Annotated in this window: 69 protein-coding genes and 1 riboswitch (1 of these 70 running past the window's edge); of the genes, 12 read left to right on the forward strand and 57 right to left on the reverse strand. The window is 38.2% G+C overall.

The genetic code is table 11. The annotated features are described in order from the left end of the window. The 4 genes from JZO69_RS13305 to JZO69_RS13320 form a co-directional block, all read left to right on the forward strand. The coding region (locus JZO69_RS13305) for an Ig-like domain-containing protein (protein ID WP_207113357.1) at positions 1–1624 on the forward strand (1624 nt) is incomplete at its 5' end. Positions 1625–1820: 196 nt separating this feature from the next. Beyond that, a riboswitch (Lysine riboswitch) is annotated at positions 1821–1992 on the forward strand. A gap of 147 nt (positions 1993–2139) precedes the next feature. Beyond that, entirely contained in the window at positions 2140–3729 is a 1590-nt protein-coding gene (locus JZO69_RS13310) for an ABC transporter permease subunit (RefSeq protein WP_207113358.1), read from the forward strand. A gap of 24 nt (positions 3730–3753) precedes the next feature. After that, positions 3754–4494, forward strand: coding sequence for an amino acid ABC transporter ATP-binding protein (locus tag JZO69_RS13315; protein WP_375270045.1), 741 nt, complete (start codon positions 3754–3756; stop codon positions 4492–4494). A gap of 219 nt (positions 4495–4713) precedes the next feature. After that, positions 4714–5250: a GNAT family N-acetyltransferase gene (locus JZO69_RS13320; protein WP_207113359.1), complete on the forward strand. Its 537-nt coding sequence runs from the start codon at positions 4714–4716 to the stop codon at positions 5248–5250. Positions 5251–5337: 87 nt separating this feature from the next. On the opposite strand, the gene JZO69_RS13325 is transcribed toward JZO69_RS13320, so the two are convergent. Beyond that, positions 5338–5904, reverse strand: coding sequence for an LOG family protein (locus JZO69_RS13325; protein WP_207113360.1), 567 nt, complete (start codon positions 5902–5904; stop codon positions 5338–5340). A 25-nt stretch (positions 5905–5929) separates the two neighbouring features. Continuing rightward, positions 5930–6568, reverse strand: a complete 639-nt coding sequence (locus JZO69_RS13330; protein WP_207113361.1) for a histidine phosphatase family protein — start codon at positions 6566–6568, stop codon at positions 5930–5932. 171 nt (positions 6569–6739) lie between these two features. Here JZO69_RS13330 and JZO69_RS13335 point away from each other — a divergent pair, with 171 nt between their 5' ends. The 4 genes from JZO69_RS13335 (at position 6740) to JZO69_RS13350 (ending at position 10705) form a co-directional block, all read left to right on the forward strand. Next, positions 6740–7066: a MazG nucleotide pyrophosphohydrolase domain-containing protein gene (locus tag JZO69_RS13335; protein WP_207113362.1), complete on the forward strand. Its 327-nt coding sequence runs from the start codon at positions 6740–6742 to the stop codon at positions 7064–7066. A 13-nt stretch (positions 7067–7079) separates the two neighbouring features. After that, the gene (locus tag JZO69_RS13340) at positions 7080–7568 is read left to right on the forward strand and encodes a GNAT family N-acetyltransferase (RefSeq protein ID WP_207113363.1); all 489 of its coding nucleotides are present in this window, start codon (positions 7080–7082) and stop codon (positions 7566–7568) included. A 115-nt stretch (positions 7569–7683) separates the two neighbouring features. Beyond that, a complete protein-coding gene (gene brnQ, locus JZO69_RS13345; RefSeq protein ID WP_207113364.1) occupies positions 7684–9036 on the forward strand; it encodes a branched-chain amino acid transport system II carrier protein in 1353 nt (450 codons plus the stop codon). Positions 9037–9196: 160 nt separating this feature from the next. Next, on the forward strand, positions 9197–10705 hold the full coding sequence (locus JZO69_RS13350; protein ID WP_207113449.1) for a helix-turn-helix domain-containing protein: 1509 nt from the start codon (positions 9197–9199) through the stop codon (positions 10703–10705). A 169-nt stretch (positions 10706–10874) separates the two neighbouring features. Here the strand turns inward: JZO69_RS13350 and truA are convergent, their stop codons facing one another. From truA to rpsL, 39 genes are all read right to left on the reverse strand, one after another. Further along, positions 10875–11621, reverse strand: coding sequence for a tRNA pseudouridine(38-40) synthase TruA (gene truA, locus JZO69_RS13355; RefSeq protein ID WP_207113365.1), 747 nt, complete (start codon positions 11619–11621; stop codon positions 10875–10877). 17 nt (positions 11622–11638) lie between these two features. After that, entirely contained in the window at positions 11639–12436 is a 798-nt protein-coding gene (locus tag JZO69_RS13360; RefSeq protein ID WP_207113366.1) for an energy-coupling factor transporter transmembrane component T family protein, read from the reverse strand. Beyond that, entirely contained in the window at positions 12433–13302 is an 870-nt protein-coding gene (locus JZO69_RS13365) for an energy-coupling factor ABC transporter ATP-binding protein (RefSeq protein ID WP_207113367.1), read from the reverse strand. The genes JZO69_RS13360 and JZO69_RS13365 overlap by 4 nt, the downstream gene beginning before the upstream one ends. Then, positions 13278–14117 (reverse strand): energy-coupling factor ABC transporter ATP-binding protein, encoded by an 840-nt coding sequence (locus JZO69_RS13370; protein ID WP_207113368.1) that lies wholly within the window; start codon positions 14115–14117, stop codon positions 13278–13280. The genes JZO69_RS13365 and JZO69_RS13370 overlap by 25 nt, the downstream gene beginning before the upstream one ends. A 244-nt stretch (positions 14118–14361) precedes the next feature. Beyond that, positions 14362–15531, reverse strand: coding sequence for a M20 family metallopeptidase (locus JZO69_RS13375; protein ID WP_207113369.1), 1170 nt, complete (start codon positions 15529–15531; stop codon positions 14362–14364). Between the two features lie 15 nt (positions 15532–15546). Further along, on the reverse strand, positions 15547–16749 hold the full coding sequence (locus tag JZO69_RS13380) for a hypothetical protein (protein ID WP_207113370.1): 1203 nt from the start codon (positions 16747–16749) through the stop codon (positions 15547–15549). 287 nt (positions 16750–17036) lie between these two features. Further along, the gene (gene rplQ, locus JZO69_RS13385; RefSeq protein ID WP_207113371.1) at positions 17037–17420 is read right to left on the reverse strand and encodes a 50S ribosomal protein L17; all 384 of its coding nucleotides are present in this window, start codon (positions 17418–17420) and stop codon (positions 17037–17039) included. A 27-nt stretch (positions 17421–17447) separates the two neighbouring features. Next, positions 17448–18386, reverse strand: coding sequence for a DNA-directed RNA polymerase subunit alpha (locus JZO69_RS13390; RefSeq protein WP_010761667.1), 939 nt, complete (start codon positions 18384–18386; stop codon positions 17448–17450). Positions 18387–18466: 80 nt separating this feature from the next. Then, positions 18467–18856, reverse strand: a complete 390-nt coding sequence (gene rpsK / locus JZO69_RS13395; RefSeq protein ID WP_010761668.1) for a 30S ribosomal protein S11 — start codon at positions 18854–18856, stop codon at positions 18467–18469. A gap of 27 nt (positions 18857–18883) precedes the next feature. Continuing rightward, on the reverse strand, positions 18884–19249 hold the full coding sequence (gene rpsM / locus JZO69_RS13400) for a 30S ribosomal protein S13 (RefSeq protein ID WP_010761669.1): 366 nt from the start codon (positions 19247–19249) through the stop codon (positions 18884–18886). An 18-nt stretch (positions 19250–19267) separates the two neighbouring features. After that, positions 19268–19384: a 50S ribosomal protein L36 gene (gene rpmJ / locus JZO69_RS13405; RefSeq protein ID WP_002288710.1), complete on the reverse strand. Its 117-nt coding sequence runs from the start codon at positions 19382–19384 to the stop codon at positions 19268–19270. Positions 19385–19416: 32 nt separating this feature from the next. Continuing rightward, positions 19417–19635: a translation initiation factor IF-1 gene (infA, locus tag JZO69_RS13410; protein ID WP_002356224.1), complete on the reverse strand. Its 219-nt coding sequence runs from the start codon at positions 19633–19635 to the stop codon at positions 19417–19419. Between the two features lie 194 nt (positions 19636–19829). Next, positions 19830–20480 (reverse strand): adenylate kinase, encoded by a 651-nt coding sequence (locus JZO69_RS13415; protein WP_207113372.1) that lies wholly within the window; start codon positions 20478–20480, stop codon positions 19830–19832. An 87-nt stretch (positions 20481–20567) separates the two neighbouring features. After that, a complete protein-coding gene (gene secY, locus JZO69_RS13420) occupies positions 20568–21866 on the reverse strand; it encodes a preprotein translocase subunit SecY (protein WP_207113373.1) in 1299 nt (432 codons plus the stop codon). Beyond that, a complete protein-coding gene (rplO, locus tag JZO69_RS13425) occupies positions 21866–22309 on the reverse strand; it encodes a 50S ribosomal protein L15 (protein ID WP_206846230.1) in 444 nt (147 codons plus the stop codon). The genes secY and rplO overlap by 1 nt, the downstream gene beginning before the upstream one ends. A gap of 36 nt (positions 22310–22345) precedes the next feature. Further along, on the reverse strand, positions 22346–22525 hold the full coding sequence (gene rpmD / locus JZO69_RS13430; RefSeq protein WP_010761673.1) for a 50S ribosomal protein L30: 180 nt from the start codon (positions 22523–22525) through the stop codon (positions 22346–22348). A 13-nt stretch (positions 22526–22538) separates the two neighbouring features. Beyond that, positions 22539–23039: a 30S ribosomal protein S5 gene (rpsE, locus tag JZO69_RS13435; protein ID WP_010770628.1), complete on the reverse strand. Its 501-nt coding sequence runs from the start codon at positions 23037–23039 to the stop codon at positions 22539–22541. Positions 23040–23059: 20 nt separating this feature from the next. Next, positions 23060–23416, reverse strand: coding sequence for a 50S ribosomal protein L18 (gene rplR / locus JZO69_RS13440; RefSeq protein ID WP_010761675.1), 357 nt, complete (start codon positions 23414–23416; stop codon positions 23060–23062). A 96-nt stretch (positions 23417–23512) separates the two neighbouring features. Beyond that, entirely contained in the window at positions 23513–24049 is a 537-nt protein-coding gene (gene rplF / locus JZO69_RS13445; RefSeq protein WP_086315348.1) for a 50S ribosomal protein L6, read from the reverse strand. 31 nt (positions 24050–24080) lie between these two features. After that, positions 24081–24479 (reverse strand): 30S ribosomal protein S8, encoded by a 399-nt coding sequence (gene rpsH / locus JZO69_RS13450; RefSeq protein WP_010761677.1) that lies wholly within the window; start codon positions 24477–24479, stop codon positions 24081–24083. Positions 24480–24514: 35 nt separating this feature from the next. Beyond that, positions 24515–24700, reverse strand: coding sequence for a type Z 30S ribosomal protein S14 (locus JZO69_RS13455; protein ID WP_002356214.1), 186 nt, complete (start codon positions 24698–24700; stop codon positions 24515–24517). A gap of 18 nt (positions 24701–24718) precedes the next feature. Then, positions 24719–25258: a 50S ribosomal protein L5 gene (gene rplE, locus JZO69_RS13460; RefSeq protein WP_010761678.1), complete on the reverse strand. Its 540-nt coding sequence runs from the start codon at positions 25256–25258 to the stop codon at positions 24719–24721. A 26-nt stretch (positions 25259–25284) separates the two neighbouring features. After that, positions 25285–25593: a 50S ribosomal protein L24 gene (gene rplX / locus JZO69_RS13465; RefSeq protein ID WP_010761679.1), complete on the reverse strand. Its 309-nt coding sequence runs from the start codon at positions 25591–25593 to the stop codon at positions 25285–25287. 34 nt (positions 25594–25627) lie between these two features. Further along, positions 25628–25996, reverse strand: coding sequence for a 50S ribosomal protein L14 (gene rplN / locus JZO69_RS13470; protein WP_010761680.1), 369 nt, complete (start codon positions 25994–25996; stop codon positions 25628–25630). A gap of 59 nt (positions 25997–26055) precedes the next feature. Then, a complete protein-coding gene (gene rpsQ, locus JZO69_RS13475; RefSeq protein WP_010761681.1) occupies positions 26056–26322 on the reverse strand; it encodes a 30S ribosomal protein S17 in 267 nt (88 codons plus the stop codon). A gap of 23 nt (positions 26323–26345) precedes the next feature. Next, positions 26346–26534 (reverse strand): 50S ribosomal protein L29, encoded by a 189-nt coding sequence (rpmC, locus tag JZO69_RS13480; RefSeq protein ID WP_010761682.1) that lies wholly within the window; start codon positions 26532–26534, stop codon positions 26346–26348. After that, positions 26524–26958 (reverse strand): 50S ribosomal protein L16, encoded by a 435-nt coding sequence (gene rplP / locus JZO69_RS13485; RefSeq protein ID WP_002356208.1) that lies wholly within the window; start codon positions 26956–26958, stop codon positions 26524–26526. Before rplP ends, rpmC begins: the two co-directional genes overlap by 11 nt. 2 nt (positions 26959–26960) lie before the next feature. Then, the gene (rpsC, locus tag JZO69_RS13490; protein WP_010761684.1) at positions 26961–27617 is read right to left on the reverse strand and encodes a 30S ribosomal protein S3; all 657 of its coding nucleotides are present in this window, start codon (positions 27615–27617) and stop codon (positions 26961–26963) included. A 209-nt stretch (positions 27618–27826) separates the two neighbouring features. After that, positions 27827–28174 (reverse strand): 50S ribosomal protein L22, encoded by a 348-nt coding sequence (rplV, locus tag JZO69_RS13495; protein WP_069635459.1) that lies wholly within the window; start codon positions 28172–28174, stop codon positions 27827–27829. 21 nt (positions 28175–28195) lie between these two features. Next, positions 28196–28474, reverse strand: a complete 279-nt coding sequence (gene rpsS, locus JZO69_RS13500) for a 30S ribosomal protein S19 (RefSeq protein ID WP_010761686.1) — start codon at positions 28472–28474, stop codon at positions 28196–28198. 42 nt (positions 28475–28516) lie between these two features. Beyond that, a complete protein-coding gene (gene rplB, locus JZO69_RS13505) occupies positions 28517–29347 on the reverse strand; it encodes a 50S ribosomal protein L2 (RefSeq protein ID WP_207113374.1) in 831 nt (276 codons plus the stop codon). A 38-nt stretch (positions 29348–29385) separates the two neighbouring features. Beyond that, positions 29386–29676, reverse strand: coding sequence for a 50S ribosomal protein L23 (rplW, locus tag JZO69_RS13510; protein ID WP_207113375.1), 291 nt, complete (start codon positions 29674–29676; stop codon positions 29386–29388). Then, positions 29676–30299, reverse strand: a complete 624-nt coding sequence (rplD, locus tag JZO69_RS13515; protein WP_010761689.1) for a 50S ribosomal protein L4 — start codon at positions 30297–30299, stop codon at positions 29676–29678. The genes rplW and rplD overlap by 1 nt, the downstream gene beginning before the upstream one ends. Before the next feature lie 25 nt (positions 30300–30324). Then, a complete protein-coding gene (rplC, locus tag JZO69_RS13520) occupies positions 30325–30954 on the reverse strand; it encodes a 50S ribosomal protein L3 (RefSeq protein ID WP_207113376.1) in 630 nt (209 codons plus the stop codon). A 24-nt stretch (positions 30955–30978) separates the two neighbouring features. Beyond that, a complete protein-coding gene (rpsJ, locus tag JZO69_RS13525) occupies positions 30979–31287 on the reverse strand; it encodes a 30S ribosomal protein S10 (protein WP_002389727.1) in 309 nt (102 codons plus the stop codon). Positions 31288–31810: 523 nt separating this feature from the next. Continuing rightward, the gene (gene tuf / locus JZO69_RS13530) at positions 31811–32998 is read right to left on the reverse strand and encodes an elongation factor Tu (RefSeq protein WP_010761693.1); all 1188 of its coding nucleotides are present in this window, start codon (positions 32996–32998) and stop codon (positions 31811–31813) included. Between the two features lie 138 nt (positions 32999–33136). Beyond that, on the reverse strand, positions 33137–35224 hold the full coding sequence (fusA, locus tag JZO69_RS13535) for an elongation factor G (protein WP_207113377.1): 2088 nt from the start codon (positions 35222–35224) through the stop codon (positions 33137–33139). Between the two features lie 82 nt (positions 35225–35306). Continuing rightward, a complete protein-coding gene (rpsG, locus tag JZO69_RS13540) occupies positions 35307–35777 on the reverse strand; it encodes a 30S ribosomal protein S7 (RefSeq protein WP_010761695.1) in 471 nt (156 codons plus the stop codon). Positions 35778–35833: 56 nt separating this feature from the next. Beyond that, a complete protein-coding gene (gene rpsL / locus JZO69_RS13545) occupies positions 35834–36253 on the reverse strand; it encodes a 30S ribosomal protein S12 (protein ID WP_010761696.1) in 420 nt (139 codons plus the stop codon). A gap of 353 nt (positions 36254–36606) precedes the next feature. On the opposite strand from rpsL, the gene rpiA reads away from it, so the two are divergent. The 3 genes from rpiA (at position 36607) to gpmA (ending at position 38906) form a co-directional block, all read left to right on the forward strand. Beyond that, positions 36607–37284 carry a ribose-5-phosphate isomerase RpiA gene (gene rpiA / locus JZO69_RS13550; RefSeq protein WP_207113378.1) on the forward strand — a complete coding sequence of 226 codons (678 nt, stop codon included), beginning with the start codon at positions 36607–36609 and terminating at the stop codon, positions 37282–37284. A gap of 131 nt (positions 37285–37415) precedes the next feature. After that, on the forward strand, positions 37416–38003 hold the full coding sequence (locus tag JZO69_RS13555; protein ID WP_207113379.1) for a recombinase family protein: 588 nt from the start codon (positions 37416–37418) through the stop codon (positions 38001–38003). Positions 38004–38219: 216 nt separating this feature from the next. After that, a complete protein-coding gene (gene gpmA, locus JZO69_RS13560) occupies positions 38220–38906 on the forward strand; it encodes a 2,3-diphosphoglycerate-dependent phosphoglycerate mutase (RefSeq protein WP_025869861.1) in 687 nt (228 codons plus the stop codon). A gap of 46 nt (positions 38907–38952) precedes the next feature. Here gpmA and JZO69_RS13565 read toward each other — a convergent pair whose 3' ends face one another. The 14 genes from JZO69_RS13565 to JZO69_RS13630 all read right to left on the reverse strand — a co-directional run bounded on the left by JZO69_RS13565 (position 38953) and on the right by JZO69_RS13630 (position 52887). Next, on the reverse strand, positions 38953–39288 hold the full coding sequence (locus tag JZO69_RS13565; protein WP_207113380.1) for a hypothetical protein: 336 nt from the start codon (positions 39286–39288) through the stop codon (positions 38953–38955). A gap of 33 nt (positions 39289–39321) precedes the next feature. After that, entirely contained in the window at positions 39322–40527 is a 1206-nt protein-coding gene (locus JZO69_RS13570; protein ID WP_207113381.1) for an iron-containing alcohol dehydrogenase, read from the reverse strand. Between the two features lie 138 nt (positions 40528–40665). Further along, positions 40666–41373 (reverse strand): purine-nucleoside phosphorylase, encoded by a 708-nt coding sequence (gene deoD, locus JZO69_RS13575; protein ID WP_207113382.1) that lies wholly within the window; start codon positions 41371–41373, stop codon positions 40666–40668. A gap of 26 nt (positions 41374–41399) precedes the next feature. Next, positions 41400–42218, reverse strand: coding sequence for a purine-nucleoside phosphorylase (locus JZO69_RS13580; RefSeq protein ID WP_207113383.1), 819 nt, complete (start codon positions 42216–42218; stop codon positions 41400–41402). 10 nt (positions 42219–42228) lie between these two features. Beyond that, positions 42229–43395 (reverse strand): phosphopentomutase, encoded by a 1167-nt coding sequence (gene deoB, locus JZO69_RS13585; protein WP_207113384.1) that lies wholly within the window; start codon positions 43393–43395, stop codon positions 42229–42231. A gap of 94 nt (positions 43396–43489) precedes the next feature. Next, positions 43490–44452, reverse strand: coding sequence for an ABC transporter permease (locus JZO69_RS13590; protein WP_207113385.1), 963 nt, complete (start codon positions 44450–44452; stop codon positions 43490–43492). Further along, entirely contained in the window at positions 44452–45588 is a 1137-nt protein-coding gene (locus JZO69_RS13595) for an ABC transporter permease (protein ID WP_207113386.1), read from the reverse strand. The genes JZO69_RS13590 and JZO69_RS13595 overlap by 1 nt, the downstream gene beginning before the upstream one ends. Then, entirely contained in the window at positions 45581–47146 is a 1566-nt protein-coding gene (locus JZO69_RS13600; RefSeq protein WP_207113387.1) for an ATP-binding cassette domain-containing protein, read from the reverse strand. Before JZO69_RS13600 ends, JZO69_RS13595 begins: the two co-directional genes overlap by 8 nt. A gap of 173 nt (positions 47147–47319) precedes the next feature. Next, the gene (locus tag JZO69_RS13605; RefSeq protein WP_207113388.1) at positions 47320–48417 is read right to left on the reverse strand and encodes a BMP family lipoprotein; all 1098 of its coding nucleotides are present in this window, start codon (positions 48415–48417) and stop codon (positions 47320–47322) included. A gap of 150 nt (positions 48418–48567) precedes the next feature. Continuing rightward, positions 48568–48963 carry a cytidine deaminase gene (locus tag JZO69_RS13610; protein WP_207113389.1) on the reverse strand — a complete coding sequence of 132 codons (396 nt, stop codon included), beginning with the start codon at positions 48961–48963 and terminating at the stop codon, positions 48568–48570. Positions 48964–48987: 24 nt separating this feature from the next. Continuing rightward, positions 48988–49650, reverse strand: coding sequence for a deoxyribose-phosphate aldolase (gene deoC / locus JZO69_RS13615; RefSeq protein WP_207113390.1), 663 nt, complete (start codon positions 49648–49650; stop codon positions 48988–48990). A 17-nt stretch (positions 49651–49667) separates the two neighbouring features. Further along, positions 49668–50969 (reverse strand): pyrimidine-nucleoside phosphorylase, encoded by a 1302-nt coding sequence (locus JZO69_RS13620; RefSeq protein ID WP_207113391.1) that lies wholly within the window; start codon positions 50967–50969, stop codon positions 49668–49670. 122 nt (positions 50970–51091) lie between these two features. Next, a complete protein-coding gene (locus JZO69_RS13625; protein WP_207113392.1) occupies positions 51092–52120 on the reverse strand; it encodes a LacI family DNA-binding transcriptional regulator in 1029 nt (342 codons plus the stop codon). A gap of 281 nt (positions 52121–52401) precedes the next feature. Further along, positions 52402–52887, reverse strand: a complete 486-nt coding sequence (locus JZO69_RS13630) for an AmiS/UreI family transporter (protein WP_207113393.1) — start codon at positions 52885–52887, stop codon at positions 52402–52404. A gap of 194 nt (positions 52888–53081) precedes the next feature. On the opposite strand from JZO69_RS13630, the gene add reads away from it, so the two are divergent. Beyond that, entirely contained in the window at positions 53082–54089 is a 1008-nt protein-coding gene (gene add / locus JZO69_RS13635; RefSeq protein ID WP_207113394.1) for an adenosine deaminase, read from the forward strand. A 79-nt stretch (positions 54090–54168) separates the two neighbouring features. On the opposite strand, the gene JZO69_RS13640 is transcribed toward add, so the two are convergent. Next, positions 54169–56844, reverse strand: a complete 2676-nt coding sequence (locus JZO69_RS13640) for an endo-beta-N-acetylglucosaminidase (RefSeq protein ID WP_242586836.1) — start codon at positions 56842–56844, stop codon at positions 54169–54171. A 268-nt stretch (positions 56845–57112) separates the two neighbouring features. Continuing rightward, a protein-coding gene (locus JZO69_RS13645) for a beta-N-acetylhexosaminidase (protein ID WP_347401597.1) crosses the window boundary here: on the reverse strand, positions 57113–57671 show its 3' portion. It continues 500 nt past the right edge of the window; the window shows 559 of its 1059 coding nt (coding positions 501–1059); its start codon lies off the right edge, out of view; the stop codon is at positions 57113–57115.

Below are 57671 nucleotides of genomic sequence, written 5' to 3' on the forward strand. Positions count from 1 at the left end.
ATTATTTATTTTGAAAAAAATTATATTAGGTTTAATTGGTATTTTTTTCCTGGGAACATCTCTTGTTAGTTTAACTCCTGCAACACAAGCATGGGGAATCGAACCTCGTTCCATTATTGGTATAGACGATCGTATTCCGGTTACAGATACCACCATCGCTCCCTATCAAAGTACTGTATTCATCGCAGCTGATGGCTCACACGGATCAGGTTCTGTTATAGGAAAGAACACTGTTTTAACAGCCGCACATGTTGTAAAACGAATTAAAGATAATCCAAACAAAGACTCTATCTTTGTCTCTCCTGGAAGAGACGGTGCAACTCTACCTTACGGAAAATTCAAAATAAAAGAGGTTCATATTCCTCAAAAATATTTGACTGAACCAAATGTTGATAGTGATATCGCTGTTGTTACTCTTGAACAAAACAATGGGCAAAGTATTGGTGATGTGGTCAAACAAAATCCGATTGCTTTAACTGATTCCGTAACAATCGGAAGTTCGCTCTCAAGTACGGGGTATCCAGGAGACAAACCTTGGGCTACCTTGTGGGAAACAAAAGGAAAGGTTATCGGACAAACTGCTACTCGACTCTACTATAATTTCGATACTAGTGGTGGACAATCTGGCTCCTCTGTTTTTAATGAAAATCATGAAATCATCGCTGTTCATTCATCTGGTGCGACAACTAGGAATATCGGTTTAAAATTAACTTCAGATTATTATGATTTTATTTTAGAACATATCGGTGAAACATCTACCCCGCTTGAAATTTCTCCTAAAGAAATTGTCGTTGAAAAAGAAGAAGTGGAATTAAATGCTGGAGAATCTATAGAGCTTAAAGCCTCTGTTTTACCTGAAAATACAACGAATAAGCAATTACAATGGGATACAACAGACGAAGAGATCGTTACAGTTGATGCCAATGGGCGTATCACAGGAGTAACCCCTGGTTCTACTATTATTGATGTATCAACCGCTGATGGAAAAATCACAAAGTATATTGACGTTACTGTAAATCAAGTTGCACCCAAAGAAATTGTCGTTGAAAAAGAATATCTTGAATTAACGACTGGAGAATCAACAACACTCCAAGCATCTGTCTTACCTGAAAACACAACTTATAAACAATTGTTCTGGCTTTCAAGTGACGATGCTATTGCCACGGTTGATGACAATGGTAAAATTACAGGTGTAGCAGCTGGCTCAGCAGAAATTTTAATCCTATCTAGTGATGGAAACATAGAGAAATATATTACAGTTGCAATCAATGAAACCTTGCAACCTGTCAGTATGACTTTTCCTTCAAAAACTGGATTATATTTTTCTAAACAAGATATAAAGGAGTCTGTTGAAGTACAATCAACCGCTGATAAAAAAGCAGTTACCTTTTTCCACCTAAACAAACTAAATCCATTATATGAGCTGAAAATCGGTGAAATGAATGTTGCTAGCGGCAGTGGTGTCTATAATGTTCAACCATTGACACTTGGTCAGCCCATGATTCCTTCTTTATACGATATCAGTATGGATAGAAAATTGACTGATAGCGACATTGTTATTATGTATGTCGATAAGAAAAATCCTAATCTTGTAAAAGATTATTTCTTTGTTAGAAAAATGTAAATTTAATCCTTGTACTTTAGAGGAGAGATTCGGAACTATCTTTTAGTTTTGTATCTCTCCTTTTTTGATTTAAAAATACTCCGTTTAAATAATTTAGGAAAAATTGAATGAGAAATCATGCTTAAGTAAAACATTGACTTTTTCCGTCAAATAACTTACAATTTACACTTGAATCTGATAATTAAATAGTACCTCAAATTGAGGTAGAGGTTGCGTTTTTTATTAAGCTTGCGGAGTGAGAGGTCACATTGAAACAAGTCTAGGAAAAAGCGCCGAAATGCATAACAGCCTCTCTGTTATGTGTTGGGACGTAAGCGAATAGGTTACGGACTGTCTTAGTAGTGATGCTAAGTTGCGCTATGTTTTTGTTGAGAGTACCTGACGATAGTAGGCAACCATGCATTTGTATGGTTGTTTTTTTGCGTAAAGAAGGATATGTTAGACACATTCTTCAAAACTCTTTAAACTAAATTATAGTAGAAAAAATTCAAGAGTTAAAAGAAAGGAAGAAAAACATGAACAAGAAATCATTTTCACTTGGCTTATTATTCGCAATCATTTTAAGCGTGTTCTGCGCTCCACTATTCAGCCAAGCAGAAGGAAATACAAACGGTGAATTCCGTGTTGGAATGGAGGCAGGCTATGCACCATTTAACTGGTCACAAAAAACAGATGCAAACGGTGCTGTTCCTATCCAAGGAAATTCTTCCTTTGCAGGAGGCTACGATGTCCAAATCGCGAAAAAAATTGCAGATGGACTGGATAAAAAACTAGTGATCGTTCAAACAAAATGGGACGGTCTAGCACCTGCCCTACAATCTGGAAAAATCGATGCGATTATTGCTGGGATGAGTCCAACAGCTGAACGTCGCAAAGAGATCGATTTTACTGATCCTTATTATGAATCACAATTAGTAGTCGTTGTTCAGAAAAAAGGAAAATTTGCTGAGGCGAAAAATTTAAAAGATTTATCTGGTGCTAAAATTACAGCACAGTTAAACACCTTCCATTATAGTGTGATCGATCAAATTCCTGGTGTGAATCAACAACAAGCAATGGATAATTTCTCCGCAATGAGAACGGCCCTTGCTTCTGGCATGATCGATGGGTATGTCAGCGAACGACCAGAAGGCGTAACTGCTACAAGTGTTAATAAAGACTTAGAAATGCTGGAATTCGCTAAAGAAAATGGTTTCCAAACAAATGCCGAAGATGTTCAAATCGCAGTCGGTATGCGTAAAGCAGATCCAGAAATCAGTAATGTTAATCAAATTTTATCTGGTATTTCTTCAGAAGAACGTACAAAAATCATGGATCAAGCAGTCAAAGACCAACCAGCTGCCGAAACAAGTGATAGTAAAAAAACAGGCGTTTTAGCTGATTTTAAAAATATTTGGGATCAATACGGCGGGATGTTCTTGCGTGGTGCAGGTTTAACTTTATTTATCGCTTTGATCGGAACAGTTGTGGGAACGACTTTAGGTTTATTAATCGGTGTCGTTCGTACAATTCCTGAATCTGAAAATAAAGTGAAACGTTTCTTCCAAAAATTAGGTAACGCCTTGCTTTCTATCTATATTGAAGTGTTCCGTGGTACGCCTATGATGGTACAAGCAATGGTCATCTTCTATGGTTTGGCCTTGGCCTTTGGGATTTCTTTAGACCGAACAGTTGCAGCCTTGTTTATTGTTTCTATTAATACGGGCGCTTATATGTCTGAAATTGTCCGTGGCGGGATCTTCGCTGTTGATCAAGGACAATTTGAAGCAGCTCAAGCAATCGGAATGACTCATGGTCAAACAATGCGTAAAGTCGTTGTTCCTCAAGTATTGCGTAATATTTTACCAGCAACCGGAAATGAATTTGTTATCAATATTAAAGATACTGCCGTGTTAAGCGTTATCGGTGTAGCAGACTTATTCTTCCAAGGAAATTCAGCATCTGGCGCGAACTTCCAATTCTTCCAAACCTTTACGATTGTAGGAATCATGTACTTGATCATGACATATGCAATCACACGTATCTTACGTGTCGTTGAAAAGAAAATGGATGGCCCTTCTGCTTATGTAAAATTAGAGGAAGCAGAAAATCTAAAAGAAAGCTAATTTTTAAAACAGGAGGATATAATGATGAACCAAATGATTGAAGTCGAACATTTAAGAAAAAGCTTCGGTGAAAATGAAGTTTTAAAAGATATCAATGTAACAGTAAATAAAGGAGAAGTTGTAACCATCATCGGTTCTTCTGGTTCTGGTAAATCCACTCTTTTACGTTGCATCAATTTATTAGAAAAACCAACTGGCGGCAAAATCATCTATAATGGTGAGAATGTGCTGGAACGTGGCTATAACTTACCAAAATATCGTACACATTTGGGCATGGTTTTCCAGTCCTTTAACTTATTTAATAATATGAATGTGTTAGAAAATTGCACATCAGGACAAATTACTGTCTTAAAACGAGGCAAAGAGGAAGCACGTAAAATTGCTTTGGAAAACTTAGATAAAGTTGGTATGGAACGCTTTATTGATGCAAAACCATCACAGCTTTCTGGAGGACAAAAACAGCGTGTCGCAATCGCTCGTGCCTTATCTATGAACCCTGATGTAATGCTTTTTGATGAACCAACTTCAGCACTTGATCCTGAAATGGTTGGTGAGGTGCTGAAAACAATGAAAGATTTAGCTCATACAGGCTTAACGATGATTATCGTAACGCATGAAATGGAATTTGCCAAAGAGGTTTCAGATCGTGTGATCTTTATGGATAAAGGTGTGATTGCTGAAGAAGGCACATCTGATGATATCTTTGTTCATCCAAAAGAAGAACGGACGAAAGAATTTTTACATCGAATTTTATCTAAATCATAAATCAAGTTATTTATCACAGGATATCATTTTTATAATGGTCTCCTGTGATTTTTTTGTTCAGTTTAATCCGACCATACTATTTCGAAATTCACTAAAAACCGATTGACATTAAAGTAACTTGAACCTATATAATTAATAAATAAAGTTTCTCTCAAGTTTTGAGAAATTTATTTTAAGGAAAATAAATAAACTAACATAACAGTTTTATAGGAGGTCATCATGTTAAAAGCCAAACCAGTATCAAGAAGTTTACCCGAATATTCTACTATTATTGATCTTTTTAAAATGTCTTTCCCAACAAATGAACAATTTCCAATCTGGTTATTGCGTTTATTGTCTTGTAGAAAGGGGATAGAATTTTTAGCTTTCTATGATAAAAATAAATTATGTGGCTTCACTTACTTAGTCAAAAAAGAAAACACGCTTTTTATTCTTTATTTAGCAACGAACAACAAGATACGATCCCAAGGTTATGGATCGAAGATATTAAATTGGATCAATGTTCAGTACAAAAATCATGAAATAGCGTTAAATATCGAAACTGTAGAAAAGACATTTAACAATTATGAACAACGTGTAAAAAGAAAAGAATTCTATTTAAAAAATGATTATCATGATACCAATCTTCGTGTAAAAGAACACGGCGTAGTATTCGATGTCTTATCTAATTCCCAAGATTTTACGTTTGAAAAATATAAGAAATTAATTCAACACTTCACACTCAATTTCTATTCACCAACTAAGTATCGCCCATAAAATATGGCTGAAGGAGACAACCTTCTAAAATTATCCTCAAGCTAATTTCTATCAATGATTAGGCCTAAAAATTGTCAAAAATACTGTTTATTTATATTGTCTGATTGTTGGCGGCGTAAACAAATCGATGAATGTTTTGATTTCTTCCAACGAATCAGAAAAGAAAATCTTTTCCCGATCTTCTTTTGTTAAAAAGCCATCTGAAACCATTTTATCAAAGAATTCTGCCAGCAGATCATAATACCCATCCACATTAAAAAAGACACAAGGATTTTGATGTTCCCCCACTCTTCCCCAAGAAACGACCTCTGAAATTTCTTCTAAGGTTCCTGGACCTCCTGGTAATGCCAAATAGCAATCTGCCAAGTCGATCATTTTTCTTTTACGTTCGTGCATATCATTTACGATATGCATTTCGGTAATATTTTGATGAGCTAATTCCCGATCTAGCAGAAATGTCGGCATAACACCAATTGCTTTACCGCCATTTTCAATAACCGTATCTGCCAAAACTCCCATTAAACCGACATTGCCTCCGCCATAAACAAGGTCATATTGATTGTTGCTCATCCATTGTCCTAATTCTTTTGTTCGCTCCTGATAAATTGCCTTATTCCCTACACTAGCACCACAGTAAACTGCCATTTTTTCCATAAAATTTCCACCTAATCTACCTAATTTATGCTTCTTCATTTTGTGATTGATATGAACTATCATTAAACGATTTGATTGTATAGATTTTATTATTCTGGTCGTTCTCTAAAATTGAGATACTGGTATTCGCCAGTGGACCACCTTCACGCCATTTAGATTTTTCTTTTCCTACTAAAGCGTTGATCAGAGTAATCAGTAACACTCCGTGAGCTACGATCAATACTTTTCCATCTGGATAGGCTTCACTAAGTTTTTCGATTGTTTTAGTCGAACGTGCAACTAAAGAATCTATCGTTTCCCCTTCAAAAGCTGTAGGATCATATAAATCTGGGCGATTGCGTAAATGGTCAGTTTGTTCATCTGTGTGATCAATTTCAACGCCTTCACGTTTACCGAATTTAATTTCTCTTAATGAATCATGATATTGCACAGTCAACCCATCTAAAAAATTATTTTCTTTAAGAAGATAGTTAGCTGTGTCCATCGCACGCTTTTGAGTACTGACAGAAACTACATCAAAACGTACATCAGAAAGATAACGACCAGCTTGGATTGCTTGTTCAACTCCTACAGGCAACAACGGAGAATCAATCTCTCCTCCCTGAAATCGCAAGCTCAAGTTCAATTCAGTCTTTCCATGTCTAACAAAATAAAATGTGGTCATATGTTCCATTCCCTTCATTTTTTTGAAATGTTCCTTCACTTGATTATGATACTACAAATAGAAAATCTTTGCTTTGACTCTAAAAATAATTGTATGTTTCACTGCAATAAAACACTTTTTTTCATTTTGAGTCTGATATGCTACCATAGTAAAATAGACAGGAGGGATTGTGTGGAACTTAAACATTATCAAAAATGGATTAGTGATTTTTATAAAAAAAGGAATTGGTATGCTCTTAATCCGTTCATTCGAGTAGGATTTTTAGCTGAAGAAACGGGGGAAGTCGCACGAGCTGTGCGTGCTTTAGAAATCGGTCGGGATCGTCCGGATGAACAAAATCAAGAAAAAGAAGCTTTGATTCAGGATTTAACTGAAGAACTTGGAGATGTGTTAGATAATATCTTTATTCTTGCAGATAAATACGATATCCGTTTTGAAGATATTTTAACTTCACATAAAACTAAATTAGAAGAAAGATTTAAAGAAATAGATAGATGAAAGAAGGATAATAATGGAAAAGAAGATAATGATCAGAGCCGTTGAGGAAAATGATTTTCCTGGGTTACTTGAGATAGAAAATACAATTTGGAACAATCACAATTCTCCTGTACTTCATTATTATGAATCGGTTGATGAATACAAAGAAAAGATCGAAGGACGACTTATTTTTGTTGCTGTAGATGAAAACAAGGTTCATGGTTTTATCGATGTGCATCACCCTACACCGTTACTATCTCATAAAAAGCAATGGATGTTCGGCATCGGGGTCCATCCTGAAAGCCAATCTTTGGGTATTGGACGTCAATTAGTGGATTATTTAAAAGAAGCTGCTACTAATGAGGGCATTCATAAAATTTCTTTACGAGTCATGGGCGCTAATACGAAAGCAATCCAGTTTTATCGTAAAAATGGATTTATCCAAGAAGCTTTACTCAAAGATGAATTTTTTATCAATGGACGGTTCTGTGATGACTATCAATTTGCTTATTTTATAGATTAATCTCAGTTAGTTTTAATGTTTTCAGAAAACATCTAGCCCTTTCTGAAAATTCGCTTGCTGTCGACTACTTATTCTGTTATTTTAGTTAAGAATAACGTTTAAGGAGTGTTGAATTTTGACAAAAAAATTAACCTGGCGTGATTACCTTTATGTAGGTTCCATGCTATTTGGCTTGTTTTTCGGAGCTGGAAATTTGATTTTTCCGGTTCATATGGGACAAGAAGCTGGAGCAAATATCTTTTTAGCAAATCTTGGGTTCTTGATTACAGGGATTGGTTTGCCCTTTTTAGGTGTAATTGCCATTGGTATTTCAAAAAGTAATGGTGTCTTTGATTTGGCAACTCGAGTAAATCGACGCTACGCTGTTGGTTTTACTGTGTTGTTATATCTGACGATCGGGCCATTTTTTGCCTTGCCTCGTCTTGCAACAACGTCGTTTGAAATTGGTTTAGCACCATTTATTTCAGGCGACCAGCACAAGTTATTTTTAGCTATTTTTTCAGCACTATTTTTCTTGGTTGCTTGGGCATTCTCACGTAAACCATCTAAATTGTTGGACTATGTCGGAAAGTTTTTAAATCCGTTATTTTTATTCTTATTGGCTATTTTGATTTTGTTTGCATTTATTACTCCATTAGGATCTGTAGCTTCTGCACCCGTTGGCACTACATACGCTGAAAATCCCTTTTTCAAAGGCTTTACTGAAGGGTATAACACCTTGGATGCATTGGCATCATTAGCTTTTGGAATCATTATTGTTTCAACCATTCGAGGAATGGGTGTGGAAAAACCAAATGATATTGCTAAAGATACTATAAAATCTGGCGCAATCAGTGTTGTCTTGATGGGAATCATTTATACGTTATTATCTTATATGGGTACAATGAGTTTAGGTGGATTCCCAATCAGTGACAATGGCGGCATTGCTTTAGCGCAAATCGCGAATCATTATTTAGGTAACTTAGGCAGTATTTTACTCGCCTTTATCGTGATTTTAGCTTGTCTAAAAACAGCAATTGGGCTGATTACAGCTTGTTCTGAAACGTTCAGCGAACTGTTCCCCAAAGGCTCTTATGCATTTTACATTGCGATAGCTAGTATTTTACCTTGTTTGTTTGCAAATGTTGGGTTAACGAATATCATTCAATTTTCGATTCCTGTTTTGATGTTTCTTTATCCTTTGGCTATGACTTTAATGATTTTAGTAATCATCAGTCCCTTGTTCAAACATCGTAAAGAAGTTTATCGTATGACCACTTATGTAACATTATTTGCTGCCTTACTTGACGCGTTGAATAGCTCACCAGATTTCATCAAAACTAATACATTTATTGCAACTATTTTAAAAACAGCTGAAACCTATCTACCTTTGTTTACTATCGGTATGGGCTGGGTTGTTCCGGCTGTAATTGGCTTTTTCATTGGTTTGATTTGGGTCATGTTAAAAAAAGAAGCTATTTCTGAATAGGAAAAAAGATAAGGTGCGACTCTGAGAGTTCTTACCTTATCTTTTTCTTTCGTTAAAAAACCTTTATGTAAAATATTGATTACTAAATATACTCAAATTATCGTCTTAGCTGACAAGTGCTTACAAAGTACAGTAGAATAGGAGCAAGGAAGTGATTAGCATGTTATATGAAGAATTGATGATGGATTCGGGAATGTTGGCAAAGTTTAGCCTTTTTAAGCGAATCACACAAATCAATCAGACGGATATCTCAATTACCCAATTATCTGAAGAACTATTTTTAAATTACCAACAAACATCTATTATCGTTACTGAAATCAATAATGACTTAGTTAAAATAATCAGCACGCATCCATCGATCCTAAAAAAAGCTGGGAAAATCGACAGTACAAAATTACTGGTAACAATTGATGAGTATCGTTACTTTCTATTGAAAAAATCGGTGCCGTTTCAATATATCTTTTATTTTTTAAATCATGATTCTCCCAATATTGATGATTTTTGTGAACGCTACTATGTTAGCCGTTCCACTGTCTCTAGAAAAATGCTTCCTTTAAAGAATCATGTAAAGCAATTCAATCTACGATTTACATATACTGAAGCAAACTTAACTGGTGATGAACGCTCTGTGAGAGTAGCCCTTTTTGATGCGCTTTGGTTAGGAACCAGAGGAACCACTTGGCCATTTAAAAGTGTAGCTATTGAAGATGCTCAAAAACTTGCTGAAGCTTTTGCTGAGTACTTTCCTTTATCAAGAACTTATTTGGGGAGCCGAGAGCTAACCTATTTTGCAGCAATCTTTCTTTGTCGCACGCGAAAAAAATATTTTGTTAGCTACGATGAACGTTATGATTTTTTATTAATGGACAACCCTTATTATGATTTTGATCGCTTAAATAAAGAGCTTGGTCCAATCCAGACATTATCACCTGAACATAATAAAGCTGAAAGTAGTTTTATCTTTTTCTTATCACATTATGCACCATTTTATACATTGGATGACGACCCTTCATTGTTTCAAACGTTACATGATTTTTCAACTCGTCCAAATCCAGTCTATGAGTTAGTTCAAGAGTTTATCGCTTATGCTAAAATCAATATCTTCAAAAAGGAACCAGAAATTCTTGATAAGCCAATCATTATTGGTAATCTTTTAAATATTACCTTTACGTTTTTTGTCTTACGCCAACCTTTTCCGAACCTGCAAAAATTAGTTGAGATTCCCCAGCAAAAGAAAAAAGCCGATGAATCCCTTGAAAGAAAACTTCAACAATTTTTCGATGAAAAGGCTCAGGAGAAGGAATACAAATTTGTTTACACGATCAAAAAACCTTTGATTGCAGCATTTAAAAGTGTTCTACTTCCTTCTTATGACAAACCACAACACTCTGAACATCTAAAAGTCGGTGTTGCCTTTGAACATAATTTTACGTTAGTTAGAATGATTTATCAGTTTTTAAATGATTTAGGTTTTGTGGACTCTGCGCCTTATCAGGAAGAACAAAATGACAGTTATGATTTAGTTATCAGTTCATCCTTGCTTCCTAGAAAAAAATATCCAGATATCCCTTTGTATTTTTGGGATTTATCTTACAGTAACAAAGATTTAGCTGATCTGTATAAAATTCTGCAGCAGCTATTTGAAAAGAAGAATATTATTCAAGAATAAAGATAAATTTATCAGAGACATAAACTAGCCTTTGATCGCATTTTAAATTATTTCAAAAAAAGAAACAGGTAGACACGGATGCCACCCACAAAATTAGACCATAAAATCTAACGTTTAGGGTGGCTGCACGTATCATGCCTGTTTTTCTTTTAAATAAGGAATTATTATTTTATTCGTATTTTACTTCAACTAAATATAATCCTTCTGGATGTGCTGTTGGTCCAGCTAAATTTCGATCTTTCGCTTGGATAATTTCTGGAATCAATGTTTCATCCATCCGGCCATTGCCCATCTTGAGCAAGGTCCCTACTAAGATCCGAATCATTTTATACAAAAAGCCATCACCGCGAAATGTAAAAATCAACTCATCGCCTGCTTCATTGACCGTTAAACTAGCTTCATGAATCGTGCGGACTTTATCTTCTATTTCCGTACCAGAAGCACAAAATGAGGTAAAATCATGAGTACCTATTAAATCAGTCAACGCTCGCTGGATTTTTTCCACATCAACTGGATAAGGAAAATAACTCGCATAAAAGCGTTTGAACGGACTTCTTGGTTTACCAATATCTACTCGAAATTGATACGTCTTTTCAACTACATGATACCGTGCATGAAAATCATCTGGAACAATCTCCACACTTTTTACTGCGATATCTTCAGGCGTTTGTGTATCCAACGCATAACGCATTCTTTCTAACTCTCTTGCTTGCGGATAATCAAAGTGAATGACCTGTCCTTCAGCATGAACACCAGCATCTGTCCGACCAGAACCAAAAATCGTGATCGTTTTGCCATTGTTCATTTTTCTTAATGTTTTTTCAAATTCCTCTTGAACCGTCCGTCCATTCGGCTGAGCTTGAAATCCATTAAAATTCGTTCCATCATAAGCAATTATCGCTTTATAGCGTGGCATTTCTTTTCCCCTTTACTCTAACTTCTTAATAAAATCAAGACCACAGTCAAAGCTGCAAACGCCAGCATCACTGCCGTATCTTTTACATGCCAATGAAGAATTCGATATTTCGTCCGACCATCTCCACCTTGATACCCACGAGCTTCCATCGCAGTCGCTAAATCTTCTGCTCGATTAAAACTGCTAACGAATAACGGAATCAATAACGGTACCACAGCCTTCATCTTTTGAATTAAATTTCCTTCACCAAAATCTACACCGCGAGCACGTTGCGCATTCATGATTTTCTCTGTTTCGTCCATTAAAGTTGGAACAAAACGTAAAGCAATCGACAACATCAATGACACTTCATGAACAGGAAAACGAAGGACTTTCAGTGGTCGCAGCAAATACTCAATCGCATCTGACAAATCCAACGGTGGAGTTGTCAATGTCAATAACGTAGACATAAAAATAATCAATACAAAACGGCAAAAGATCATCAAACCGTTCATTATACCAAATTCTGTAAGTGTAAAAATCCCCCATTTAAAGTAGACCTCTCCACCTTGCGTAAACAACATCTGTAAAGCAACAGTGAATAAAATCAACCAAATCAATGGTTTGATCCCTCGAATAAAAAATCGAATATTGATCTTCGATAAAAAAATTGCAAATAATGTAAAAATAGTTAACATAGCATACGTTTGCCAATTATTCGCTAAAAAAATAATCCCAATAAAATAAAAACTAGCAACCAGCTTAGCTCTTGGATCCATTGTATGAATAAACGAATTTCCAGGAATATACCGACCAAAAATCAACTTGTTCATCATTGGCCTTCACCTGCTTTCTTGAAGCCTTTTAACAATTCATCTGCTAAGGCATCGGCTGTTAATGGTAAATGATCAAAGTTCATTCCTTTATTCACCAATTTTTCTGCAAAAGAAGCCGCAGTCGGAACACCTAATTGTTTTTCTTTTAACCAATCGATATTTTGAAAAACTTCTTGTGGTATTCCTGATTTTACTATTTTTCCTTTTTCTAATACGATCACATGATCTGCATAATTAGCAACATCATCCATTAAATGAGTCACTAAAACAATAGTCATCCCACGTTCTTCATGTAGTCGTTGGAACATTTCCATCATTTCTTTACGTCCCTGAGGATCTAAGCCTGCTGTAGGTTCATCCAATACCAAAACTTCTGGTTCCATTGCTAAAACGCCCGCAATTGCAACTCGACGCATTTGCCCACCTGACAATTCAAAAGGAGAACGTTCCAAATAACTCGCATCTAGCCCGACCAAACCTAACATTTCGGCAGCCAAACTTGCAGCATCTTCTTCTGAGACTCCAAAGTTTTTAGGTCCAAATGCAATATCCTTAGCAACTGTTTCTTCAAATAATTGCGCTTCTGGAAATTGAAATACGATTCCGACTTTTTTACGAATTGGTTTTAAGTTTTTATTATTTGTTTCAGGCACAATTGTTCTATCACCGATCGTTACTGTTCCTTTTGTCGGTTTAACCAAAGCATTCAAATGCTGTAATAGCGTAGATTTGCCACTGCCTGTATGACCAACGATTGCCGTATAAGAGCCATCTTCGATTGTTAGATTCAAATCAAATAATGCTCGTTGTTCAAATGGTGTATTGGGCTGGTAGGTAAAATCTACTTGTTCAAAACGGATGTCCATAACCAGTCCACCATCCTTTCTTCGGTCAAGTACTCTTTCGGAACATCAATTCCGCGTTTTTTTAGTGCTATTTTTAATTTTTCTGGAAAAGGCAAATCTAAGCCCATTTGGATCAAGTCAGTTCCGGCAGAGAAAATTTCTGCTGGCGTGCCTTCACCAACTAATTCCCCTTGTTTCATTACTAGAATTCGATTCGCATTGGCAGCTTCATCAATATCATGGGTAATTGAAATGACCGTCAAATTGCTTTCTTCTTTGATTTTTTTGATTGTTGAGATAACTTCTTCGCGTCCTTCTGGATCAAGCATACTTGTCGCTTCATCCAAAATAATGATATCTGGGCGCAAAGCTACCACACCAGCAATAGCTACACGCTGTTTTTGACCACCTGATAAGCGGGCAGGTTCCCGTGTAGCAAATGAATCCATTCGAACTTTCTCTAAAGCATCTTTGACTCTAACAAGCATTTCCTCGCGAGGTATGCCTTGATTCTCTAAGCCGAATGCCACATCATCTTCTACAGTTGAACCAACAAACTGATTGTCAGGATTTTGAAACACCATCCCCACCATACGGCGGATATCCCAAACGTTGGTTTCGTTCAATTCTTTGCCTTCAACTGCAATACTGCCAGAAGCTGGCAGCAATAAACCATTGATCGTTTTTGCCAACGTTGATTTTCCTGAGCCATTATGCCCAATTATAGCAATCCACTCGCCTTGTTGGATGGAAAAAGATACATCTTTCAACGCGGGAGAAGCATCTTCAGGTTGATAGTTAAAATCGATATTTTTTAATTCAATTATCGGTTGCATCGCGTACTCCCTCAATTATTTAGTCTTCCTAACACTAACAAAAAATCAGTGTTTTTTCAATCATCTATTCTTTTCTTTGCACTATTGTCTATTATAACAAAATAAGTCAATTTATGTGTATTCTTATCTGTCATGACAGAATTTTTTTAGCAATTAATTGATGATCTCTCATTACTAACTAAAATAAGGATAGAACAAAACTAAAACATTAGTTTCATTCTATCCTTTAAACTCGAATAATCCGTTATTTATTTAAATACTCAAAAGCATATTGCGCATACAACTCTGCTCCTATTTCCATCGCATCTTCATCCACATTAAATCGCCCATGATGATGTGCCCATTCTGTATCTTTCTCTGGATTTCCACAACCAACTAAAGCAAAACATCCTGGTGTATTCTCAGTAAAGTAACTAAAATCTTCTCCCCCAGTGGTTGGTGGTTCTTGAATTAACGCTGATTCACCAAAGCTCTCTTTGATGATTGCTTGAGCAAATAATGCATCTTCTTCGTCATTGATTACAGGAACTGTTCCATAATTATAGTCTACCGTAGCTGTACCGCCATACATCACCGCAGTTTGCTCAGCATAGCGTTTTAAAGCTTTTTCCACACGATCACGCGTCTCAATACTAAAACAACGTACAGTGCCTTCTAATCGAGCATTTTCAGCGATCACATTAAATCGTGTACCAACATCCATTTTACCCACGGTCACTACAACAGGATCTAACGGATTGGTTTCTCTAGAAACGACAGTTTGCACATTCATAACAAATGAAGAAGCTATCACTGCTGCATCTACACAGGCATCCGGCATTGCACCATGTCCACCACGTCCTTTGAAGTCGATGGAAAAAATATCCGCTGAAGCAAATGATGAGCCTACTACACAAGAAGCTGTTCCAGAGGGCATTTGTGACCAGATATGAATCCCAAAAACATCGTCTACTCCTTCTACCGCACCTTGTGCGACCATCGCTTTTGCTCCCTGAGCGTTTTCTTCTGATGGCTGAAAAATAAAACGTACAGATCCTTTAATTTCTGACTGCACCTCTTTTAATGCTTTTGCAGCAGTTAAAAGCATCGCTGTATGAGCATCATGCCCACAAGCATGCATTTTCCCATCTTCTAATGACTTATAAGAGATGCCATCATTTAGCTCTTGAACAGGTAATGCATCCATATCAGCTCTCAAAGCTACTGTTTTTCCTGGTTGATCGCCAACTAATTCTGCAATGATTCCTGTAGGTTCGGTCTTACGATAAGGAATACCGATTTTATCTAACGTTTCAGCAACCTTTTCTGTCGTTCTAAATTCCTCAAATTGCAATTCTGGGTGTTGATGTAGATCTCTTCTGAAATCGATCATTTCTTGTTTATACTTTTGTACCAAAGTTTTTAATTCGTTCATTTCATTCCCTCACTTCTATAGACTTAATAAAATACTCGAAAAAATTCCTGCTAAGACAACTGACACAATTGTCACTGTTATAAATCCTGCTACTAACATCGGCGGCATCATATGACTTGTTAGAGCTTCTATCTCTTTTTCATCTTCGGTCAAAGACTGAATGACTTCATTGGTAATTATATAATCTGCTGGAAATCCATACAAGGCAGTCAGTGACACCGCAAAGGCCATTTCTTTACTAACACCTAACAACTTTCCTACAATAGCTGAAAACAAATACATCCCAATCACACCAATAATAATAATACCCACCATTGGTAGAAATAATTCTTCTAACATTTCTGGTGTTGCTTTTTTCAACCCATCAAAGATAAATAACATTAATCCTAAAATAGCAAAACCAAAACTATTCGCTTTTTTCAATGGTTGTTTTTCTAGAAAACCTACAGAAGAAGCAATAACTCCAAAAAATAAACATAAAACAAATGGACTAATCGCTACAAATGGCGCACTCCATACTGAAACATAATAGGCTAATAAAGCCACAATCGCTAAACGAAAAATTCGAGAAAAATCAGTATGATACTTTTTAGGTACACTGCTAAACAATCTTGGAATATCTTCATCAACTGTCTCTTCTTGCCCAGCTTCCTGTTCATGAACAGGTGTCCATTCTCCATTACGATATTTTTCAAGCATTCGTTTTCCTTCTTTTTTCAACATAATCGAAGTTAAAGGATAGCCGGCAAACCCTTGCATCACATAAATCAAAATGGCCAATACTGATAATGATGTCAATCCAGCTGTTTGAGCGGCTTCTGACATAATCAAAGAAGAAACAACCCCTCCAACTAAAGGTGGTACTGCAACCAATACGGTCTTAAAATCGAAAATCAATGATCCAACTGTTAATAATAAAACAACAATACCTAAAATGCCTGAAAGTGTGATCACAATCGTTTTCCATTGATTTCCCAATTCTTTGATTGATAACAGTGTCCCCATATTAGTAATCAGCAAATACATTAATAATGTAGCAACAACTGGCGGAATCCCAGCAATTTCAACAATGTTTTCTGGAAAAAAAGTCCAATAACCAATAACAAATAGTACTGCACAGACAAAAACCGATGAAATCCATGCTTTTGTTTTGCTTGATACAACGTCTCCAATGTATAAAATTCCCATTAGTAACGTAAAAGCTGTCATTTGTGCCATGTTACTCCCCCTTAAAACCCCTTTATTTTGTCAGAAAATTCCGACTAATAAAAGTATACTAAAATTTACACCCGGATGCAATAACATAACAAAAATAATCAGGTTTACTCCAATAAAACAAAAAAGCCCTAAGAATAAATTCTTAGGACAAAAAAATACACCTTATCTATGATGAGTGCTTCCCTACCAGACAAGTCCGGCAGGGAAAGCGTTGAGCTAGACTAGGAGTCGCCTCCAACATCATAACACTCTAAAAGAATCATCTATAAAGTGACGGTATAGTTTGATTATTTAACAAATTCGATAATTACCATTGGTGCTGCATCTCCGCGTCTTGGTTCTGTCTTCAAGATACGAGTGTAACCACCTTGGCGTTCAGCGTAACGAGGTGCAAGGTCATTGAATAACTTTTGTAAAGCTGATTCAACAACGATTTTTTTGTCTTCTTCACGAACGCTAGCAACTTCATTACGTACAAAAGTAGCTGCTTGACGACGAGCATGAAGATCTCCACGTTTGCCTAAAGTAATCATTTTTTCTGTAGTCGAACGAATTTCTTTCGCACGAGCTTCAGTCGTAACGATACGTTCATTGATAATTAAATCAGTAGTTAAGTCACGCAACATTGCCTTACGTTGGCTTGATGTGCGTCCTAATTTACGATAACCCACGTTGGTTTTCCTCCTTCGTAAAAAGTATTAATCGTCTTTACGTAAGCCTAAACCTAAATCATGTAGTTTTAGTTTAACCTCTTCAAGAGATTTACGACCTAAATTACGTACTTTGATCATTTCTGGTTCAGATTTATTTGTAAGTTCTTGTACAGTGTTAATACCTGCACGTTTTAAACAGTTGTATGAACGAACAGACAAGTCTAGTTCTTCGATGGTCATTTCTAGCATTTTTTCTTTTTGTGTTTCTTCTTTTTCAACCATGATTTCAGCGTTTTTCGCTTCGTCAGTAAGGTTAACAAAGATGTCTAAATGCTCCGTCATAATCTTAGCAGCTAAGCTAAGGGCTTCTTGAGGAATGATTGAACCATCAGTCCATATTTCCATTGTTAATTTGTCGAAGTCATCACGACGACCAACACGAGTGTTTTCTACTTGGTAGTTCACACGGCGAACTGGTGTATAGATGGAATCAACAGGGAGAACACCAATTGGCATATCTTCCTTTTTGTTTTCGTCTGCTTGAACATAGCCACGACCAGGTTTCACAGTTAAGCGAGCATGGAAAGTAGCTCCTTCAGAGACACTACAGATAATTAAATCTTTATTTAGGATCTCAACATCACTGTCGACAATAATATCGCCAGCAGTTACTGTAGCAGGTCCTGTAATATCGATCTCAAGGGTTTTTTCTTCTTCCGCATAAAGCTTAAGAGCTAAACCTTTAATATTCAAAATAATTTGAGTTACGTCTTCTCTCACACCTTTAATGGTAGAGAATTCATGCAACACACCATCGATCTGAATATTTGTAATAGCCGCTCCCGGCAGAGAAGATAATAAAATACGACGTAGAGAATTACCTAAAGTAGTCCCGTAACCTCTTTCCAGTGGTTCAACGACGAACTTGCCATAATCTCTATTCTCATCAATTTTTTCGATTCTTGGTTTTTCAAATTCAATCATTCTTATCTATACCCCTTTCAAAACGAAAAGTGTCTTGTTCAATGACGTTCTTAATTCAAACTCAGAATGAGTGGCACTCATTAAACACGACGGCGTTTTGGAGGGCGGCATCCATTATGAGGAACTGGAGTCACGTCACGAATTGCAGTCACTTCTAAACCTGTTGCTTGCAATGAACGAATCGCTGCTTCACGTCCAGAACCTGGTCCTTTAACTGTTACATCAACAGTTTTAAGTCCGTGTTCTTGTGCTGCTTTAGTTGCAGCTTCTGCGGCCATTTGAGCTGCAAACGGTGTTGATTTTTTACTTCCTTTAAAGCCTAATGATCCTGCTGATGACCAAGCCAATGCATTACCATGACTATCAGTGATCATTACAATTGTATTGTTGAATGTAGAATGGATATGTGCAATCCCAGTTTCTATATTCTTTTTCACACGGCGTTTACGACTAACTTTTTTTGCTGCCATGAAGATCTAACCTCCTTCACTTAGGAATTATTTTTTCTTGCCTGCTACAGTACGAGCTGGGCCTTTACGAGTACGTGCATTATTTTTCGTGTTTTGTCCACGAGTTGGTAATCCACGACGGTGACGGATTCCACGATATGAACCGATTTCCATCAAACGTTTGATGTTCAAGTTCACTTCACGACGAAGATCACCTTCAACTTTTAACTTATCAATTTCCGCACGGATGGCATCTGTTTGATCGTTCGTTAAGTCACGAACACGAATATCTTCAGATACGCCAACGTTTGCTAAAACTTTTTTAGCAGTAGTGTTACCAATACCAAAAATATAAGTAAGGGAAATTACTACACGTTTATCACGAGGGATGTCTACTCCTGCAATACGAGCCATTATTCGTTACACCTCCTATTATCCTTGACGTTGTTTATGTTTTGGATTTGCTGGGCAAATGACCATAACACGTCCTTTACGGCGAATTACTTTACAATGTTCACACATTGGTTTTACTGATGGTCTTACTTTCATGATAATACCTCCCTGAATTTTACGGAGTACAATTATTTAAAGCGATAAGTGATTCGACCACGAGTTAAATCATATGGAGATAACTCTACAGTCACTTTATCCCCAGGTAAAATTCGAATATAGTGCATACGGATCTTACCGGAAACAGTAGCAAGAACTTGGTGTCCATTTTCTAGTTCAACTTTAAACATTGCATTCGGCAAAGTTTCGACGACTGTACCTTCGACTTCAATCATATCTTCTTTAGCCACGCACAGTACCTCCTTGTACTTGTTTCGCATTTTCACACGATAAAATGGCGGAAACTTCAGCCCCCACCTAGAATTTTCAATTAAACCTCTACAAAAAGGTAGAAGTCGGACTGATATATTCTATCATAAACTATTCTATTTGGCAAGAGAATCTGAATCAAACACAAATGGTAAACTGCGGGCCATTCAAACAACTATCTTTTTTCAATGATTTGTTTCACTTCAGAAAAAACAGTATCGATCTCGCGATTCCCATCTATTGTGTGCAGTACGTTTTTAGCCTTGTAAAAGTCTAAAATCGGTGCACTACTTTTGATGTTGACAGCCAGACGGTTTTTGACCGTTTCAGGCTTATCATCTTCTCTTTGATAAAATTCATGTCCGCCGCAACGATCGCATGTTCCTTCTACAGTCGGAGGATTGAAGATTTTATGATAAGTTGCTCCACAAGAGCGGCAGATAAAACGGCCAGCTAAGCGTTCAACTAAAATTTCTTCTTCAACATGGATGTCGATGACAGCATCAATTTTTTTATTTAACTCTTGTAACATTTTATCTAATGCTTCTGCTTGATCCAAAGTACGTGGAAAACCATCTAATAAAAAGCCTTTATCAGTATCAGGTTCTGCCAAACGTTCTTTGACAATTCCATTTGTTACATCATCAGGAACCAAAGCACCTTTATCGATATAAGATTTCGCTTCTAAGCCAAGAGCAGTTTCGTTTTTCATAGCAGCACGGAACATATCTCCTGTAGAAATATGAGGAATACCATAAGTATCCACGATCTGTTCTGCTTGAGTTCCTTTGCCTGCTCCAGGCAATCCCATTAAAATGAGGTTCATTTCATTTCCTCCTAATTTTAAAGGCTGGCTTTTGAAGCTAGCCTAGCGAGAGAATGGGTGCTGAGGATGATCCTCAACACACGACTCCTACTTATTGATAAAGCCAACATATTGACGTTTCAACATTAAACCTTCTAATTGTTTTGCTGTTTCTAAAGCAACACCAATTACAATCAGTAAGCTCGTTCCTCCTAGACCGATAGATTGCGGTAACTTCCAGATCATTTGTGCAATGATTGGTAGTAAGGCAACTAAACCTAGGAATATAGAACCGACAACACTTAGTCTCATTAACATTCCAGAAATATATTCTTCTGTCCCTTTACCTGGTCGTACACTTGGAATATAGCTTCCTTGTTTTTGTAAGTTTTCCGCTAATTTCTCAGGGTTAACTTGAACAAAAGCATAGAAGAATGTGAAAGCGACGATCAGTACAGTATAAATAATCGCACCTGGAACGGTATTGTAACTAAAAATTTGCGTCATTACATCATACCAACCTTCACCAGAATAACTCTTAGAGAAGGCTTGTAAAACAGCATTTGGCGTTGCAATCAACGAACTAGCAAAGATAACCGGGATAACACCGGCAGCATTTACTTTTAACGGTAAATAACTACTAGTTGGTGCACCAGAAACTCGTTTTGTATATTGGATCGGAATTTTTCGTTCTGCTTGCTGGAAAAAGGTTACTAATGTAACGACAGCTAAAATTGCAATAATCAAAATTACAATGAAAATAGCAGATTGCCAAATTCTAGAAGATTCAATATTGATAAAGTAATCCTCAACGATCTCTTTGATTCCTTCTGGTAAGCGAGAAATAATCCCCGCGAAGATAATCATCGAAACACCATTTCCGATTCCTTTTTCAGTAATTTGTTCTCCTAACCAAGTAACAAACATTGTTCCACCAGTTAAAATCACAGCGATCATCACAAAAGTGTTGATGTTAGGATTTTTTACGATCCCAACTGAACTTAAACTTTGAAATCCAGCAGTAATCCCAATAGATTGAGCTATACCCAAGACAATCGTTAGATATCTTGTTGCTTGATTCAATTTCTTACGTCCAACTTCACCTTGCTTCGACCATTCTACAAATTTTGGAACGATGTCCATTTGTAATAGTTGGATAATGATCGATGCTGTAATGTAAGGCGAAACCCCCATCGAAAAGATAGAGAAGTTTTGCATAGCACTACCACTGACCATATTCAACATATTTAAAAATGGTAAATTGCTTAAGTCTTGCAGACCTTTTGCATTTACGCCAGGTACAGTTATATGCGCACCTAAACGAAATACAAAAAGAATGAATACAGTAAACAAAATTTTTGATCTAATGTCTTTGACTTTAAAAGCGTCTTTTAATAGTTTAAACATTAGATCACCTCGATTGATCCACCAGCTGCAACAATTGCTTCTTCTGCTGCTTTAGAGAATTTAGCTGCTTTCACAGTTAATTTTTTAGTTGTTAATTCACCATTGGCAAGAACTTTGATTCCAGCTTTTTCGTTTTTCACGATTCCAGCTTCAATCAAGCCTGCAGGTGTTACTTCAGTTCCATCTTCGAAACGATTTAAGACATCTAAGTTGATGACTGCATAATCTTTACGGTTGATGTTTGTGAAGCCGCGTTTTGGTAAACGACGGAATAATGGAGTTTGACCCCCTTCAAATCCTAGTCTTACACCACCGCCTGAACGAGCTTTTTGCCCTTTTTGTCCACGGCCGGATGTTTTACCATTACCAGATGAAGTACCACGTCCAACACGGTTACGTACTTGGCGTGAACCTTCAGCAGGTTTCAATTCATGAAGTTTCATTGGTTTGGCACCTCCTTAACAATGTACTATTGTAAATTAAACTTCTTCAACGTCCACTAAATGTGACACAGTGTTGATCATACCTTTGATTGCTTCGTTCGCAGGTTTAACAACAGAGCTGTTTAGTTTACCTAAACCTAGTGCTTTAACTGTATCTTTTTGGTTTTGAGGACGTCCGATAACGCTGCGTTTTAATGTAACTTTTAATTCAGCCATTATTTTGTCCTCCTTATCCTAAGATTTCTTCTACAGATTTACCGCGAAGTGCTGCCACTTCTTCGGCACGTTTTAATTGTTTTAACCCTTCAACTGTTGCGCGAACAACGTTGATTGGTGTATTTGAACCTAATGATTTTGATGTAATATCTGCTACACCAGCTAATTCCAATACGGCACGAACTGGTCCACCAGCGGCTACCCCAGAACCTTCTACTGCAGGTTTCATAAGGATACGGCCACCACCGAATACCCCGATCACTTCGTGAGGGATACTAGAACCAACCATAGGCACTTCAACTAAGTTTTTCTTCGCGTCTTCGATAGCTTTGCGGATTGCTTCTGGCACTTCTTGTGCTTTACCAGTCCCAAAGCCAACGTGACCGTTTTTATCTCCCACAACAACTAATGCTGCAAAGCGTAGACGACGTCCACCTTTAACAACTTTCGTTACGCGGTTGATAGCAACTACGCGGTCTTCTAATTCCAAGTGTTTTGGATCAATATAAACCATGAATGGTGTTCCTCCTTCTCCTAAAATTCTAGTCCATTTTCACGCGCTGCTTCAGCTAAAGCTTGCACGCGGCCATGGTAAAGGTATCCACCACGGTCAAAGACTACTACTTTAACGCCTTTTTCAGCGGCACGTTCAGCGATTAGTTTACCAACAGCTGCGGCTGTTTCTGTTTTGTTTCCACCTGAAATTTCTTTATCTAAGGCAGAGGCACTTGCTAGCGTTACACCCGCTACGTCATCAATGATTTGCGCGTAGATGTTTTTGTTAGAACGGAATACGTTCAAGCGTGGGCACTCAGCAGTACCAGAGATTTTGTTACGTACACGACGGTGTCTCTTTTGACGTGTTTTGTTTTTATCTGGTTTTGTAATCACAATTGTCACCTCTTTATATTTGCTAGCTATTAAGCTGCGATAGACAACGGATCGTTATTTTTCAAACAGAGTTGAAAAATAACTCTCAAGCTGCTATTATTTACCAGTTTTACCTTCTTTACGACGTACGAATTCGCCAACATAACGGATTCCTTTGCCTTTATAAGGTTCTGGAGGACGAGTACCACGAATGTTTGCTGCTAATTCACCAACGTGTTCTTTGTTAGCTCCTTTTACAACTACTTGTGTATTCGAAGGTACTTCTACAGTTACACCAGCTGGTGGTGTAATTTCGATTGGATGAGAATACCCAACGTTAAGAACTAATGTAGTTCCTTGCATTTGAGCACGGTACCCAACCCCGATAAGTTCAAGACCTTTTTCAAAGCCTGTGCTTACACCAACAACCATGTTGTTGAAGTTCGCACGAGTTGTTCCGTGGATTGTTTTCATGTCTTTGCTATCATTTGGACGAGTGAATGTTACTTCATTTCCTTCGATATTCATTGTGATATCAGCAGAAAATTCACGTGTTAATTCACCTTTAGGTCCTTTTACAGTAATGTTGTTTCCTTCTTGTTTGACTTCAACGCCAGCAGGAAGTACAACGATTTTATTACCAATACGGCTCACTTAGAGACACCTCCTTGTGTGTTTTTTTAAATTACCATACGTAGGCGATTACTTCGCCGCCGATGTTTTTAGCTCTTGCTTCTTTATCAGTTACAACACCTTCAGAAGTAGAGATAATCGCGATTCCTAGACCATTCAATACTTTAGGTACTTCGTCAGATTTGACATAAGCACGTAAACCTGGTTTAGAGATACGTTTTAAGTTTGTGATAACACGCTCTTCGTTTTTACCATATTTAAGGAAAACACGAATCACGCCTTGTTTGTCATCTTCGATATATTCTACATCGCGTACAAAACCTTCACGTTTCAAGATTTCAGCGATATCACGTTTGATTTTTGACGCAGGCACTTCTAAGCTTTCATGTTTAACCATGTTTGCATTACGAATGCGCGTTAGAAAATCTGCAATTGGATCTGTCATGACCATTGAACTATTTACCTCCTTTATGCGAGTTTACTTGTTTACCAGCTAGCTTTCTTCACGCCGGGAATTTGACCTTTATAGGCAAGTTCGCGGAAGCAAATACGGCAAAGATGAAATTTACGATAAACTGAATGTGGACGTCCGCAACGTTCACAACGAGTATACGCTTGTGTTGAATGTTTTGCAGGGCGTTTGTTTTTAGCAATCATTGATTTTTTAGCCACGTAGTTCGCCTCCTTTTATTATTTTTGGAATGGCATACCTAATTGTGCCAACAATTCACGAGATTCTTCATCTGTGTTTGCTGTTGTTACAATAACGATGTCCATACCGCGTACTTTATCTACTAAATCATAATCAACTTCTGGGAAGATTAATTGTTCTTTAATACCTAAAGTGTAGTTACCACGTCCATCAAAGGCTTTTTTGCTTACTCCGTGGAAGTCACGTACACGAGGTAGAGAAACAGATACTAATTTATCTAAAAATTCGTACATTCTTTCTCCGCGTAAAGTAACTTTCGCACCGATTGGCATGCCTTCACGTAAACGGAAACCAGCGATTGATTTCTTAGCTTTAGTGATTAAAGGTTTTTGACCTGTGATCAATGCTAATTCTTCAACTGCTTTATCTAAGTTTTTTGCGTTTGAAACAGCGTCACCCACACCCATGTTAATAACGATTTTATCAACTTTTGGTGTTTGCATAACTGAACTATAATTAAATTTTTCCACTAATGATGGAGTAATTTCTTTAATATATTTTTCTTTCAGGCGGTTCATTTAGTAAGCCCCTCCTTCCTTTTAATCTATTTATCTAAGACTTCACCGGTTTTTTTAGAAACACGGACTTTTTTACCATCGACTTCTTTGTAACCTACACGACCAGCTACACCTGTTCCGTCAATCACCATTACATTAGAAACATGAATCGGCGCTTCGACTTCTAGGATTCCGCCTTGCGGCGCTGCTTGGTTAGGTTTTTGGTGTTTTTTCATGATGTTAACACCTTCAACGATGACTTTGTCTTTTTTAGGAAACGCTGCTAATACAACGCCTTCTTTATTTTTGTCTTTACCAGTGATAATTTTCACTTTATCGCCTTTTTTAACAAACATTACTGTTTCGCACCTCCTTTGATACGTGTCCTGATTATAATACTTCTGGTGCTAGAGAAACGATCTTCATGAAGTTGTTTTCACGTAATTCACGTGCAACAGGACCGAAGATACGAGTTCCACGCGGGCTCTTATCATCACGAATAATTACAGCAGCATTTTCATCAAATTTGATGTATGAACCGTCAGTACGACGAGCTCCTGATTTAGTACGAACGATAACGGCTTTTACGACTTCACCTTTTTTGACAACCCCACCTGGCGTTGCATGTTTAACCGTAGCAACAATCACGTCACCAATATTAGCAGTTTTACGTCCAGAACCACCTAGTACTTTAATCGTTAAGATTTCACGAGCACCTGAGTTATCTGCGACTTTTAATCGGCTTTCTTGTTGGATCACGATGTGTATCCCCCTTTCAGATTTTATGTTTCAATCTATATAGGAAAATCTCGTTTTTATTAGATAATAACTGCTTCTTCGACTACCTCTAGTAAACGGAAACGTTTTGTAGCTGATAATGGACGAGTTTCCATGATTCTTACGATGTCTCCAACTTTTGCAGTGTTGTTTTCATCATGAGCTTTGTATTTCTTAGAATATTTCATACGTTTACCATAAATAGGATGGTTTTTCTTTGTTTCTACGACAACAGTGATAGTTTTATCCATTTTGTCTGAAACAACACGACCTTGGTAAACTTTGCGTTGATTTCTTTCTTCAGTCATACGCGTTTGGCCTCCTTCCACTATTAGTTAGCTTGTTCACGCAATACTGTTTTGATGCGTGCAATCGATTGACGTACTTCTTGAATACGTGCAGTGTTTTCTAATTGACCTGTTGCTAGTTGGAATCTAAGATTAAATAATTCTTCTTTGAATTGCTTTTCTTTTTCAAGCATTTCGGCAGTGGTTAATTCTCTGATTTCTTTAACCTTCATTCGATTCACCACCCATTTCCTCACGTTTTACAATTTTGGTTTTCACCGGTAATTTGTGGGATGCAAGGCGAAGTGCTTCACGAGCTACTTCTTCTGGTACGCCTGCGATTTCAAACATGATCTTGCCACGTTTAACTGGTGAAACCCAGCCTTCAGGTGCCCCTTTACCTTTACCCATACGAACACCGATAGCTTTACTTGTATATGATTTGTGAGGGAAAATTTTAATCCATACTTTCCCGCCACGTTTCATATAACGAGTCATTGCAATACGGGCAGCTTCGATTTGACGGTTAGTAATCCAGTGAGATTCAGTTGCTTGTAAACCCCATTCACCAAATGCTACTTCTTTTCCGCCTTTGGCTTCACCACGCATTTTACCTCTAAATTCACGACGGTGTTTTACACGTTTAGGTACTAACATGATTATTTCCCTCCTTTCTCAGCGTTTTTTTTCGTTGGAAGAATTTCTCCACGGTAAATCCACACTTTAACTCCTAATTTTCCGTAAGTTGTGTCTGCTTCTTCCCATGCGTAATCAATATCAGCACGCAAAGTGTGAAGTGGAACTGTACCTTCAGAGTAACCTTCTGAACGAGCGATATCAGCACCGTTTAAACGACCTGATACTTGTGTTTTGATACCTTTAGCGCCTGAACGCATAGTGCGTTGGATCGCTTGTTTTTGAGCACGACGGAAAGCAACACGGTTTTCTAATTGACGTGCAATTCCTTCGCCTACTAATTTTGCATCTAAATCTGGTTTTTTGATTTCAATGATGTTGATATGAACTCTTTTACCAGTTAATGAATTCAATGATTTTCTTAGGTTTTCGACTTCAGATCCGCCTTTACCGATAACCATACCTGGTTTAGCTGTGTGGATTGAAATATTCACACGATTTGCAGCGCGCTCGATCTCAATTGTAGACACAGCGGCATCAGCAAGTTTTGTCGCGATAAATTTACGGATTCTTAAATCTTCGTGTAAGAACTCAGCATACTCTTTTTCAGCATACCATTTTGCATCCCAGTCGCGGATGATGCCTACACGCATTCCTATTGGATGTACTTTTTGACCCACTGATTGTCCCTCCTCTTATCTTTTGACACCTATTTATTAATAAATAGATTTCATCTTGAGGTCCGGTATCCATTAACTCTAAGTGCTAAAGCACTAAAAATAATGGTCCTCCTCTTAATCTTTTAAGGTTCGGCAGCCACTATTTCAAAATGCAAAAGCATTAAGAATAATGGTCCTCCTCTTATCAAGTGACATCTGTTTAAAACAGATTATTTTTCTGATACGACTACTGTAAGATGACTTGTACGTTTGTTGATTGGTGATGCTGAACCTTTGGCACGAGGACGGAAGCGTTTCATTGTTGGTCCTTCGTTGACAAATGCTTCAGATACTACTAAATTTTCAACGTCTAAGTCAAAGTTGTTTTCTGCGTTAGCAACTGCTGACATTAAAACTTTTTCAATAATTCCAGCAGATTTGTTTGGAGTGAATTTCAAGATTGAAATTGCATCCGCAACGCTTTTACCTCTGATAAGATCGATTACTAAACGGGCTTTACGAGGTGAAGTGCGAACTGTTTTTGCAGTTGCCTTAGCTGATGTAATTTGTTCTGACATTTGCATTTCCTCCCCTCAAAATTAACGTCTAGTTTTCTTATCGTCGGCTCCGTGGCCACGATAAGTTCTAGTTGGTGCAAATTCACCTAATTTATGTCCTACCATGTCTTCTTGGATGTATACTGGAACGTGTTTACGTCCATCATATACGGCAATTGTAAATCCAACAAAAGTTGGAAAAATTGTAGAACGGCGAGACCAAGTTTTAATTACTTTTTTCTTTTCGGCACCTTGTTGAGCTTCTACTTTTTTCATTAGATGCTCATCAGCGAAAGGCCCTTTCTTTAAACTACGACCCATGGTGAACCTCCTCTCAAAATGTACGACACATGGTCAAAAAAATTATTTAGTACGACGACGAACGATAAATTTGTCGGATTTAGCTCTTTTATTACGAGTTTTCAAGCCGATAGCTGGTTGTCCCCAAGGTGATACTGGAGCTTTACGTCCAATCGGTTGTTTACCTTCACCACCACCGTGTGGGTGATCGTTCGGGTTCATTACGCTACCACGAACTGTTGGGCGTTTACGCATCCAACGAGAGCGGCCTGCTTTACCAATGTTGATTAATTCGTGTTGTTCGTTACCAACAGCACCGACAGTTGCACGGCAAGTTGCTAAGATCATACGAACTTCACCAGAGTTCAAACGGATTAATACGTATTTGCCTTCTTTACCAAGTACTTGAGCACTTGTTCCAGCTGAACGAATCAATTGACCGCCTTTACCAGGTTTCATTTCAATGTTGTGGACAACAGTACCTACTGGAATGTTTTCCAATGGTAATGCGTTCCCTACTTTAATATCTGCATCAGTACCGGAAACAAGGCGCATGCCTACTTCCAATCCTTTTGGTGCTAGAATGTATGCTTTAATTCCATCTTCGTAATGTACTAACGCAATGTTAGCAGAACGGTTTGGATCATACTCGATAGTTTTGACAACCGCTACAACGTTATCTTTATTACGTTTGAAGTCGATCATACGGTATTGACGTTTGTGACCGCCACCTTGATGACGAACTGTAATACGACCATTGTTGTTACGACCGGCATGGTTTTTTAATGGCGCCAACAACGTTTTTTCAGGTGTTGATGTCGTAATTTCAGCGAAATCAGATGCTGTCATATTACGACGGCCATTTGTGGTAGGTTTATACTTTTTAATCGCCACGTCTTTTTCCCTCCCATTTAATAGTTAACATGGACTGCTTATTCAGCAGCATCGAAAATTTGGATTTCTTTTGAATCAGTTGTTAATGTCACAATTGCTTTGCGACGTTTTTTAGTGTATCCAGCATGTTTACCCATACGTTTAAATTTAGGACGTACGTTCATGATGTTTACGTTTTTTACTTTAACATCAAAAGCTGCTTCAACAGCTTGTTTTACTAAAGTTTTATTTGCGCGAGTGTCTACTTCGAAAGTGTATTTCTTTTCGTCCATAGCAAGCATGGATTTTTCAGTGATCACTGGGCGTTTGATTTGATCTAGTAAGTTCATTATGCAAGCACCTCCTCAATTTGAGTAAGAGCAGTTTGTGTTGCCAATACTTTAGTATTAGAAACGATATCTAAAACACTTACGTTATCAGAAGTTACTACAGAAACGTTTGGTAGATTACGTGCAGACAATGCTGCAAAATCATTTCCTGTTTCTAAAACAACTAATACTTTCGCATCGATAGATAAGTTTGTAAGAACTTGTTTGAATTCTTTTGTTTTTGGTGCATCAAAGCCTAAAGCTTCAACAGCAACCAAGTTGTTTTCAGCAACTTTATCTGACAATACAGATTTCATTGCTAAACGACGAACTTTTTTAGGAAGTTTGTAGCTGTAAGAACGTGGTGTTGGTCCGAAGACTACGCCACCTCCACGCCATTGTGGTGAACGAATTGAACCTTGACGAGCACGACCAGTTCCTTTTTGACGCCATGGTTTACGGCCGCCGCCACGAACTTCTCCGCGGTGTTTTACTGAGTGTGTACCTTGTCTTAATGAAGCACGTTGCATGATGATTGCATCGTAGACAACTGTTTCATTAGGTTCGATTCCGAAAATCTCTTCGTTTAAAGTGATTTCACCATTTTGAGTTCCATCTTGTTTAAATAATGCTACATTCGGCATTCCTTAGTTCCTCCTTTCTCTACGCTTATTTAGCTTTCACAGCTGATTTGATTGTGATTAATGATTTTTTTGCTCCAGGAATGTTACCTTTGATCAAGATTACATTTCTTTCAGCGTCCACTTTAACAATTTCAAGGTTTTGAATTGTTACGCGGTTGCCACCCATACGGCCAGCAAGTTTTTTATTTTTAAATACACGGTTAGGTGCAACTGGACCCATTGACCCAGGACGACGGTGGTAACGTGAACCGTGACTCATTGGTCCGCGGCTTTGTCCGTGACGTTTGATAACGCCTTGGAATCCTTTACCTTTCGAAGTTCCTGTAACATCAATAATGTCTCCTGCTTGGAAAACATCTACCTTAATTTCTTTACCTACTTCATATTCTCCTAGCTCAACATTTTTGAATTCCTTAATGAAGCGCTTAGGAGCCGTGTTTGCTTTTGCAACATGACCTTTCGCAGGTTTGTTCGCTAATACTTCACGTTTGTCTTGGTAACCAATTTGGATAGCTTCGTATCCATCAGTTTCAACAGTTTTTACTTGTAAAACTACGTTTGGCGTAGCTTCAACTACTGTTACTGGAATTAATTCGCCAGACTCAGTAAAGATTTGTGTCATTCCCACTTTTTTTCCTAAGATTCCTTTGGTCATGAGTACACCTCCATCATCTTGATTTTATAGTTTGATTTCAATATTCACACCAGACGGTAAGTCAAGCTTCATTAAAGCATCAACTGTCTTTGGTGTTGGGTTCACAATGTCGATTAGACGTTTGTGCGTACGCATTTCGAATTGTTCGCGTGAATCTTTGTATTTATGAGTCGCACGAATAACTGTGTAAAGCGAGCGTTCTGTTGGTAATGGAATTGGTCCTGACACGTCAGCTCCAGTTCTTTTTGCTGTTTCCACAATTTTATCCGCTGATTGATCTAAAATACGATGTTCATACGCTTTTAAACGGATACGAATTTTTTGTTTTGCCATCTTGTTCCCTCCTTCGCCTATTTTGAAAGTAGACATAGCTCCACGAAAATTTTTCCGTCACGCTCGTTCGTGGCAAAGCGCCCGGGCGTGTCGCAACCTCTCGTTTCTTAGCCGGTAGATCAAAAGCTTGATTTACCAATGCTTTTTATACTTCTATAAACAGCACCTTTGTAATTATATTATAGAAATACAGTAATAGCAAGGTTTTTTTATAGAAAAATCGACTTTTTTTCTGCAAGCATTTTCTTAAATTTATTTCCTCTCACGTGTAACTAATTTAACAATGACGTTCCAGCTATTATAATTGGAGAAAAATAAGTTTCAAACATTTTTTATTGATGTAAATTATAGAAGCGTTGTTTAAAGCTTCTATTATATAAGTATAAATGCAAACTTATTGAGATCATCCTCTTACTCATATTTGAAACAAAAAAAGCCGAAGGGAAATCCCTTCGACTTACGTCCGAGTACGCCGATGTTTTAGGTCGGTTTTGTTGCTTTATATTAAATCGTTAAATTTAAATTATTTAGTGATTTCAGAAACAACGCCTGAACCAACAGTACGTCCGCCTTCACGAATAGAGAAACGAGTTCCGTCTTCGATAGCGATTGGGTGGATTAATTCAACGTCCATTGCAACGTTATCACCAGGCATTACCATTTCAACGCCTTCTGGTAATTCAACTACACCAGTTACGTCAGTTGTACGGAAGTAGAACTGAGGACGGTAGTTTGTGAAGAATGGAGTGTGACGTCCGCCTTCTTCTTTTGATAAAACATAAACTTCAGCTTTAAATTTTGTGTGTGGAGTGATTGAAGCAGGTTTTGCCAATACTTGTCCACGTTCGATATCTTCACGTGCAACACCACGTAATAAAGCACCGATGTTATCGCCAGCTTCAGCGTAGTCTAACAATTTACGGAACATTTCAACACCAGTAACTGTTGTTTTAGCAGTATCTTCTTTGATACCAACGATTTCGATTTCGTCACCAACGCGAACTTCTCCACGTTCAACACGGCCAGTAGCAACTGTACCACGTCCAGTGATTGAGAATACGTCTTCGACTGGCATCATGAATGGTTTGTCAGTATCACGAGTTGGAGTTGGGATGTACTCATCAACTGCAGCCATTAATTCCATGATTTTTTCTTCGTATGAAGCGTCGCCTTCTAATGCTTTCAAAGCAGAACCAGCGATAACAGGAGTGTCGTCACCTGGGAAGTCATATTCAGATAATAAATCACGAACTTCCATTTCTACTAATTCTAATAATTCTTCGTCATCTACCATATCCATTTTGTTTAAGAAAACAACGATGTATGGTACACCAACGTTACGTGATAACAAGATGTGCTCACGAGTTTGAGGCATAGGACCATCAGCAGCAGATACTACTAAGATAGCTCCATCCATTTGTGCAGCACCAGTGATCATGTTTTTAACGTAATCCGCGTGTCCTGGGCAATCCACGTGGGCATAGTGACGAGCATCAGTTTCATACTCGATGTGAGAAGTGTTGATTGTGATACCACGTTCTTTTTCTTCTGGAGCGTTATCGATATCAGCATAGTTTTGAGCTTCACCGCCACCGTGTTTAGCTAACACAGTTGCGATTGCAGCAGTTAATGTAGTTTTACCATGGTCAACGTGTCCAATAGTACCAATGTTTACATGGGGTTTAGAACGGTCAAATTTTTCTTTAGCCATTTTAAATGTTCCTCCTAAAATATATGAATTTTATTTTATTTGATAGATAGTGACAACTACCTGATCATCTTTAATTAGTTTAACCGAAATCGTCAGAAAATCCTAGCCATAAATAAGCAAGAGCTTATTTCTTAACTATTATGCGTTGTTTCCGCCATTTTTCTTGATAATTTCTTCTTGTACAGATTTTGGTACGTCTTCATAGTGGTCAAATACCATCATAAATGTACCGCGACCTTGTGTTGCTGAACGTAATGTTGTAGCATAACCAAACATTTCAGCTAAAGGAATCATTGCATTAACAATTTGTGAATTGCCGTGTGCTTCCATTCCTTCAACACGTCCACGACGACTTGTAACGTGTCCCATGATATCACCTAAGTAATCTTCTGGTACAGTGATCGTTACTTTCATCATTGGTTCTAAGATAACCGGATTAGCTTTCTTAGCAGCCGCACGTAGAGCCATAGAAGCCGCTACACGGAAGGCTGTTTCATTTGAATCGACATCATGGTATGAACCATCGTAAAGTTTTGCTTTAATATCAACTAATGGATATCCAGCAAGAACACCGTTGTTCATAGATTCTGCCAAGCCTTTTTCAACCGCTGGGATGTATTCACGAGGAACCACACCACCGACGATAGCATTTTCAAATTCAAAACCTTTTCCTTCTTCGTTTGGTGTAAATTCAACCCAGACATGTCCGTATTGACCTTTACCACCAGACTGACGTACAAACTTACCTTCGGCCTGAGTCAGAGGCGCACGGAAAGTTTCACGATATGATACTTGAGGAGCACCAACGTTTGCTTCAACCTTGAACTCACGTCTCATACGGTCTACTAATACGTCCAAGTGCAATTCGCCCATACCAGAGATAACTGTTTCACCAGTTTCAACGTTTGTTTCAACGCGGAATGATGGATCTTCTTCTGCAAGTTTTTGCAGAGCGATACCCATTTTATCTTGGTCAGCTTTTGATTTAGGTTCAACAGCTACTTGGATAACCGGTTCTGGGAACTCGATTGATTCAAGAATAACTGGTGCGTCCATCGCACATAAAGTATCACCAGTTGTTGTATCTTTCAATCCAACAGCGGCAGCGATATCTCCTGAATACACTTTATCGATTTCTTTACGTGTATTCGCGTGCATTTGAAGAATACGACCGATACGTTCTTTTTTGTCTTTAGAAGCGTTCAATACATATGAACCACTTTCAAGGACACCAGAATATACACGGAAGAATGTTAGACGACCAACGAATGGGTCAGTCATAACTTTAAATGCTAATGAAGCAAAAGGTGCTTCGTCATCAGCAGGACGAGTTGTTTCTTCGTCTGTTTTTGTGTCGATCCCTTTGATTGCTTCGATATCTAATGGTGATGGCAAGTAGTCAAGAACTGCATCAAGCATTAATTGAACACCTTTGTTTTTAAAGGCAGAACCAGCCATTACTGGGAAGAATTCAACGTTAATCGTTGCTTGGCGGATACCCGCTTTTAGTTCTTCGATAGTAATTTCTTCACCGTCAAGATATTTCATCATTAGGTCTTCATCAGTTTCAGCAACAGCTTCAACTAATTTTTCACGCCATTCAACTGCTTGATCCATATATTCTTCTGGAATTTCAGTTTCTTGGATGTCTGTACCTAAGTCATTTGTATAGATTTCAGCTTTCATCGTAATTAAATCGATGATCCCTGTGAAGTTATCTTCTGCACCAATTGGTAATTGGATTGGATGAGCATTTGCTTGTAAACGATCATGTAATGAGTTTACAGAGTATAAGAAATCCGCACCGATTTTATCCATTTTATTACAGAAAACAACACGTGGAACTTTATATTCAGTTGCTTGACGCCAAACTGTTTCAGTTTGCGGTTCTACACCTGATTGTGAGTCAAGAACGGTTACAGCACCATCCAATACACGTAGTGAACGTTGAACTTCAATAGTGAAATCCACGTGTCCTGGTGTATCGATAATGTTTACTCGGTAACCTTTCCACTCTGCAGTTGTTGCAGCAGATGTGATGGTAATACCACGTTCTTGTTCTTGTTCCATCCAGTCCATTTGTGAAGCACCTTCGTGCGTTTCACCAATTTTATGGATTTTACCAGTATAGTATAAAATACGCTCTGTTGTTGTTGTTTTACCCGCATCAACGTGAGCCATAATACCGATATTACGAGTGTTTTCTAACGAAAATTCTCTTGCCATTCTAGGGTGTTCTCCTCTCTTTATTTAAATCGATTGTAAAGTGACTGTCTGTTGTAAAGTTAAATTACGTACAGAGAGGATCTTACCAACGATAATGTGCAAACGCACGGTTAGCGTCCGCCATTTTGTGTGTGTCTTCACGTTTTTTAACAGAAGCACCAGTGTTATTGGCAGCATCCATGATTTCTTTTGCTAGACGTTGTTCCATTGTATGTTCACCGCGTAGGCGAGCATAGTTAACAACCCAACGTAAACCTAAAGTTGTACGACGTTCTGGACGAACTTCAACTGGTACTTGATAGTTAGAACCCCCAACACGGCGAGCTTTTACTTCCAGGACAGGCATAACGTTTTTCATTGCTTGTTCGAAAACTTCCAATGGATCGTTACCTGTAGATTCTTTGATGATATCAAATGAATTATAGATAATATTAGCAGCAATCCCGCGTTTTCCATCAACCATTACACGGTTGATCAAGCGAGTTACTAATTTTGAGTTATAAATTGGATCTGGTAAAACATCGCGTTTTGTAACAGGACCTTTACGTGGCATCCGTAACTCCTCCTTCCGAAAATTCTTTTTTATATAATACCTTTGTGATTGTCAAATTATTTAGCTGCTTTAGGCATTTTAGTACCATATTTAGAGCGGCTTTGTTTACGATCTGTAACACCGGCTGTATCAAGCGCACCACGTACGATATGATAACGTACCCCTGGTAAATCCTTTACACGTCCACCGCGTAATAATACCACGCTATGTTCTTGTAAGTTGTGACCAATACCTGGGATATAAGCTGTTACTTCGATTAAGTTAGACAAACGAACACGGGCATATTTACGTAAAGCTGAGTTCGGTTTTTTAGGTGTCATTGTTCCCACACGAGTACAAACCCCACGCTTTTGTGGTGAGTTTACGTTCGTTTGAGATTTCTTAAAACTATTATATCCTTTGTTCAACGCTGGTGAATTAGATTTCTCCACCTTTGATTTACGAGGTTTACGTACTAATTGATTAATTGTAGGCATTCCTTGTTTCCTCCTTCCTCATTTCGCATCTAGTCCCACACATCCAGGTGGTTCTTTTTTAGCGATAAAAAATAATGCAATCTCTGCACTCATTATCAAATATGCTTCGATAGACAGTCAGCACGTCTCCAACGAGAGACCTGTAGATAAAGCACCTTCGCTAGGATATCATGGTATTTACGGTCTGTCAACCGTTTATCGTCTTTTTTTCAGTAAAACAACTGTTTTTTTCGCCTCATTTACTAACTGAACACTTGTATAGTAGAAAATCGTCATTTTACCAAATCATTCTATCTTTTTTTTTCGTTTAAAGGTACAATATCTTTGATTATTCGAAAGGGGCGAACAAGCTGATGAATCTTAAACAAATGGCAGGAATCGAAGCGGCAAAATATGTAAAAGATGGTATGATCGTAGGTCTAGGAACTGGATCTACTGCAAAATTTATGGTTGATGAAATTGGTCGACGTGTGAAAGAAGAAGGTTTATCGATCGTCGGTGTTACAACGTCAAAAGAAACCGAGCGTCAAGCGCAAGAATTAGGTATTCCTTTAAAAGGGATCGATGAAGTTCCGTATGTCGACTTGACGATCGACGGCGCAGATGAGATCAGTGAGGATTTCCAAGGAATCAAAGGCGGAGGGGCTGCTTTATTATTTGAAAAAATCGTAGCGACCTATTCAAAACAATGTATTTGGATCGTTGATGAATCTAAATTAGTTAAAAAACTTGGTAAATTCCCATTGCCTGTTGAAGTCATTCCTTATGGTAGTCAACAATTGGTTCATTTATTTGAAGAAAAAGGGTTTGCTCCTATTTTACGCACAACGCCTGCTGGAGACATTTTAGTTACAGACGGCGGTCATTATATCATCGATCTTCACTTGGAAGAAATCGCTGACCCTATGACTTTAGGTGCTTATTTAGACCAATTAGTCGGTGTTGTTGAACATGGCTTGTTCCTTAACATCGTTTCAACTGTAATCGTCGGCGGAGAAGACGGTCCTAAAACAATTAATGTTCCAGCATAAAGAATTATTTGAATAGGATTTGAAAAAGAAGAAGAACATTAAAAAAAGATAAAAAAACAACTATCATTTCGTCCATTTATATGCTACATTTTTAGTATCCTATATACTTTTTTTACTAGAAAGGACGAACGATGAAAATAATTGGTTATGCACGTACCACAATTACTGATACTGACTTAGATACACAAATAAAAGTACTGTCTGACTTTGGCTGTGATGATATTTATCAAGAATCTTTTGATATTACTAATGACAATCAAGTTGTTTCTGAGTTGGAGACACTTCTCAACAGTCTAACTGCAGGAGATACTTTAGTTATTTGCCGGTTAAACCGCTTAGGCCGTTCTACTCGTCAACTAACTGAGCTAACTCAAATGTTCAAAGGTTCCGGTATTCATTTAGTCAGCCTTGATGAGGAGATCGATACCCGACATCCTATGGGAGAGATTTACTTTAAACTAATGAATGGATTAGCAACAATGGAATGTGATCTGATTAAGGAGCGTACATTAATCGGATTGAACAATGCTCGAAAAAAAGGAAAAATCGGCGGTCGACCTAAGATAGATGCACGAACGGTCAAAAAAATCCGGCATTTATATCATGATAAAAAGGAAACGATCCAGTTTATTTCCTCAAAATGCAATGTTTCGGTTGGCACTTGCTATAAATACATCAATTTATCTGAAGCTGATATTGCTAAGATCACTGAAGATTAATGAGAATCAAATAGAAACCCTATCTAGGAGAGCGCATCGTTTTAGTTGCCCTCTCCTTTTTGAATACTTTCACTACAACAGCTGACTGAAACAAACTCATTTAACCGTCGCTTTCAGTAATTTTTACTAATTTACAATGGAAATCTATTTTAAAACGGTGTACAATAGAAAAGGAAATGAAAGTTTCAGAAACTACAACTCAAAGGAGAGCTATACATGCCAAAATTAGTATTTTCTCGTCATGGACTTAGTGAATGGAATGCGTTGAATCAATTTACAGGTTGGGCTGACGTAGATTTAGCACCACAAGGTGTTGAAGAAGCAATCGAAGGCGGACGCAAAATCAAAGAAGCTGGAATTGAATTTGATGTAGCTTATACTTCTGTATTAACTCGTGCTATCAAAACATGTAACTTACTTTTAGAAAACTCAGATCAATTATGGGTTCCTCAAATCAAATCTTGGCGCTTGAACGAACGTCATTATGGTAAATTACAAGGTTTAAACAAAAAAGAAACTGCTGAAAAATATGGAGATGACCAAGTACACATTTGGCGTCGTTCTTACGATACTTTACCTCCATTGATGGAAGCAACTGATGAAGGTTCTGCAGCAAACGATCGTCGTTATGCAATGTTAGACCAACGCGATATTCCTGGTGGAGAAAACTTAAAAGTTACTCTAGAACGCGCTTTGCCATTCTGGCAAGACGAAATCGCGCCTGCTTTACTAGACAACAAAACTGTTTTAGTAGCAGCTCACGGTAACTCTTTACGTGCCTTAGCAAAACATATCGAAGGTATTTCAGATGAAGATATCATGGATCTTGAAATCCCAACAGGTCAACCACTTGTTTATGAATTAAACGATGACCTAACAGTAGCTAAAAAATACTACTTATAAAAAATTAAGACTCTTGAAACTTTACAGTTTCAAGAGTCTTTTTTACTTATTTTTCTAAATCTGCTTTTAAATGTTGTAGCCAATTGTCAATAGCTTCTCGCTGCGTTACAAATTCAAAATCAGACATATTATAGTGAACATAATATTGTCCATCCACCAAACGTACCATAATCGAGGATCTTACTTCCTCTTCTAGTGCATCTTTTTGCAACTCTTCACGGTAAAATATCCAGCTTGTAGCCAGAACATCAGTCGATGCTTTCAAGTCGGTTCGAATAATCTGACTGATCATTTCAACTAAATCTGGTTGTTCTATATCTTTAAAATAAGCATACCAAAGCGTCCGGTTTTCGGAATACGTTTCATCAAACAATTGCTTCATAGAATTATCCTCTTCTCAAGTAGTTCATTTTAGTTACACAAAACTAGATTCAGTTAAACATGCACGATAAATCGCTTCAACATCTGATTCAGTTAATGGAACAAAGGCATCTGTTTTGATGGTACTGTGGGCTACCGCTTGTTTGGCCATCTCTTCAAATTTCTCTTCGTCGATCCCAACAGCTGGTAATGTCATAGGAATATCGCAAGCTTGGAAGAAATCATAGGTTGCTTGAATTCCTTTTTTCGCTGCAAGCATTGGATCTTCTTCAACAATTCCCCAAACATTATGAGCAAACTGAGCAAATTTCGTCACCGTTTGTTCAGAAAGAACATAGTTCATCCAACGTGGCGTCAAAATAGCCAGACCGATTCCATGAGTAATATCATAAAAAGCACTTAATTCGTGCTCCATGGCATGACATGACCAAGCGCCATGTTTGCCGTTTCTCGTCAAACCATTCAACGCTAAACTACTTGACCACATCAAATTGGCACGGGCATCATAATTGTCAGGTGTAGAAAGTGCAATCGGACAATTCTTAATGACCGCGCGCATCAGTCCTTCTGAAACAAAGTCTTGTACATCTGTTCCTTCCGTTATGTTGAAATAACTTTCGAATAAATGACTCAGTATGTCAGCGGAACCTGCTGCTGTTTGATAAGCCGGCACACTAAATGTGTGGGTCGGGTCTAAGAAGGAAACTTTCGGCATCATTGCCGGTCCACCAACACCTAATTTTTGGTTTGTTGCTAAGTTTGTGATCACAGCGCCAACATTCATTTCACTGCCCGTTGCTGCTAAAGTTAAGATCGTAACAATCGGTAGTGCCTCACCTTGAAATCCTTTGCGTCCTGCTATGACTTCCCACGGGTCTTCATCACTATAAAAACCTGCTGCAATCACTTTGGAGCAATCGATTGTTGAGCCACCGCCTACAGCCAAGATAACATCGATCTCATTTTCGCGACACAACGCTACACCACGACGAACGGTTTCGATACGAGGATTAGGCTCTACGCCGCTCAATTCAACAATTTTATTTTGATTTTTTTCCAGCAGACCAATGACTTGATCGTATAAACCATTTTTCTTAATACTACCTCCACCATAAACGAGCAATACATTTTTACCATATACGTCTAGTACATCTGTTAACTCTGTTACTAAACGATCTTTCCCAAAACGAATATCTGTCGGTACATAAAATCTAAAATTATCCAATTTTTCTTCCTCCATTCAAGTTAGGTTTCTTACTCTATGATAGTTCATCAAAAAAGAGTGTCAAGAAAAACAACCCTTTACTTCCACTCAATCAAATCACAGTATAAAAACAGCTCCGTCTAGAATCAGGAGCTGTTTAACTACTTATTTTTATTAACTGTTGATTGCTGTTTCAAGACCGACTTCGATCATATCGTTAAATGTTGTTTGACGTTCTTCGGCGGTTGTTTCTTCGCCGGTTACTAGGCTGTCACTAACTGTCATGATCGCTAATGCTTGTACATCAAATTTAGCTGCTAAATAATATAAAGCTGCTGCTTCCATTTCGATTGCCAACACGCCTAATTTGCCTAACTCAAAAACGCCATCCATACTATCTTTGTAGAAAACATCATCTGATAAAACATTCCCTACATGAGTATTAAAGCCTTTTTCTTTTGCAACAGTATAAGATTTCAACAACAAATCAAAATCAGCAATTTGCGGAAAATCATATTTCGGGAAATCATTACGGATCATTGAAGAAGGTGTCGCCGCAGCTTGCGCGATAACTAAGTCACGAACACGTACTTTCTCAGAAATCGAACCGCAAGTGCCGACACGGATCAATTTTTTCACATCATAAGAATTAATCAATTCATGAGCATAAATCGTTGCAGATGGCATGCCCATCCCTGTCCCTTGAACTGAAACTCGTTCACCTTTATATGTTCCTGTATAACCCAACATCCCACGTACTTGATTGTAGCATACCGGATTTTCTAAAAATGTTTCAGCAATATATTTTGCTCGTAATGGATCTCCTGGTAATAAAATTTTATCTGCTATTTCGCCTGGTTTTGCTTCGATATGAACACTCATATTTTTTCTCCTTTGTAATAAAACTTTTATAGTTCAGCTAATGTTGCTTTGATCAATTCTTTAAATTGAGCTTTGACACGCTCAGTCGTTTCCACAACTTCCGCATGATTTAAGCTGCTTTGCATACCTGCAGCTAAGTTCGTGATACATGAAATCCCCAAAACTTTCAAGCCGCTATGTGCTGCAACGATGACTTCTGATACCGTCGACATCCCCACTGCATCTGCCCCCATTACACGAGACATGCGGATTTCAGCTGGTGTTTCGTAAGTCGGACCAGAATAGCCCATATAGACACCTTCTTGCAACTCTACATTTTGTTCTTTCGCTACTTTTTTCGCTACTTCAAAATAAGCTGGTGTATAAGCACGACTCATGTCCGGGAAACGTGGTCCCATCGCTTCGTCATTTTCACCAATCAATGGATTATCACCTGTAAAGTTGATATGATCTGTGATTAACATCAAGTTTCCTGGGGTGAAGTTTTGATTTACGCCACCAGCAGCATTAGTTACAACGATTGAATGTGCACCAATTGCTGCCATCACACGCACTGGATACGTCACTTTTTGCATTGAATGACCTTCATAATAGTGGAAACGACCTTGCATCGCTAACACTTTTTTTCCAGAAAGTGTACCGTAAACTAACTTACCAGCATGTCCAACAACTGTTGACACCGCAAAATGAGGAACTTCTGAAAATGGAATAGCAATAGCATCTTCTACTTCATCGGCTAACTCACCTAAACCAGAGCCTAAAATCAAACCAAAATCAACTTCACCAACACCTTTTTCTTTTAAAAATGCTGTTGTCTCTTTTAACATCTCACTTAGTTTTGTCATAATTTCTCTCCTATACCAGTTTATTTAAAAAGCTTTCGCCGTTTTCTGTTTTCGGAACAGCAAAGTTTTCGGCCACAGTTGCTGAAATATCTGCATAATGACCTTGGGGCAGACTACCTTGTCCATTCATTTTTTTACTGTAAACTAATAATGGAACGTATTCTCTTGTGTGGTCAGTTCCAGGGAAAGTCGGATCATTTCCGTGGTCTGCTGTGATCATTAGCAGATCGTCTTCTTCCATTGCATCAATGATTTCTGGAAGTCTTAGGTCAAATGCTTCGATTGCATGAGCATAACCAACTACATCACGACGATGACCATATAAGGCATCAAAATCAACTAAGTTAGTGAAACTTAATCCTTCAAAATCTTTTTTCATCACTTTAAGCAATTGATCTACACCGTCCATATTACTTTTCGTGCGGACAGAATCTGTGATTCCTTGACCATTGAAAATGTCGTTGATTTTTCCAACAGCGATCACTTCTTTGCCATTTTCTTTCAATGAATCAAGAACAGTATGACCAAATGGATCTAGCGCATAGTCATGACGGTTACTTGTTCTAGTGAAGTTGCCTGGTTCACCAAGATATGGACGTGCAATAATACGACCAATCATATATGGTTCATCTTTGGTAATATCACGGACGTACTGGCAAATACGATATAATTCCTCTAAAGGAATGATTTCTTCGTGAGCTGCGATTTGCAACACTGGATCAGCAGATGTATAAACGATCAAGTCTCCTGTTTCCATTTGGTGTTTGCCATAATCATCAATAACAGCTGTGCCGCTGTATGGTTTGTTACATACAATTTTACGTCCTGAAAATTCTTCAATTTGTTTTAATAGTTCTTCTGGAAATCCATCTGGAAAGACGCGGAAAGGTTTTTGAATGTTCAAGCCCATGATTTCCCAGTGTCCAGTCATTGTGTCTTTTCCTACAGAAACTTCTTCTAGTTTCGTCGCATAACCTTTGTGGTCAGCAACCGCTTCTACATTGTGAAGAGGTGCAATCGTTCCTAGACCAAGATTTTCTAAATTAGGAATTGTTAAACCTGCTTCTTTTGCGATATGACCTAATGTATCACTGCCAACATCGCCAAATTTTTCAGCATCTGGTGCTTCTCCGATTCCGACTGAATCCATAACAACTAAATGAACACGTTTAAACATAATCCATCCTTCTTTCTTTGATATAGTTACTATTAATAAAAAGGGCATGACTTAAGATTACTTCCCATAGCCCGCCCTTTTATACTTAAATTATTTATTTTGATTTGATATAATTTTTCCCGATTGCTTTTGGTCCAGAGGCTTTACCTAAGAACACGACTAGCACAAGGATTGTCAAAACATATGGCGCTGCTTGTAAATAAACCGCTGGAATTGATGAAATCACTGGCAAGTTCGATCCAGCAATACTGATGTTTTGAGCAAAACCGAAGAATAAAGCGGCTCCCATCGCACCTAGTGGATTCCATTTACCAAAAATCATTGCGGCCATTGAAATAAATCCTTGTCCAGCAATTGTTGTAACCGCAAAGCGACCAGCAATTGTTTGAGCAAAGACCGCTCCGCCGATACCGCCTAAAAATCCAGAAATCAACACACCAGAATAACGCATTAGATAAACATTGATACCAAGTGTATCTGCTGCTTGAGGATTTTCACCTACTGAACGAAGGCGCAAACCAAAGCGCGTTTTGAACAATACAAACCAAGAAAGAATAGCGACTAGAATTGCCACAAAAGCTGGCAATGTTGTTTGCTTGAAGAATAAATCCCCTAAAATCGGAATATCCTTCAAGATTGGAAATGAAAAGTAACCAAACGATTCTGTAATCGTATCTGTTTGACCTTTTCCATAAATTACTTTAATCAAGAAAATGCCTAAAGCTGGTGCCATTAAATTGACTACAGTCCCACTAATAATATGATCTGCTCTTAAATTGATTGTAGCAACTGCATGAAGCAAAGAAAAGAGCATGCCGACCACACCACCAACTAAACAAGCAAGCCACGGTGTTGCTGAGCCAAAAGTTTCAGCAAACGTCAAATTAAAGACAACTGAACTAAATGCACCCATAACCATGATTCCTTCTAGTCCTACGTTTACAATACCACTACGCTCGGAAAATGTCCCGCCCAAAGCCGTAAAAACCAAAGGAGTTGAATAAACCAAAGTTTGTGTAATAATCGGCGCCAATACAGCGATTAATGCAATATCCATTAGATTTTTCCTCCTTCTTGACTCGTCGGATCTGATTTCCCTACTAATTCTTCAACCACTGCCACTTCTTTTTTGCTACCAGAAGCTTTTGCCAGTAAGAAGCGAATAAGGTAACTGATTGCTACAAAGAAGATGATCGCAGCAATCACGACATCAACTAATTCAATTGGCACACCTGCACGAAGCGGCATTCCTTGCCCGCCCAGTTTCAATACGCTGAAAAGAATTGCTGATAAGAATATTCCGACTGAGCTGCCTGCTCCCAATAAGGAAATAGCCATTCCGTCAAATCCAATACTTAATGAAGAACCTTGGACAAAGAAGTTTCCAAATGTTCCTAACCCAAGAACTACACCGCCTAAACCAGCTAACGTTCCTGAGATGACCATTGACATCACGATTGTCCGCTTGCTGCTCATCCCAGCATATTCAGAGGCAAAAGGATTTAACCCAACAGAACGAATCTCATACCCTAATGTTGTTTTCTTCATAAGGAACCAAATTAATACTAAGAAAATAAGTGCAAGAAAAATACCAATATTCAAACGTGAACCACTACTTAGTTCTTTTAAGAAAGCTGTCCGCAAACTAGCATTTTCTCCAACTATTTTTGTTACACCTTTGTTGGTGCCCAAAACGTCTGCTGACATCACATTATTCACGATATGGGTACTTGTGTAAAGAAAAACGTAATTCAACATAATCGTAACGATTACTTCACTCGTACCAAAGAAAGCACGTAAAAATCCAGGAATCGCAGCAGCTGCCGCTCCTGCTAAGGCACCAGCCAGTACAGCTAAAGGTAATACGACCATACGCGGTGCATCCGGCATAGACAACGCTACCCAAATACTTGTTACCCAACCACATAAAGCTTGTCCTGAAAGACCAATATTAAAGAATCCAGCAGAGTTTGCTACCGCAAATCCTAACGCTGTAAAAATCAACGGTCCTGCTGTTACAAAAATTTCTCCAATACTTTTTGGACTTTGAAAAGCAGTTTGCAACATCGCTTGATACCCAGCAATCGGATCTTGCCCAGAAATAAGCATAATAATTGCTCCAAGAATAAATCCCATCAATACCGATAAAATAGGAACTAAAATATTACGTAGCTTTTCTGCTCGATTATTCAACTGCCTCACCTACCTTTTGACTTAATTCGGCTCTCGCTTCTTCCAATGAATAGCCCGCCATCAGTAAACCTAATTCATTTTCAGTCGTTTCTTTCGGATCAACGATCCCGACAATTTTACCAGCGTGAATAACTGCGATCCGATCTGATACGTTTAAAATTTCTTCTAACTCAAAACTAACCAATAAAACTGCTTTATCTTTATCTCGTTGTTCGATCAAACGTTTATGGATGTACTCGATTGCGCCAACATCTAAGCCACGAGTTGGTTGTGCAACGATCAATAAATCAGGATTCCGATCCACTTCACGAGCAATAATTGCTTTTTGTTGGTTCCCGCCAGAAAGTGCTTTAGCTGGAACTAACTCATTCGTCGTCCGTACGTCATATTCTTCGATCAATTTACGTGCATATGAATTAATTTGATTGTAGTTCAAAACACCACTTTTACTTAGTGGTTTTTTATAGTAGGTTTGTAATGCAATATTTTCTGCTAATGTCATGTCCAAAATCAACCCATATTTATGACGGTCTTCCGGCACATGACCAACACCAGATTCTGTAATCTCACGTGGGTGCTTGTTTGTAATTGATTTACCATGTAATTCAACTGAACCGCTTTCTGATTTTCTCAATCCAGTTAAGGCTTGAATCAGTTCAGTTTGACCATTACCATCAATTCCGGCAATACCAACAACTTCGCCAGCACGAACATCTAAACTAAGACTTTTTACAGCTTCTAATCCACGGCTTTCTTTCACAACTAAATCTTTGATAGAAAGAACCACATCTTTAGGCTCTGCAGGTTTCTTTTCTGTTTTAAATGAAACAGAACGTCCTACCATCATATCCGCTAATTGTTGTGAAGATACGTCTTTGACATTCACTGTATCAATACTTTGACCACGGCGAATGACCGTACAACGATCCGCTACTTTTTTGATTTCATCTAACTTATGTGTGATCAAGATAATCGATTTACCTTCTTGAACAAGTCCACGCATGATTTCGATCAACTCATCTATTTCTTGAGGCGTCAATACAGCTGTCGGTTCATCAAAAATAAGAACATCTGCACCACGATACAACGTTTTCAAAATTTCCACGCGTTGTTGTGCACCGACAGAGATATCACGAATATAAGCACTCGGATCTACTGATAAGCCATATTGTTCAGACACTCGCTTGATTTCAGCTGTTGCTTTTTTACGATCCAACACGCCAGCATTCGTCGGTTCGCTACCTAAAATAATATTTTCGGTCACAGTAAATGCGTCTACCAACATAAAATGTTGATGAACCATCCCGATCCCTAAACGATTTGCCGCAGTCGGTCCATTAATTGATACTTTTGAACCATTCATAAATATTTCCCCTGATGTTGGTTCTAATAAACCAGATAAAATATTCATCAAGGTGGATTTTCCTGCGCCGTTTTCCCCAAGTAAAGCATGGATTTCTCCAGGCCGGACAGTTAAGTTGATATTATCATTGGCCTTAAATGTCCCAAACTGCTTAGTGATATTGCGCATCTCAATTACAAAGTTTTCCTGAGCCACATTTTTCACATCCTAACGATTTAATCACTTGCATCAATCTATTAATACGGTACTTCTAAATAAGCAGCTTTTAGGCTCTTAAAGAAAGAAAACGAAGGCATCTGGAACAATTGATTCGTTTTCTTTCTTTAAAATCTTAGCGCTGCTACTGGTGCAGCGCTAAGCAGAAACTATTATTCTTTTACATCTTTTGGTGCTTCTGGAACTTTGATTTCATCAGCGATGATTTTTTCTTTTACTTTTTCAACAGCTGCTTTGGCTTCGTCAGATAGATAACCATCTGTTAAGTCTACACCGCCGTCTTTCAAACCGTAAACTAAGTGTTCGCCGCCAGGGAATTTATCTTCTAATGCACGATTAGAAATATCTTGTACTGCAGCACCTACGCCTTTAAGCGTTGATGTTAACGTAAAGTTATCTTCTTTACCGTCTTTAGTTTTGTATTTACCTTCTTTGTCTTGGTCACTATCTACACCAATAACCCAAACTTTATCTTTCGAACCAGTTTCGTTTAAATCTTTAGCTTCTTGGAAAACACCTTGTCCTGTACCGCCGGAAGCGTGGAAAATAATGTCAGCGCCTTTTTGATACATAGAGGCAGCTAGTGCTTTACCTTTTGCAGGATCACCGAATGAAGCTGCATATTCAACTTCAACTTTGATGTCTTTTTTCAATTCTTTGGCTGTGTCGATCACACCTTGATGGAAGCCAGCTTCAAAACGATCGATAACCGCGCCTTCTTCTCCACCAATAAAGCCAACAGTGTTTGTTTTAGTTGTGTATGCTGCAGCTACACCTGCTAAATATGAAGCTTCTTGATCTTTAAATGTCGCAGAAACGACATTGTCTTTCCCTTCAATAACACTATCAATGATACCAAATTGTGTATCCGGATTAGCATCAGCTGCTGTAGTGATTGAATCTGCTAATAGATAGCCAATTCCAAATACTGTTTTAAAGCCGTTAGATACAGCTGTATCGATGTTTGTTACATATTCAGATGCATCGTTTGATTGAATATAATCAAAACCGTCTGCGCCTTTTTTCAAATCATGTTCTTTCCCCCAAGCTTGTAATCCTTCCCAAGCTGATTGGTTAAATGAACGGTCATCCACCCCGCCGATATCGGTAATTACTACTACGCTATGGTCTTTGCCACTGCCTTTTGAATCTCCACCTGCTGAATCTTTTTTACCGCCGCCACATGCTGCTAATGCAACTGTTAACGCTAATGCAGTCAAGCCAAAACCAAATAATTTTGCTTTTTTCATCTCTGTAAAGCCCCCTAAAATAGTTTTATATTTTCAACAGCCGGATGACTGAATGAAACAAGATAATCATTGAACCCACGATCTCTTCGTTCGCCTTGTATCAAGACATTTTGTCTAATTGGCGAGAGATTTGGTTCATGTAGCTAGATCTCATAGATCTTTTTCAGTAAACGCGTAAGGCAGTAATTCTCCTACTGTCGTTTCTTTTGTAACACCATGTTCACCAACTAATGTGACTGGCATATCAGGCGCACAAAACTCAGCCATTACTTGTCGACAAGCACCACACGGAGATATCGGTTCAGGTGTTTTCCCTGTAATGACTAGATGTTGGAACTCATGCTCGCCTTCTGAAACAGCTTTGAATATTGCCGTCCGTTCTGCACAATTCGTCAATCCATATGACGCATTTTCAATATTGACGCCTTGGTAAGTATTGCCTGCTTTTGTCACTAGGCACGCCCCCACTGGAAAGTGAGAGTAAGGTACATACGCTTTGGCTAACGCATTATCTGCGATAGTGATCCATTCTTGTTTTGCTGTCATTTGTCCGCCACTTTCTTCATTAGATTAATAACCTGTTCCTGTAGCGCCTTCCATGATTGCAACTCCAGCACTTGTTCCGATACGTGTAGCGCCTGCATCGATCATGGCTTTTGCTTCTGCTTCATTATGGATGCCGCCTGAAGCTTTGACACCCATATCTGGACCAACTGTTTCACGCATTAATTTAACGTCTGCAACTGTGGCGCCGCCTGTTGAAAAACCAGTTGATGTTTTAACAAAATCTGCACCTGCTTCTTTTGCTAATTCACAAACTTTGATTTTTTCTTCATCTGTTAGTAAAGCTGTTTCGATGATTACTTTAACTAAGGCTTTGCCTTTTGCTGCATCAACGACCGCTTGAATATCTTTTAAAACTTTTTTATATTGCTTAGATTTTAATGCGCCGACATTAATGACCATATCAACTTCCGTTGCACCATTGTTGATCGCATCTGTTGCTTCGTATGCTTTCACCTCTGATGTGTTAGCTCCTAAAGGAAAACCGATTACTGTACAAACATCCGCAGATGTTCCAGCTAAGTGTTCTTTTGCTAAGGCAACCCAACATGGATTGATACAAACTGAGAAGAATTCATATTTCTTAGCTTCTTCAATAATTCGCAAAATATCTTCTTCCTGTGCATCTGCTTTTAAAATAGTGTGGTCAATCATTTGATTTAATTCCATTATTTTTTACACATCCTTTATGCTGTTATTATATCATGAATCAACTCAGGTTCAGTTGCGAAACTGCCGATTTCGATATTTTTATATAAAAGCTCTTTTACGTCTTCAATTGAGTCTGAATTTGAATAAATAGTCAATAATGAATCACCAGATTCTACTGGCATGCCAACTTTTTTATGAAGCTTGATGCCTACTGCATGATCGATCGAGTCGTCTTTAGTTGCACGTCCTGCCCCTAAAATCATCGCTGCAATACCAACTTCATTTGCAACAATTTTCTGTACGACACCTGATGTTTTTGCAGGCAATTCTATTTGATACTTGGCTGTCAATAAGCTCTCGGGCTGATCGATGATACTGGCGTCTCCACCTTGATTACTGATCATTTCACGGAATTTAGCTAATGCTTTGCCTGTTTCTAAAGCGTCTTTCAACATCGCTCTAGCTTCTTCTAATGTGTCAGCTTTTTTCGCTAAAACAACCATCTGACTACCTAAGATATAGCACATTTCCATTAAATCTTCTGGGCCTTTACCTTGCAGTGTTTCGATTGCTTCAACAACTTCCAAGCTGTTACCGATCGCTTCACCTAATGGCTGAGACATGTCAGAAATCACGGCCATTGTCTGACGGTTAGCTAAACGACCGATCCGAACCATTGTTTCAGCTAAGCGGCGTGCTTCGTCGATATTTTTCATAAAAGCGCCTTCGCCAGTTGTTACATCTAATACAATTGCATCGGCACCGGCTGCTATTTTCTTGCTCATAATGGAACTGGCAATCAATGGAATCGAATCAACTGTCGCCGTCACATCACGTAATGCGTATAGTTTTTTATCTGCTGGAGCTAGATCACCCGATTGACCGATAACCGCTACATTACTTTCATTGACTAAACGAATAAATTCTTCATCTGGTAATTCTACATGAAAACCTGGTATAGCTTCTAATTTATCAATTGTGCCACCTGTGTAACCAAGTCCTCTGCCAGACATTTTAGCCACACTTACGCCAACACTGGCAACTAAAGGAGCTAAAATCAGGGTTGTTGTATCACCTACACCACCTGTTGAATGCTTATCCACTTTGATTCCTTTAATAGATGAAAGATCAATCATTTCACCTGAGTTGGCCATAGCCAGTGTCAGGGTCGTAATTTCTTCATCCGTCATATCTTTGTAAAAAACAGTCATCAAAAACGCACTCATCTGATAATCCGGAATATCCCCTTTGGTGTAACCGGAAATAATGAATTGTATTTCTTCGTCTGTCAAAACCTGTCCATCACGTTTTTTCTCGATCAAATCTACCATTCTCATGCTTTTTTCCTCCGAATCAATCCCCAAGGATGTATTATACACTAAAATCATTCAGGTTAAAACCTTTTAGTAAAACAGTTTACTAACGCTTACATAAAATGTAACCGCTTATAACACGAACATTAAATCAAATCGACCAACTTGTCAATCGATTTCGTGCTATTTCTTAAAATAAATGTTGTATCAAAAATTTTATTCGGTATTTTTTTACCTGGATGGTTGATTGCTTCCACTAAAAACTGTGCTGCGTAAAAGCCAATATCAAAACTCGGTTGATAAACAGTCGTTAATCCTGGTACTAAATATTCAGAAATTTCCAAGCCATCAAACCCGATAACAGAAATATCATCTGGAATTTTCTTGCCACATTCTTCGATTGCTTGATAAGCCCCCATCGCCATTTCGTCATTTCCACAAAAAATAGCTGTAATCCTCGGATTTTTTAAAACATTTTTAGCCGCTAAGTAGCCGCCGCCTAAATTCAAGTCTCCGCTACACATGTATTTTTCTCTTACAGGAATATCGTGATCTTTTAAGGCATGTTGATAAGCGGTCACTCTTTCTGTTAGCTGGTAATAACCCTCATTTTCAGTCAACATACCAATATGCTGATGTCCTTGCTCAATCAAGGCACTGACCGCTTGGTAAGCGCCCTCATATTCTTTCACAATAAGCCGCCCGTTTTCACGAGGATTGATACCGCGATCAACAAGAATCACCGGAACTTTTCGTTTACTTTTGTTTCGCAAAATATGATTGGCCGGTAATATATTAGGCGTTGCAAAAATAATTCCGTCAACTGAACGATGAACAAGTTCCGTAACATACTGCGTTGCTTTCTCTTCATCATGCTTAGAATTGCACAGTAAAATCATATATCCTAACGAATTCAGATGCGTTTCTACCCCTTCAATCACTTTAGCAAAGAAAAAGTCAGTCACATCAGGGACGACCATTCCTATTGTCTTTGAATGCCGTGTGATAATATTGGAAGCAAAATAATCTGGCTTGTAATCATATTCTTCAACAACGGCCAATACTTTTTTTCTCGTTTGTTCACTGAAGCGGCTACCTTTGTTATTCATAATTTGAGACACTGTGGTTACTGATACACCTGCCATATCTGCGATTTCTTTAATCGTCAACTTCATACTTCATTCTCCCTTTATTGACAAGACCTACCAACCATGTCAACGTTTTCAAAAATACTTACCGAATGACTTTAGTTTAGCAGAATTAATCACAATAGAATAGCGTAACTTACTCAGCGTTGTACTAGTAACCGCTAAAACGCTTTATACGTTTGCATTTTAGCCTCTATTTATTTTCTGACGATGTCGACAAAAAGTCTTCACATCCATGAAACAAGTCCTTAATAAGGAAACGCTGGAAGGTTTTTTAGAACAGATCTGCTTTTGCCTCATAAGTGTTTTTACCAATTATTTGTCAACATCAAAAGCCCCGGAATCCAGCAAGTCACAATCCCTTCAAAAATCGCAAAATATAGCACAGGTTTGCCAATTTCTTTTTTCAATACATATTCAATAAACCCAGTCAGCCATAAAATTCCCCAAGATAACCAAATTAAAGCAAAGCGCCAATCACCATCTACCGTGTAAGAAATGTAAGCTGCTGGAATCGTATTTACCGCAACAAACAAAGCAAATATTCCATAGACACGCATGTCTAAGTTAAATACGTAAATCATCCCAACCATTAAATAGGTGAATGCAAATAGATAGCCCGTTCCAGCATCATAATAGGCCCCTCGCCACAAATAAATCGTATTGATGATAAACGATAGACTTCCTGTAAACAAATTGATCAAGCCTGTAGATTTTTTATCCACTCCAGCCAAACCACAATAACCGTTGCTGATCAACGTGATCGCTACAAATAATAGTCCTACTCCTAACACAAAAAGACCTCCAATAACTAATCAAAAAATGATCGTTTTCTACTGGTCTATTTTACTTTAAAACGTACGAAAAAACTACACTTATTTATAGACTTGCCTTCCTCTTATTGACAGAGACCACTCAGCATGTTAAAGTCTTCAAAATACTTATTGAGTGCAACAACATCACTCTATAAAAAAGCGAGGTTGATACTGTGAAGCGTGAGCTTGTTAAATCTTTACCAAAAATTGAGTTGCATTGTCATTTAGATGGTTCTATCCGTCCAGAAACATTACAAGAAATAGCTGAAAAACAAGGGATTTCCCTACCAGCTGATAATGACCAATTAAAAGAGCAATTGATCGCACCAAAAGATTGTCAAAGCCTGGCTGACTACTTACAACGATTTGATTTAGTTTTAACTTGTCTTCAAACTGAGGAAGCTTTAAAAGCTGCAGCTTTTGATGTGATCAGTCAAGCTTCCGAAGAAAACATCCATTATATCGAAGTTCGTTTTGCACCTTCTCTCCACACTGAAAAAGGACTTTCTTTACCTAAAATAGTTAGCGCTGTTTTAGCTGGTCTTGAGCAAGGACAGCAAGAATTTGGTGTAAAAAGTAATGCTCTATTATGCGGCATGCGCCACGAAGAACTGAATGAAATCGAAAAAATTGTTCATTTAGCTGAAGAATTTAAAAAAAGCGGGATTGTAGGTTTTGATCTTGCTGGAAATGAATTAGATTTCCCACCCTATACTTTTGAAGAAACGTTAGGACTAGTCAATCAATTGAATATCCCTCTAACGCTCCATGCTGGGGAATGCGGTTGCGGAAAAAATGTTGCGGATGCTGTTCATTTAGGAGCTAAACGAATCGGTCACGGAATTGCACTGAAAGACACACCAGAATATTTTTCATTGTTACAGGAAAAAGACACGTTAATCGAAATGTGTCCTACAAGCAATTTTCAAACAAAAACCGTTACTCACTTGGCAGATTATCCTTTCCGATTATTTCTGGATAACGGTATTAATATTTGTATCAACACAGATAATCGAACTGTATCTGATACAACTTTAACAGATGAATTTATGAAACTTCACGAATGGTACGGTATTACCTATGCGGATATGGAACAATTGAATCATAATGCAGTTAATGGTGCTTTTATCTCTGAAAGCGAGAAACAGATTCTTCATGAGCGACTGACGAGTGGCTATTGATTGGTTCAAACGAAAAAAGGTAGAAGAGACGTGTTGCGCGTCATTCTACCTTTTTTGTTCCACCTCAAATCTACTAAATTTAAGGTTTAACGATTCCTGTTTGATTCACTCCAATAATCTGCCAATCATAAATCCTAGCTGTTTTCCCATTTTGCTCTGCTTTTTCTAACGAAAGTTTGACATATCTTGCTTCAACTAAGCTGATTGCATCACGGCTACTATCTGCTGTATTGCCTCTGTGTTGAACAACCGTCGTCCAATTATTCCCATCATTGCTCACAGAAATATCATAGTCTCTAGTGTTCCATTCTGAACTTTCCCCACCTGCTCCTGCATGAAATAATTCAAAACCAGAGATAGTTTTTGGGACACCTAAATCAGCAATCATCCAAGGTTTATCATTCGCATTATCACACCACTTTGTTTTCATATCTCCATCCAAAGCAAAGCGATAACTTTCTCGGTCATTCGTGTAACCAGAACCTTGAGTAGCCGTTGTTGTTGGCAGTGTAGAGAGATTTTCTATTTTGATGTTGGTGTTGGGATCATAAACATGGAGATAGTTTTCTTTAACAACCATGGTCTCCCCAGAAGCATTCACTGCAGTTGCTTTTACTGTATAAATACCTGGTTTAGTAAAAGAAAACACGGCTTCTTTCCCTGATGCTATCTGCGGCGTTGCTCCAATCACTTCCCAATTGACGGTTTCCGTAGATTTGGAAACGGTCGCTGACAAGGTAATCGTTTCTCCCGCTGGAATCAGTGTGCTGCTGGCATTGACTGCTATCTCCGGTTTGTTCAATGTTTCGAATGTATAAATTGCCGAAGCTCCTTTATTTTGCTCTTCTCGACCATAATGATCGACCGGAATCACTCGATAACTTGTATTTCCTTCTGTTCGCTCTTGATTTAATACAGTATAAGAATGATTTGCTGTTTCTCCTTCAAACTGCAATTGACCCGAAACTTCCCGATAAATGCGGTAAGAAGCTGTATTTTCCCCTTTGGTATCCCAACTCATTCGAATACTTTCAGTTAAATCATCTACTACTGTTTTTCCAGAAAAAACAAGATTACTGACAACGCTGACTGGTGTTTTCTTTTCTTTGCCAAGCTTTAATTGGCCTAAGTAAATCTCAGCAGGACCACTCTCAGCCTTTTTCACATTCAGCCCAATTGCTGTCACAGTTTGGCAGTTTGCAGTTTTTAAAGAATAAGTTGTTTGGACCCAACCATTCGCCAAAGCTTGTTGTTGCCCTTGAATGATTTGAGGTTGTTCCTTCCCTTTTAATTCTAGAACTAACGAGGCTTCATTGGCTCCTTTGGTCACTACTGTTGCTGTATCTGATGCATTCACTTTTAATTGGGATGCATATAATTTAATAAAGGTTTGTTTTTCCGCTGTCATCGCTCCAGATAACTTGATCGATGAACCGCCATTAAAGGCATCGTCGTAACTAATTGCTGCTTCAAGTTGGTTACCTTCTTCATTATCGATGACCCAACGATAAGTCGGTAAAACATCTTGAATACTACGATTATTAAAGGTTCCTTCTTTCGCTTTGGTTCCATTTTGATAAAAGTCATCCCCATTTCCCACGTTAAAATTCGTTACAAATGGGAGACTGGTAACGGGTGTTTTTTCTACGTAATAGCGAGAAATACCTTGCCACTCGTTTTTAGAACTTTCCACAGCACGAGGATCCCCTTGTGGATTTATCCAAAGTAATTTTTCATTTTCCCAATAACGCTCAATATCGTATTGGCCACCATCTCGCAACGTCCAATCTGGACAATAAAGACCTAAAGAAACCAACGGCTGACCATTTTCACCTACAACACTGCTTGGCTTCCGTCGACTATTTACACCGTTCGCTTGAACATCGATTCCAGCAAAAAGGTCGTATGGATCACGTTTCAATTGAGTTGCTTTTTCCCTAGACGAAGTGAGTCCTTGCCAGCGAAAATCAATAAACATCTTATCAGAAATACGTTTTTTTCCCTCTTGGAAATATCCTTGATTTTGCTCATTCAATGCTCCTTGCCAGTCTACACGGCCGTCTGGAAGCATAGAATCATACCAAATAACTTGCTGATTTTTAGGTTTACGTGCTTGTAGATAGCTCATGAATTCTTTCATTGCACTAGCAGTCTGTGCATCAACATTGGTTTCTTGATTAATAAACCAGCCATCAAAACCATAGGCCGCTGACATTTCTAGTAATTTGTCCGCCATTGGAAATTTTCCTTTTTGATCCTTTTGCACAAATTGTGAAACCCACTCAGCTTTCCCCCCATATGCTTCTGGAGGAAAGAAAACCGTCCCAACCACTGGCACGCCGTTGCGATGAGCTGAATCCGTAACATCGCCACTTGGCGGAACAATGATCCCTTCGCCGGAAGATCCTGCCCACGCAACAAGCGTGTCTACATATTGCCAATTGGTAAAATTGTAGACAGCTTTGTCTATTCCTCCTTGAGATGGTGTTCCTTTGGTATGTCTATTCACAATTGCAATCGATAATACTTTAGCCTCTGTACTTTGATCCCCATTCATTTTCTTTCCTTGTACCCGAGTTACCAAAGGAACATTGGAAACATTGAACGGCGCATCTGGATCATTTTTCATGTTCCAATTAAGTAATGTTTCTGGAAATAACGCTGTGGATTCTGGTACTTGATCAAATAACGGAATGTTTGTTTTCTGACTGACCTTCACTTCAGATGACTCTGCGTAAACAGTTGACTTGAACATCATGCTCGCTCCAAACGTAAGAACAAACACAGTGCTCGACAAGCAACATACACTTTTCCAAGTTTTTCTTTTCAATGAATGAACCTCCTTAGTCATTTGCCTATAATTTCAGCATTTTTTCATTCTTGCATAAAATGTTAACGCTTTCTTGCTGTGTTATAAATAGACAAATTATAGTATTTATATCAAAAAGTATAGGTTCCGTTTTTGCACTACCAAAAAGACAGCTGAAATATCACGCTTCTCGCATTTTATTTCAGCTGCCTACTTACTTAGTTTTATGAAAATGAAAAGAAAATCCTTCCATTAATTTTGTAAGCTCTATGATGATTTCTTTTTCTGTTTTTGCCTCAGGTTTATCGCACCAAACTGCTAAAGCCGCCCCTTTCACTTGTTTTTGATTTCCAAACGGAACCCGTTGCTGCGAAGAAAATAAGTTTGGATGCCATTGTTGTTTTATTTTTTCTTGGGTTGGGTATGTGTACCCAGCATTTTCTCCAAGTACATAATAGAGATAATTATCATTAAAATTGATGACTGTATACCCCTCATCCAAAAATGTTTGCAACGGAGCCATAGCTTTTTGCCATCTCGTCCAATAAGTAATCTCGACTTCTTTTGTCAAATTGGACGTTTCACCGTTTCGGAAAAATGCATCATTCCAGACTCTAGGCATAAAACCATGTGATTTCACAAAGTTAGCAACAATATTAACGTACGCTTCAAATTTTTTTATTCCTTCATCCGCCAAACTTGGATATTGTTCAATATGATCAAAATCAATAAACTCATCTGCACCGATATGAAAATAGCGACTATTAGTAAAA

The organism is Candidatus Enterococcus ikei (assembly GCF_017316105.1).
GTDB lineage: Bacteria > Bacillota > Bacilli > Lactobacillales > Enterococcaceae > Enterococcus_L > Enterococcus_L ikei.

Excerpts from the sequence above, each read along its gene's own strand:
- rpsK (WP_010761668.1), bottom strand. The coding sequence starts at position 18,856 with ATGGCAGCAAAAAAAGTTAGTCGTAAACGCCGTGTGAAAAAGAATATA.
- JZO69_RS13415 (WP_207113372.1), bottom strand. The coding sequence starts at position 20,480 with ATGAACCTCATTTTAATGGGATTGCCTGGAGCAGGCAAAGGAACTCAA.
- deoC (WP_207113390.1), bottom strand. The coding sequence starts at position 49,650 with ATGGAATTAAATCAAATGATTGACCACACTATTTTAAAAGCAGATGCA.
- rpsE (WP_010770628.1), bottom strand. The coding sequence starts at position 23,039 with ATGGTTTATATTGATCCAAAACACTTGGAATTAGAAGACCGCGTAGTT.
- JZO69_RS13380 (WP_207113370.1), bottom strand. The coding sequence starts at position 16,749 with ATGGCACAAATGACAGCTTTTACGTTACTAATGGGAATTTTATACATT.
- JZO69_RS13610 (WP_207113389.1), bottom strand. The coding sequence starts at position 48,963 with ATGACAGCAAAACAAGAATGGATCACTATCGCAGATAATGCGTTAGCC.
- rpmJ (WP_002288710.1), bottom strand. The coding sequence starts at position 19,384 with ATGAAAGTAAGACCATCAGTAAAACCAATGTGTGAACATTGTAAAGTA.
- JZO69_RS13580 (WP_207113383.1), bottom strand. The coding sequence starts at position 42,218 with ATGACAAAACTAAGTGAGATGTTAAAAGAGACAACAGCATTTTTAAAA.
- rpsQ (WP_010761681.1), bottom strand. The coding sequence starts at position 26,322 with ATGACTGAAGAAAGAAATCAACGCAAAGTTTACCAAGGTCGTGTTGTT.
- rplO (WP_206846230.1), bottom strand. The coding sequence starts at position 22,309 with ATGAAACTTCATGAATTGAAACCTGCTGAAGGTTCACGCCAAGTACGT.
- rpmD (WP_010761673.1), bottom strand. The coding sequence starts at position 22,525 with ATGGCTGAATTAAAAGTTACATTAAAACGCAGCGTTATCGGACGTCCT.
- rpsH (WP_010761677.1), bottom strand. The coding sequence starts at position 24,479 with ATGGTCATGACAGATCCAATTGCAGATTTTCTAACGCGCATTCGTAAT.
- JZO69_RS13640 (WP_242586836.1), bottom strand. The coding sequence starts at position 56,844 with ATGTTCAAGTCAACTGTTTACGCAGAGTCATCTGAAGTGAAGGTCAGT.
- JZO69_RS13310 (WP_207113358.1), top strand. The coding sequence starts at position 2,140 with ATGAACAAGAAATCATTTTCACTTGGCTTATTATTCGCAATCATTTTA.
- JZO69_RS13375 (WP_207113369.1), bottom strand. The coding sequence starts at position 15,531 with ATGAACGAATTAAAAACTTTGGTACAAAAGTATAAACAAGAAATGATC.
- JZO69_RS13365 (WP_207113367.1), bottom strand. The coding sequence starts at position 13,302 with ATGGACATCCGTTTTGAACAAGTAGATTTTACCTACCAGCCCAATACA.
- JZO69_RS13315 (WP_375270045.1), top strand. The coding sequence starts at position 3,754 with ATGAACCAAATGATTGAAGTCGAACATTTAAGAAAAAGCTTCGGTGAA.
- rpsM (WP_010761669.1), bottom strand. The coding sequence starts at position 19,249 with ATGGCTCGTATTGCAGGAGTAGACATCCCTCGTGATAAACGTGTAGTA.
- rplW (WP_207113375.1), bottom strand. The coding sequence starts at position 29,676 with ATGAACTTACTAGATCAAATCAAACGCCCAGTGATCACTGAAAAATCC.
- JZO69_RS13340 (WP_207113363.1), top strand. The coding sequence starts at position 7,080 with ATGGAAAAGAAGATAATGATCAGAGCCGTTGAGGAAAATGATTTTCCT.
- deoD (WP_207113382.1), bottom strand. The coding sequence starts at position 41,373 with ATGAGTGTTCATATCGAAGCAAAACCAGGCGAAATAGCAGATAAAATT.
- deoB (WP_207113384.1), bottom strand. The coding sequence starts at position 43,395 with ATGTTTAAACGTGTTCATTTAGTTGTTATGGATTCAGTCGGAATCGGA.
- gpmA (WP_025869861.1), top strand. The coding sequence starts at position 38,220 with ATGCCAAAATTAGTATTTTCTCGTCATGGACTTAGTGAATGGAATGCG.
- rplD (WP_010761689.1), bottom strand. The coding sequence starts at position 30,299 with ATGCCGAATGTAGCATTATTTAAACAAGATGGAACTCAAAATGGTGAA.
- secY (WP_207113373.1), bottom strand. The coding sequence starts at position 21,866 with ATGTTTAAACTATTAAAAGACGCTTTTAAAGTCAAAGACATTAGATCA.
- rpiA (WP_207113378.1), top strand. The coding sequence starts at position 36,607 with ATGAATCTTAAACAAATGGCAGGAATCGAAGCGGCAAAATATGTAAAA.
- JZO69_RS13350 (WP_207113449.1), top strand. The coding sequence starts at position 9,197 with ATGTTATATGAAGAATTGATGATGGATTCGGGAATGTTGGCAAAGTTT.
- rplC (WP_207113376.1), bottom strand. The coding sequence starts at position 30,954 with ATGACCAAAGGAATCTTAGGAAAAAAAGTGGGAATGACACAAATCTTT.
- rpsL (WP_010761696.1), bottom strand. The coding sequence starts at position 36,253 with ATGCCTACAATTAATCAATTAGTACGTAAACCTCGTAAATCAAAGGTG.
- truA (WP_207113365.1), bottom strand. The coding sequence starts at position 11,621 with ATGCCACGCTATAAAGCGATAATTGCTTATGATGGAACGAATTTTAAT.
- rplX (WP_010761679.1), bottom strand. The coding sequence starts at position 25,593 with ATGTTTGTTAAAAAAGGCGATAAAGTGAAAATTATCACTGGTAAAGAC.
- rpsG (WP_010761695.1), bottom strand. The coding sequence starts at position 35,777 with ATGCCACGTAAAGGTCCTGTTACAAAACGCGATGTTTTACCAGATCCA.
- tuf (WP_010761693.1), bottom strand. The coding sequence starts at position 32,998 with ATGGCTAAAGAAAAATTTGACCGTTCTAAACCCCATGTAAACATTGGT.
- JZO69_RS13570 (WP_207113381.1), bottom strand. The coding sequence starts at position 40,527 with ATGGAGGAAGAAAAATTGGATAATTTTAGATTTTATGTACCGACAGAT.
- rpmC (WP_010761682.1), bottom strand. The coding sequence starts at position 26,534 with ATGAAGGTTAAAGAAATCAGAGAATTAACCACTGCCGAAATGCTTGAA.
- rpsJ (WP_002389727.1), bottom strand. The coding sequence starts at position 31,287 with ATGGCAAAACAAAAAATTCGTATCCGTTTAAAAGCGTATGAACATCGT.
- JZO69_RS13605 (WP_207113388.1), bottom strand. The coding sequence starts at position 48,417 with ATGAAAAAAGCAAAATTATTTGGTTTTGGCTTGACTGCATTAGCGTTA.
- JZO69_RS13555 (WP_207113379.1), top strand. The coding sequence starts at position 37,416 with ATGAAAATAATTGGTTATGCACGTACCACAATTACTGATACTGACTTA.
- JZO69_RS13360 (WP_207113366.1), bottom strand. The coding sequence starts at position 12,436 with ATGATGAACAAGTTGATTTTTGGTCGGTATATTCCTGGAAATTCGTTT.
- JZO69_RS13565 (WP_207113380.1), bottom strand. The coding sequence starts at position 39,288 with ATGAAGCAATTGTTTGATGAAACGTATTCCGAAAACCGGACGCTTTGG.
- rplP (WP_002356208.1), bottom strand. The coding sequence starts at position 26,958 with ATGTTAGTACCTAAACGTGTAAAACACCGTCGTGAATTTAGAGGTAAA.
- JZO69_RS13620 (WP_207113391.1), bottom strand. The coding sequence starts at position 50,969 with ATGAGAATGGTAGATTTGATCGAGAAAAAACGTGATGGACAGGTTTTG.
- JZO69_RS13590 (WP_207113385.1), bottom strand. The coding sequence starts at position 44,452 with ATGGATATTGCATTAATCGCTGTATTGGCGCCGATTATTACACAAACT.
- JZO69_RS13390 (WP_010761667.1), bottom strand. The coding sequence starts at position 18,386 with ATGATTGAATTTGAAAAACCAAGAATCGAAAAAATTGATGAGAATAGA.
- JZO69_RS13330 (WP_207113361.1), bottom strand. The coding sequence starts at position 6,568 with ATGACCACATTTTATTTTGTTAGACATGGAAAGACTGAATTGAACTTG.
- JZO69_RS13625 (WP_207113392.1), bottom strand. The coding sequence starts at position 52,120 with ATGAAGTTGACGATTAAAGAAATCGCAGATATGGCAGGTGTATCAGTA.
- rplV (WP_069635459.1), bottom strand. The coding sequence starts at position 28,174 with ATGTCAGAACAAATTACATCAGCTAAGGCAACTGCAAAAACAGTTCGC.
- rpsS (WP_010761686.1), bottom strand. The coding sequence starts at position 28,474 with ATGGGTCGTAGTTTAAAGAAAGGGCCTTTCGCTGATGAGCATCTAATG.
- JZO69_RS13325 (WP_207113360.1), bottom strand. The coding sequence starts at position 5,904 with ATGGAAAAAATGGCAGTTTACTGTGGTGCTAGTGTAGGGAATAAGGCA.
- JZO69_RS13370 (WP_207113368.1), bottom strand. The coding sequence starts at position 14,117 with ATGCAACCGATAATTGAATTAAAAAATATCGATTTTAACTATCAACCT.
- rplE (WP_010761678.1), bottom strand. The coding sequence starts at position 25,258 with ATGAACCGCCTGAAAGAAAAATATATTAAAGAAATTACTCCATCATTA.
- JZO69_RS13320 (WP_207113359.1), top strand. The coding sequence starts at position 4,714 with ATGTTAAAAGCCAAACCAGTATCAAGAAGTTTACCCGAATATTCTACT.
- fusA (WP_207113377.1), bottom strand. The coding sequence starts at position 35,224 with ATGGCAAGAGAATTTTCGTTAGAAAACACTCGTAATATCGGTATTATG.